This window comes from Paenibacillus sinopodophylli, assembly GCF_005930355.1.
GTDB lineage: Bacteria > Bacillota > Bacilli > Paenibacillales > Paenibacillaceae > Pristimantibacillus > Pristimantibacillus sinopodophylli.
In genome coordinates this window covers 288,356-346,026 of record NZ_VDBO01000001.1, presented here as the reverse complement: position 1 = coordinate 346,026, position 57,671 = coordinate 288,356, and the positions used below count along the sequence as shown (strand labels likewise).

59 protein-coding genes and 1 pseudogene (2 of these 60 running past the window's edge) are annotated in these 57,671 nt (G+C 44.8%); 2 read left to right on the top strand and 58 right to left on the bottom strand.

All coding sequences use genetic code 11. The features are described from left to right. The 19 genes from FGT79_RS01355 to FGT79_RS01265 form a co-directional block, all read right to left on the bottom strand. Positions 1–567, bottom strand: partial view of a 3-hydroxyacyl-CoA dehydrogenase family protein gene (locus tag FGT79_RS01355; RefSeq protein WP_138750994.1) — the 5' portion only. It extends 306 nt beyond the left edge of the window; 567 of the gene's 873 nt are visible here — the first part of the coding sequence; it begins with the start codon at positions 565–567; the stop codon falls past the left edge of the window. A gap of 148 nt (positions 568–715) precedes the next feature. Continuing rightward, positions 716–2,209 carry an AAA family ATPase gene (locus tag FGT79_RS01350; protein ID WP_138750993.1) on the bottom strand — a complete coding sequence of 498 codons (1,494 nt, stop codon included), beginning with the start codon at positions 2,207–2,209 and terminating at the stop codon, positions 716–718. A gap of 1 nt (position 2,210) precedes the next feature. Next, a complete protein-coding gene (locus FGT79_RS01345) occupies positions 2,211–2,741 on the bottom strand; it encodes a hypothetical protein (RefSeq protein WP_138750992.1) in 531 nt (176 codons plus the stop codon). 113 nt (positions 2,742–2,854) lie between these two features. After that, a complete protein-coding gene (locus FGT79_RS01340; protein WP_138750991.1) occupies positions 2,855–3,352 on the bottom strand; it encodes a cell wall elongation regulator TseB-like domain-containing protein in 498 nt (165 codons plus the stop codon). Positions 3,353–3,384: 32 nt separating this feature from the next. Further along, positions 3,385–4,692 carry an amidohydrolase gene (locus FGT79_RS01335; RefSeq protein WP_425464999.1) on the bottom strand — a complete coding sequence of 436 codons (1,308 nt, stop codon included), beginning with the start codon at positions 4,690–4,692 and terminating at the stop codon, positions 3,385–3,387. Next, positions 4,667–5,323 (bottom strand): redox-sensing transcriptional repressor Rex, encoded by a 657-nt coding sequence (locus FGT79_RS01330; protein ID WP_138750989.1) that lies wholly within the window; start codon positions 5,321–5,323, stop codon positions 4,667–4,669. Before FGT79_RS01330 ends, FGT79_RS01335 begins: the two co-directional genes overlap by 26 nt. Next, positions 5,320–8,226, bottom strand: coding sequence for an ATP-dependent DNA helicase DinG (dinG, locus tag FGT79_RS01325; RefSeq protein ID WP_138750988.1), 2,907 nt, complete (start codon positions 8,224–8,226; stop codon positions 5,320–5,322). Before dinG ends, FGT79_RS01330 begins: the two co-directional genes overlap by 4 nt. Before the next feature lie 16 nt (positions 8,227–8,242). Then, positions 8,243–8,950, bottom strand: a complete 708-nt coding sequence (locus tag FGT79_RS01320) for a hypothetical protein (protein WP_138750987.1) — start codon at positions 8,948–8,950, stop codon at positions 8,243–8,245. 121 nt (positions 8,951–9,071) lie between these two features. Beyond that, complete coding sequence (panD, locus tag FGT79_RS01315) at positions 9,072–9,455, bottom strand: aspartate 1-decarboxylase (protein WP_138750986.1); 384 nt, start codon at positions 9,453–9,455, stop codon at positions 9,072–9,074. Further along, entirely contained in the window at positions 9,448–10,332 is an 885-nt protein-coding gene (panC, locus tag FGT79_RS01310; protein ID WP_138750985.1) for a pantoate--beta-alanine ligase, read from the bottom strand. The genes panD and panC overlap by 8 nt, the downstream gene beginning before the upstream one ends. Further along, entirely contained in the window at positions 10,329–11,240 is a 912-nt protein-coding gene (panB, locus tag FGT79_RS01305) for a 3-methyl-2-oxobutanoate hydroxymethyltransferase (RefSeq protein ID WP_138750984.1), read from the bottom strand. The genes panC and panB overlap by 4 nt, the downstream gene beginning before the upstream one ends. 255 nt (positions 11,241–11,495) lie before the next feature. Further along, positions 11,496–12,470: a biotin--[acetyl-CoA-carboxylase] ligase gene (locus FGT79_RS01300; protein ID WP_138750983.1), complete on the bottom strand. Its 975-nt coding sequence runs from the start codon at positions 12,468–12,470 to the stop codon at positions 11,496–11,498. 91 nt (positions 12,471–12,561) lie between these two features. Further along, a complete protein-coding gene (locus FGT79_RS01295) occupies positions 12,562–13,842 on the bottom strand; it encodes a CCA tRNA nucleotidyltransferase (RefSeq protein WP_171056037.1) in 1,281 nt (426 codons plus the stop codon). A gap of 36 nt (positions 13,843–13,878) precedes the next feature. After that, a complete protein-coding gene (gene bshA / locus FGT79_RS01290; RefSeq protein ID WP_138750981.1) occupies positions 13,879–15,042 on the bottom strand; it encodes an N-acetyl-alpha-D-glucosaminyl L-malate synthase BshA in 1,164 nt (387 codons plus the stop codon). Positions 15,043–15,106: 64 nt separating this feature from the next. Beyond that, the gene (bshB1, locus tag FGT79_RS01285; protein ID WP_138750980.1) at positions 15,107–15,805 is read right to left on the bottom strand and encodes a bacillithiol biosynthesis deacetylase BshB1; all 699 of its coding nucleotides are present in this window, start codon (positions 15,803–15,805) and stop codon (positions 15,107–15,109) included. Then, on the bottom strand, positions 15,802–16,224 hold the full coding sequence (locus FGT79_RS01280; RefSeq protein ID WP_138750979.1) for a methylglyoxal synthase: 423 nt from the start codon (positions 16,222–16,224) through the stop codon (positions 15,802–15,804). Before FGT79_RS01280 ends, bshB1 begins: the two co-directional genes overlap by 4 nt. Positions 16,225–16,254: 30 nt before the next feature. Beyond that, positions 16,255–17,061: a 4-hydroxy-tetrahydrodipicolinate reductase gene (gene dapB, locus FGT79_RS01275; protein ID WP_138750978.1), complete on the bottom strand. Its 807-nt coding sequence runs from the start codon at positions 17,059–17,061 to the stop codon at positions 16,255–16,257. 5 nt (positions 17,062–17,066) lie between these two features. Continuing rightward, positions 17,067–17,612 carry a tetratricopeptide repeat protein gene (locus FGT79_RS01270; RefSeq protein WP_171056036.1) on the bottom strand — a complete coding sequence of 182 codons (546 nt, stop codon included), beginning with the start codon at positions 17,610–17,612 and terminating at the stop codon, positions 17,067–17,069. Positions 17,613–17,666: 54 nt separating this feature from the next. Then, positions 17,667–18,002 (bottom strand): nucleotide pyrophosphohydrolase, encoded by a 336-nt coding sequence (locus FGT79_RS01265; RefSeq protein ID WP_138750976.1) that lies wholly within the window; start codon positions 18,000–18,002, stop codon positions 17,667–17,669. Positions 18,003–18,186: 184 nt separating this feature from the next. Here FGT79_RS01265 and FGT79_RS01260 point away from each other — a divergent pair, with 184 nt between their 5' ends. Beyond that, the gene (locus FGT79_RS01260; RefSeq protein ID WP_138750975.1) at positions 18,187–19,050 is read left to right on the top strand and encodes a YitT family protein; all 864 of its coding nucleotides are present in this window, start codon (positions 18,187–18,189) and stop codon (positions 19,048–19,050) included. A 4-nt stretch (positions 19,051–19,054) separates the two neighbouring features. Here FGT79_RS01260 and FGT79_RS01255 read toward each other — a convergent pair whose 3' ends face one another. The 13 genes from FGT79_RS01255 to FGT79_RS01195 all read right to left on the bottom strand — a co-directional run bounded on the left by FGT79_RS01255 (position 19,055) and on the right by FGT79_RS01195 (position 29,894). Continuing rightward, positions 19,055–19,924 carry a sporulation protein YpjB gene (locus FGT79_RS01255; RefSeq protein WP_171056035.1) on the bottom strand — a complete coding sequence of 290 codons (870 nt, stop codon included), beginning with the start codon at positions 19,922–19,924 and terminating at the stop codon, positions 19,055–19,057. Positions 19,925–19,966: 42 nt separating this feature from the next. Then, on the bottom strand, positions 19,967–20,596 hold the full coding sequence (locus FGT79_RS01250) for a DUF1405 domain-containing protein (RefSeq protein WP_138750973.1): 630 nt from the start codon (positions 20,594–20,596) through the stop codon (positions 19,967–19,969). Between the two features lie 89 nt (positions 20,597–20,685). After that, positions 20,686–21,555: a menaquinol-cytochrome c reductase cytochrome b/c subunit gene (locus FGT79_RS01245; RefSeq protein WP_138750972.1), complete on the bottom strand. Its 870-nt coding sequence runs from the start codon at positions 21,553–21,555 to the stop codon at positions 20,686–20,688. An 18-nt stretch (positions 21,556–21,573) separates the two neighbouring features. Further along, positions 21,574–22,245, bottom strand: coding sequence for a menaquinol-cytochrome c reductase cytochrome b subunit (gene qcrB / locus FGT79_RS01240; RefSeq protein ID WP_053376377.1), 672 nt, complete (start codon positions 22,243–22,245; stop codon positions 21,574–21,576). Between the two features lie 16 nt (positions 22,246–22,261). Next, positions 22,262–22,795: a Rieske (2Fe-2S) protein gene (locus tag FGT79_RS01235; protein ID WP_138750971.1), complete on the bottom strand. Its 534-nt coding sequence runs from the start codon at positions 22,793–22,795 to the stop codon at positions 22,262–22,264. 232 nt (positions 22,796–23,027) lie between these two features. Beyond that, positions 23,028–23,459, bottom strand: coding sequence for a DUF2487 family protein (locus FGT79_RS01230; RefSeq protein WP_138750970.1), 432 nt, complete (start codon positions 23,457–23,459; stop codon positions 23,028–23,030). Between the two features lie 336 nt (positions 23,460–23,795). Further along, positions 23,796–23,978: an IDEAL domain-containing protein gene (locus FGT79_RS01225; protein WP_138750969.1), complete on the bottom strand. Its 183-nt coding sequence runs from the start codon at positions 23,976–23,978 to the stop codon at positions 23,796–23,798. Between the two features lie 22 nt (positions 23,979–24,000). After that, the gene (locus FGT79_RS01220) at positions 24,001–24,507 is read right to left on the bottom strand and encodes a gamma carbonic anhydrase family protein (protein WP_138750968.1); all 507 of its coding nucleotides are present in this window, start codon (positions 24,505–24,507) and stop codon (positions 24,001–24,003) included. Between the two features lie 100 nt (positions 24,508–24,607). Further along, the gene (locus tag FGT79_RS01215; RefSeq protein ID WP_138750967.1) at positions 24,608–25,783 is read right to left on the bottom strand and encodes a hypothetical protein; all 1,176 of its coding nucleotides are present in this window, start codon (positions 25,781–25,783) and stop codon (positions 24,608–24,610) included. Between the two features lie 291 nt (positions 25,784–26,074). Then, positions 26,075–26,653: a histidine phosphatase family protein gene (locus FGT79_RS01210; RefSeq protein ID WP_138750966.1), complete on the bottom strand. Its 579-nt coding sequence runs from the start codon at positions 26,651–26,653 to the stop codon at positions 26,075–26,077. A gap of 76 nt (positions 26,654–26,729) precedes the next feature. Then, positions 26,730–27,332: an anti-sigma factor family protein gene (locus FGT79_RS01205; RefSeq protein ID WP_138750965.1), complete on the bottom strand. Its 603-nt coding sequence runs from the start codon at positions 27,330–27,332 to the stop codon at positions 26,730–26,732. Next, complete coding sequence (locus FGT79_RS01200) at positions 27,329–27,925, bottom strand: RNA polymerase sigma factor (RefSeq protein WP_138750964.1); 597 nt, start codon at positions 27,923–27,925, stop codon at positions 27,329–27,331. The genes FGT79_RS01205 and FGT79_RS01200 overlap by 4 nt, the downstream gene beginning before the upstream one ends. Before the next feature lie 502 nt (positions 27,926–28,427). Further along, the gene (locus FGT79_RS01195; RefSeq protein ID WP_138750963.1) at positions 28,428–29,894 is read right to left on the bottom strand and encodes a HEAT repeat domain-containing protein; all 1,467 of its coding nucleotides are present in this window, start codon (positions 29,892–29,894) and stop codon (positions 28,428–28,430) included. Positions 29,895–30,026: 132 nt separating this feature from the next. On the opposite strand from FGT79_RS01195, the gene FGT79_RS01190 reads away from it, so the two are divergent. Beyond that, positions 30,027–30,905, top strand: a complete 879-nt coding sequence (locus FGT79_RS01190) for an AraC family transcriptional regulator (RefSeq protein WP_138750962.1) — start codon at positions 30,027–30,029, stop codon at positions 30,903–30,905. Between the two features lie 79 nt (positions 30,906–30,984). Here the strand turns inward: FGT79_RS01190 and FGT79_RS01185 are convergent, their stop codons facing one another. The 26 genes and pseudogenes from FGT79_RS01185 to zwf all read right to left on the bottom strand — a co-directional run. Next, a complete protein-coding gene (locus tag FGT79_RS01185; protein WP_246096081.1) occupies positions 30,985–31,488 on the bottom strand; it encodes a CcdC protein domain-containing protein in 504 nt (167 codons plus the stop codon). A 90-nt stretch (positions 31,489–31,578) separates the two neighbouring features. After that, positions 31,579–32,352 (bottom strand): glucose-1-phosphate cytidylyltransferase, encoded by a 774-nt coding sequence (gene rfbF, locus FGT79_RS01180; RefSeq protein WP_138750961.1) that lies wholly within the window; start codon positions 32,350–32,352, stop codon positions 31,579–31,581. A gap of 24 nt (positions 32,353–32,376) precedes the next feature. Further along, positions 32,377–33,417: a hypothetical protein gene (locus tag FGT79_RS01175; RefSeq protein WP_138750960.1), complete on the bottom strand. Its 1,041-nt coding sequence runs from the start codon at positions 33,415–33,417 to the stop codon at positions 32,377–32,379. 1 nt (position 33,418) lies between these two features. Beyond that, positions 33,419–34,216, bottom strand: coding sequence for a class I SAM-dependent methyltransferase (locus tag FGT79_RS01170; protein WP_171056034.1), 798 nt, complete (start codon positions 34,214–34,216; stop codon positions 33,419–33,421). A 29-nt stretch (positions 34,217–34,245) separates the two neighbouring features. After that, positions 34,246–35,505 (bottom strand): nucleotide sugar dehydrogenase, encoded by a 1,260-nt coding sequence (locus FGT79_RS01165; protein ID WP_138750958.1) that lies wholly within the window; start codon positions 35,503–35,505, stop codon positions 34,246–34,248. Next, positions 35,502–36,590: an NAD-dependent epimerase/dehydratase family protein gene (locus FGT79_RS01160; protein ID WP_212758491.1), complete on the bottom strand. Its 1,089-nt coding sequence runs from the start codon at positions 36,588–36,590 to the stop codon at positions 35,502–35,504. The genes FGT79_RS01165 and FGT79_RS01160 overlap by 4 nt, the downstream gene beginning before the upstream one ends. A 31-nt stretch (positions 36,591–36,621) precedes the next feature. Further along, on the bottom strand, positions 36,622–37,434 hold the full coding sequence (locus FGT79_RS01155) for an ABC transporter permease (protein ID WP_138750957.1): 813 nt from the start codon (positions 37,432–37,434) through the stop codon (positions 36,622–36,624). 4 nt (positions 37,435–37,438) lie between these two features. After that, a complete protein-coding gene (locus tag FGT79_RS01150) occupies positions 37,439–38,245 on the bottom strand; it encodes an ABC transporter permease (RefSeq protein ID WP_138750956.1) in 807 nt (268 codons plus the stop codon). Positions 38,246–38,248: 3 nt separating this feature from the next. Further along, on the bottom strand, positions 38,249–39,235 hold the full coding sequence (locus FGT79_RS01145) for an ABC transporter ATP-binding protein (RefSeq protein WP_138750955.1): 987 nt from the start codon (positions 39,233–39,235) through the stop codon (positions 38,249–38,251). Next, positions 39,222–40,238: a Gfo/Idh/MocA family protein gene (locus FGT79_RS01140; RefSeq protein ID WP_246096079.1), complete on the bottom strand. Its 1,017-nt coding sequence runs from the start codon at positions 40,236–40,238 to the stop codon at positions 39,222–39,224. Before FGT79_RS01140 ends, FGT79_RS01145 begins: the two co-directional genes overlap by 14 nt. A gap of 20 nt (positions 40,239–40,258) precedes the next feature. Beyond that, positions 40,259–41,440 carry a radical SAM protein gene (locus FGT79_RS01135; protein ID WP_138750954.1) on the bottom strand — a complete coding sequence of 394 codons (1,182 nt, stop codon included), beginning with the start codon at positions 41,438–41,440 and terminating at the stop codon, positions 40,259–40,261. 12 nt (positions 41,441–41,452) lie between these two features. Continuing rightward, positions 41,453–42,535 carry a radical SAM protein gene (locus FGT79_RS01130; protein WP_246096077.1) on the bottom strand — a complete coding sequence of 361 codons (1,083 nt, stop codon included), beginning with the start codon at positions 42,533–42,535 and terminating at the stop codon, positions 41,453–41,455. Then, positions 42,528–43,634: a UDP-glucuronosyltransferase gene (locus FGT79_RS01125; protein ID WP_138750953.1), complete on the bottom strand. Its 1,107-nt coding sequence runs from the start codon at positions 43,632–43,634 to the stop codon at positions 42,528–42,530. The genes FGT79_RS01130 and FGT79_RS01125 overlap by 8 nt, the downstream gene beginning before the upstream one ends. Before the next feature lie 10 nt (positions 43,635–43,644). After that, positions 43,645–44,973: a hypothetical protein gene (locus tag FGT79_RS01120; RefSeq protein WP_138750952.1), complete on the bottom strand. Its 1,329-nt coding sequence runs from the start codon at positions 44,971–44,973 to the stop codon at positions 43,645–43,647. Between the two features lie 11 nt (positions 44,974–44,984). Then, positions 44,985–45,221, bottom strand: coding sequence for a phosphopantetheine-binding protein (locus tag FGT79_RS01115; RefSeq protein ID WP_138750951.1), 237 nt, complete (start codon positions 45,219–45,221; stop codon positions 44,985–44,987). 455 nt (positions 45,222–45,676) lie between these two features. After that, on the bottom strand, positions 45,677–46,261 hold the full coding sequence (locus tag FGT79_RS01110; protein WP_138750950.1) for an NAD(P)H-dependent oxidoreductase: 585 nt from the start codon (positions 46,259–46,261) through the stop codon (positions 45,677–45,679). A 238-nt stretch (positions 46,262–46,499) separates the two neighbouring features. After that, positions 46,500–46,967 (bottom strand): nucleoside deaminase, encoded by a 468-nt coding sequence (locus tag FGT79_RS01105; protein WP_138750949.1) that lies wholly within the window; start codon positions 46,965–46,967, stop codon positions 46,500–46,502. A 133-nt stretch (positions 46,968–47,100) separates the two neighbouring features. Beyond that, positions 47,101–48,000, bottom strand: a pseudogene (gene purU / locus FGT79_RS01100) (formyltetrahydrofolate deformylase). Between the two features lie 44 nt (positions 48,001–48,044). Next, complete coding sequence (locus tag FGT79_RS01095; protein ID WP_171056033.1) at positions 48,045–48,362, bottom strand: hypothetical protein; 318 nt, start codon at positions 48,360–48,362, stop codon at positions 48,045–48,047. A gap of 104 nt (positions 48,363–48,466) precedes the next feature. Beyond that, positions 48,467–49,183: an aminomethyltransferase family protein gene (locus tag FGT79_RS01090; protein WP_138750947.1), complete on the bottom strand. Its 717-nt coding sequence runs from the start codon at positions 49,181–49,183 to the stop codon at positions 48,467–48,469. A gap of 338 nt (positions 49,184–49,521) precedes the next feature. After that, on the bottom strand, positions 49,522–50,661 hold the full coding sequence (locus tag FGT79_RS01085) for a YhgE/Pip domain-containing protein (RefSeq protein ID WP_138750946.1): 1,140 nt from the start codon (positions 50,659–50,661) through the stop codon (positions 49,522–49,524). Positions 50,662–51,023: 362 nt separating this feature from the next. Continuing rightward, positions 51,024–52,436, bottom strand: a complete 1,413-nt coding sequence (gndA, locus tag FGT79_RS01080) for an NADP-dependent phosphogluconate dehydrogenase (RefSeq protein WP_138750945.1) — start codon at positions 52,434–52,436, stop codon at positions 51,024–51,026. 45 nt (positions 52,437–52,481) lie between these two features. Continuing rightward, positions 52,482–53,831, bottom strand: a complete 1,350-nt coding sequence (locus FGT79_RS01075) for a glucose-6-phosphate isomerase (RefSeq protein ID WP_138750944.1) — start codon at positions 53,829–53,831, stop codon at positions 52,482–52,484. A gap of 37 nt (positions 53,832–53,868) precedes the next feature. Next, positions 53,869–54,537 (bottom strand): fructose-6-phosphate aldolase, encoded by a 669-nt coding sequence (gene fsa, locus FGT79_RS01070; RefSeq protein ID WP_138750943.1) that lies wholly within the window; start codon positions 54,535–54,537, stop codon positions 53,869–53,871. Positions 54,538–54,570: 33 nt separating this feature from the next. Next, positions 54,571–56,559 (bottom strand): transketolase, encoded by a 1,989-nt coding sequence (gene tkt, locus FGT79_RS01065; RefSeq protein ID WP_138752878.1) that lies wholly within the window; start codon positions 56,557–56,559, stop codon positions 54,571–54,573. Next, on the bottom strand, positions 56,543–57,671 hold the 3' portion of the coding sequence (gene zwf, locus FGT79_RS01060; RefSeq protein ID WP_138750942.1) for a glucose-6-phosphate dehydrogenase. Its footprint extends 401 nt past the window's final position; only the last 1,129 of its 1,530 coding nucleotides appear in the window; its start codon lies off the right edge, out of view — the gene reads right to left on this strand; it ends in the stop codon at positions 56,543–56,545. The genes tkt and zwf overlap by 17 nt, the downstream gene beginning before the upstream one ends.

The window sequence follows — 57,671 nt, the reverse complement described above, 5'->3', positions numbered from 1 at the left end:
TACGAATCCTGGTGATTCGAACACCATGATCCCTTTTTTGTTAATAACCTCTTCTACAAAATGTTTCGTCTTAGCGAAGGTTTCGTCGGAGGTTTTCAATCCGCGTACAATTTCCACTAGATCGATTTTGGATACGGGATAGATGAAATGCAAGCCGATAACACGATCAGGATACTTCGTTACGCTAGCCAGCTCCGTTAAGCTGAGTGTAGATGTGTTGCTTGCAAGAATAACATCAGGGCTGCAGATTTGGTCGATGGATTCGAAAATGGCTTTCTTCTGATCCAAATCCTCAGTAATGGTTTCAATGACAAGCTCGCATTCGGCAAGCCGTTCATTGCTTGTTGTTGCTTGAATTCTATTCATTATAAGTTTCTTCTCTGATTGCGTGAGTGCCCACTTTTCAATTTGCTTGTCTAAGCTTACCTTGATCATTTCCTTGCCATAAGTAAGACGCTCCTCCGAGCGTTCAATAATAATAACATCCATTCCTCTTGAGGCGAGCATTTCTGCAATTCCCTGCCCCATTGTTCCGACTCCTACCACGCCCACTGTTTTTATGTGCAATGTATTAGCTCCTTTAGTATGGTAATGCTTCTTATAACATAATGAGAAGCATTCTCTCTATATCTATTTCATTCTTATTATAACGTTTTTCATCAAAAAGAGAAGGCGGATACGTACTCCGCCTTCAAATTGTAATATTGTAAACGTTTTATGCGGCACTATTCGGTGAAAACAGTTTTCTAAACTCATCTCCACTTAATGTTTCCTCACGAAGCAGCGTTTCTAGCGACTGTGTAAACACCAATCTTCTAGCTTCAAGCATCGATTTGGTTTGCAGCATGAGCTCATCCAATATCGAACGATTCGTGGATGCCCATACTTCCTTTGTCACCATGGATGCATCAATAATGCCAAGGTTTGTAAGTCCAGATTCCATCATCGTCTTTACGATATTCATCGCTTGCTCGAAATCACCTCTAGAGCCGGTGCTTCTATCGCCATAGAACATTTCTTCTGCAGCGGCACCGCCAAGAGCAATCATAATTTGTCCATTTAAAAAAGGTTTCGTGTACAAATACTGATCTTGCTGCGGATTATGCCTTACGTAACCAAGTGCCTGCCCGCGCGGAGACAAAGCAACCTGTGATACGCTGCCCGGACGCACAAGTTCTGCCATAATGGCGTGGCCAAGCTCATGCAATGCTATCCGTTCACGCTCTTCTTTAGAAGTTTCACGATCCGTCTTCTCGCCCATCATCACTTTATCAATAGCCATCGATAAATGACTCTCAGCGATCTCATCACTACTCTCGCGCATCGCATAGATCGCTGCTTCATTCATGACGCTCTCAAGCTGTGCACCGGAGAAGCCGAATGACTCCTTCGCTATGCGATCTAGATCAACAGCTGCTTCAATTGGCTTATTGTTTGCATGGATGTTCAGAATATGCAATCTGCCCTTTTTGTCTGGCAGATCAACGCCAATATGACGGTCGAATCGACCTGGTCGAAGAAGAGCACTATCGAGCATTTCCTTGCGATTTGTTGCGGCAATCAGAAGAATCCGCGGCGATTCGTTCTCATAAATACCATCCATCTCCGTCAATAGCTGATTCAAGGTCTGATCATATTCACGCTGCTGACCGCCGTCTCGTTTACCGCCTATTACTTCTATCTCGTCAATAAAGATGACTGCACTGCTTTTATTCGCTTTTTTCGCCTTCGTACGTGCTTCCTTGAACAAATCCCTTACGCGTCCAGCGCCGACACCGACGTACATTTCGACAAATTCACTTCCTGATGCAGCCAAGTAGATCGAATCGGTATATTGCGCTGCTGCTTTGGCAAGCAATGTTTTCCCTGTTCCAGGCGGGCCGGCTAATAGTATCCCTTTCAACGGGCGAATGCCTAGCTTTGCGATTTTTTCCTGATGAACCAGAAAATCAAGTGCCTCTACAAGCTCCTGCTTCGGACGCTCTTGTCCGCCAATCTGCTCAAAGGTTAGCTGAGAAGGCTTTTCGCCTGAACGCTGTTTATGGCTGGATATAGCCGTCAGCTTGCCTCTTCCGCGTGCTGCATAAACAACAGCAAAGCCGAGAACGCCCAGCAGCACAATCGGAACAACATTTTGTCCAATAAAAATAAGAAAGACAATTAATACCGGTACGACGCCAATCGCAATCTCGATTCCATGCTTACGCATATTACCAAGCCTCCATTTGGGTTGATGTACGTGGCAGCACGACATACTTCACTGCATCCTGCATTCTAAGGGTTATATAAACATTCGTCTCGTCCATTTCCGTAGCAACAGTCACATTCTTATTATCTTTCGACGCCCTATCCATCGCTGCCGGTATGCCCGAATATGTTTTCGTCTCCATCGCCTCAGCAATATCGAACATGGCTGCGTACCAAATCTCGTCAAGCTGTTTATCCGGTTTTTGTTTTATGTTCAATAGTAGTTTGCGATCATCAAAAACCTTGCTCCCGTTTGCTTCGATACGTTCATACACATCTCTCAAACTTGCGTCAGCAGCAAGCTCAAGTGAAATCGTAACCTGACTGCTATTCATAATAGGCTTGTCCGATGAGATCACGCCTGATACTTCCTTCGCAACCTGCTCTAACGGCGCTGCAACACTCACCTGATTATAAATCGCCCAGCCTCCAAACAATACGCCTGCAGAAATAGCAGCTGTAATAACAATGGGTACAATACGCGGTTTCATCATGAATAAAATCCCTCCCGCAGCTTTATATGTTGTTTCCGTATATCAAAGTCTCTATACGAGAGTATATCATCAATAGCTGCGGTTTACGTCCATCAATAAAAGGAAACGGAGCCTTATGGCTCCGTCCGGGAAGGTAACGTATAGGAATTAATCAATTGTCCGCTGGCAAAATCATAGAAATCGTATTTGTATGGAGAAGATTGCTCCCCTATGCTGTAGAAGATTTCCCACACTCGCTGACTATCAAGCAAGCCCGGCTGTATTCTTTTGATATGTGCATCTGGATGCTCGCTCTTGAAGCTTGCATTAAGCTCTTGCTGCGTAATACCGGCTGATGCCTTAACCACTTCAGGTACCGCGCCTTCCACAAGCCACACATAAAGCTGCTCATTGTCTTTGCCTTTGCCTTTGACAATCCAGCTACTTGTATCCCAAACATGATGATAGACCTGTTCAACCTCCGTAAGCTCAGCGGCTTCAACTGCCTGCGCCTTCGCTTTTTCCACTTCGGACTGAAGCGGATTTTGAATTTCACGAAAATATACAAACGCAATGGTGACGAGCGCTAAAAGTCCAGCAACGATTACGAATATCCATCGCTGCATCGTCATGACCGGAGGGCGTTTCCTAGCTGTCGCACGCATTAGGCATTCAACAGACGGTCGAAGCTCGCCTGTGCATCGTAACGAATTTGCTCCTCATCAAGGAAGGTACATGCTCCGTTATTCAGAACTTGTCGCCCATCAATCCAAACATGCTTTACATCCCTGCCTGTGCCCGAATACACCAAGTGGGATACCATATCCGTTTTTGGGTAGAAATGCGGCTGCTCGATATCAATAGCGATGAAATCAGCCTTCTTGCCAACTTTTAAGCTGCCAAGATCATCTTCCTGCCAAATCGATTTAGCACCGTTTATCGTTGCCAGCTTCAATGCTTCTAGAGCAGGGACAGCCGTTGGATCACCTGAAATGCCTTTATGAAGGAGAGCAGAGAATCGGATTTCCTCGAACAGATCAAGGTTATTGTTGCTTGCTGCGCTGTCTGTCCCCAAAGAAACGGTAATACCAGCACGTATCATATCAGGTACACGCGCGATACCGCTAGCTAATTTCAGATTGCTCACTGGATTATGAGAAACCTTCACCGCTTTGGCGGCAAGCAGTTCAATTTCAGCATCGTTCAAATGTACAGCATGAGCAACGAGTGCTGGACGGGAGAAGAAACCAAGACGATCCAAGTGCTCAACTGGACGCACGCCATAATCTCTAACATTCTGTTCGACCTCGGCAATCGTTTCGGACATATGCGTGTGGAGCGGCAAATTGTAATCATGTGCAGCCTGTACGAACCTCTCAATGTACTCAGGTGGACATGTATAAGGTGCATGCGGCGAGATCATAGTCGTAATTCGGCCATCTGCTTTGCCATTCCATTCACGTGCGAATGCGATAGCCTCAGCTAGCTTGGCTTCTTGAACGTCTGGAGGACATAATCCGATAACTCCTCTTGTCAATACACCGCGAATACCGCTTTGCTCCGTCACCTGTGCCACTTGATCCATACGATCATACATATCAACGAAAGCTGTCGTACCAGAACGAAGCATTTCTACAATGGCCAAAGCGCTTCCTGCGCGAGTATCTAGATCGATATATCTACCTTCCATTGGCCACATTTTTTGTTCCAGCCATACTTGCAGGTTCTGATCATCGGAATATCCCCGCAGCAGACTCATAGCAGCATGACCATGTGTATTGATAAGCCCAGGCATGAAAGCAAGCTTGCTTCCATCGATTTTTTGTATGTTCTCATCTAGAAATGCAGGCTCTTCTGTACCTATGTAAGTTATTCGATCATTGGTAACAACCATATGCCCTTTGAAAGAAGGATTCTCGTCATCCATCGTAATAAAAAAACCATTTTCAATCCAAATCTGACTCATCGTTATTCTCTCCTTCTCGCACTAAGTAATAAGCAATGCTAAGTAATTCTCTCGTAAAATCTGCGTTTTGTATACGTACCTCGTCAGGAACTCTCAATATGGCAGGTGCAAAATTAAGGATGCCCTCGACGCCCGCTTCTACAAATTGATTGGCAACGTTTTGCGCTTCGAATGCAGGCACCGTAATGATTCCAATTCGAATCTTTTGTTCTGCAACCGTCGCAGCAAGGTCACTCATGGGCAGTACCGTTAGATTGTTTATACTCGTGCCAATCTTACTCGGATGATCGTCAAAAACTGCCGTAATCTGCATATTATCTTTCGAATATTTATTATAATTACATAAGGCATGACCCAAATTTCCGGCGCCAACCAATGCAACCTTTATGGTCTGGTCTACTTTCAATATTTGGCGAATTTTCTCGATAAGATATACGACATCATACCCTACGCCTTTGCGGCCAAACTCTCCGAAATAAGCGAGATCCTTACGAATTTGAGCAGGGTTCAAATCAAGCTTGTTGCCTAAGTCCGATGAAGAGATCGTCTGAATCTCACGATTCACCATTTCGTTCAACACTTGCAGATAGACGGGAAGTCTTCTGACGACGGCCTCCGAAATTTTTGTTTGCTTCATCGCTTCTCCTCCTCACTGCTTGATTCGCTATTCTTTACTGGTACCGCTTGCTCATTCTCTTCACTTAGCCATTCACGCATACGAATGATCATTTGGTCAGTATGCATCGTTTCAATCTTCGGACCAGGCAATGAATATAAGAAATGCTTGCCGTAATACGTATCAATGACTCTCGTATCATATATAATAACGATTCCTTTATCCTGTGACGTTCTTACAAGCCGGCCGAAGCCTTGCTTGAATCGAATAACCGCCTGAGGAATGGACAGCTTCATGAATGGATTCTGCTTCTGGCGCTGCAGCATCTCTGCCTTTGCTTCGGCTAGCGGATGGCTGGGCGGCTGGAAAGGCAATCGAACGATAGCCAAACAGATCAAAGCTTCGCCTGGAATATCCACACCTTCCCAGAAGCTGCTTGTGCCAAGCAGAACGGATTCAGGCGTTTGACGGAATCGTCTCGTTAGCTTTGTCCGATTACCGCTGTCGATTCCTTGGCCAAGCACTTGAATACCCGATGTGCTCAGCTTTTCTTTCAGCGGCTCATAGACCTGTTTCAGCATGCGATAAGAAGTAAATAACACCAGCATTCTACCTTTTGTTTCCTTTGCCGCGTCAGCAAGAGAAGCAACTAGCATATCCATATAGGTGTCATTCACGGATACACCTTTAAGCACAGGGAAATTACGAGGAATGACAACAAGTGCCTGCTCCCTGTAATTGAAAGGCGACGGCAATTGAACAGTCTTCAACCTGCCTTGCTCCTCATAACCGGTGAGTCCAAGCTGCTCCTGCGCATACTGGAATGACTTCTGTACGGATAGCGTTGCGGAAGTAAGCACAATACTTTCTTTCACATCGAAAAAATACTTTTGAAGCTGTGCGCTAACGTCCACAGGGACGCCATACAGCTGCACAGAACGATAGCGGTACACGCTGCTTGCTTCGATCCAGAATACCGTGTCATGCATCTCCAGCTTGACGAAGATGCGCAGCTCGTCTTTCAAACGAACGATATCTCTAACCGCTCCATTTAAATCCGTAACAAGCGCTTGAACCGCTGAATCATCTACGCGGTCTTTAATATCTGTAATCATTTTCTCTACTGTACGAGCAACCCGGTTCAGCTCGGTATGTAGATTGCCCTCAACCGTAACGCCATCCTCCCAACCAGCTGGGAGCTCGTCTTTCTTGAGTCGGCATACCGATTGTCCGTTCTCCGTTGGACCATCTGACGAGGTTGACGTAAAGCTGTAGAACATTTCGAACAGTTTATCCCAATGCTCTTTGATTTCATTGAATATAGGTATGACCGTATCAATCGTTTCAAGCCAAGATGCTTGATGTGCGTCATCCTCGTACATCAGCTTCTGACGTAGGCCAGGCAATAAGCCTGAACGCGAATCCTTGTATAAACGCTGAATGACCTGAGTCAATGAAAAATAATTGATTTGCATACCCAGATGCTTGCCTGCTACTTCCTCTACATGATGAGCTTCATCAATGATGAGATGGGTATAAGACGGGAGAAGCCGGTGATCCGCTTGCACATCTGTAAAGAGCATAGAATGATTCGTTATCGTAACATCTGCAATGTTGGCTTCATGCTTGGCTCTGTGATAAAAACAGCGTTTGAACCAAGGACAGGCTCGGTTTAAGCATGAATCTGTATCGCTCGCTACGGTTGACCAGAACTCAGCTCCTTTGTTGCCGAAGTTAAGCTCCTCTTGATCGCCAGTTTCGGTTTCGCCAAGCCATACGACCATTTGGGCAGCTGTAACCGTATCCTCTATCGGAGAAACGAGATCCTTTGTGTTGACTTTACCCTCAAACTTGCGCAAGCACAAATAATTGCCTCTGCCTTTGAATATAGATGCTCTGAACTCGAAAGGTAAAATATCTTCAAGCAAAGGCAAATCACGTTGCCTTAGCTGCTCCTGCAAATTGATAGTATGAGTGCTGACGACAACCTTTTTGCCATTCTGTATACCATAGTAAAGTGCAGGAATCAAGTAACCGAGAGACTTGCCTGTTCCCGTGCCTGCTTCAATAAGCAAATGCTGATTTTGATTTAGCGCACTGTAAACCTCTTGAAACATGGTTACCTGCGCTTCTCGTTCCTCATAATTTTCGAATTTCTGTTCGAAACGTTGTCTGACTTCGGCCAAATAGTTATCGAATGAAACATCCGTTAACGGCATCGCATTCGTACTGCCGGCACGGGGAGGCTGCTCTTCATTCCACTCCCGAACTTTCAGAGCGAATTGATTGAAATAATCGTACTCATTCGATTCGAATACGTTTTTATATTCCATTTCTTGCTGGGTGTGCTTAATGAACCAGCTCAAATCACTGCCGTCATCAACAAGCGCGGAAAGCCGCTGCAAAGTGAGCAGCGGCATTTTGCGTAGCTTTTTAACCGTTTCAATTAACAATAGCCCAGTTGCTCTGGCATCGCTGTCTGCACGGTGATGCTGATCATGCGGTATACCGAATAGCTCGGAGACTGCTCCAAGCTGGTACGTATTAATAGTAGGATATAAAATTTTAAGTAGTTCGATGGTATCCAGCCTTCGTCCGCCGAATGGTCGCAAACCACATCTTTTAAGTGCCTGATTCAAAAATCCTGCATCGAAACCGACATTATGTGCTACCAAAACGGTATCCTCCAGCAATGGAGTAAGCTGGTTGATGACCTCCTTGAGAGACGGAGCATCCGCAACAAGCGATTCATCAATCCCAGTTAACTGTGTAATAAAGGCCGGTATTGGGATATTAGGGCGAACAAAGGAGCTGAACTGGTCAATGATCTCAAGCTCATCAGAGACGATGACCAGTCCAACTTGCAATATGTCATCCTCCAAGCCATGTCCCGTCGTTTCTAAATCCAATACTGCAAATTTCATGTATTCCCCGATCCTCTCACAAACAGCACAGCTCGGTGCTTCCGAAATATAACGATAATTGCTTGGGCGTTTCTTGACATGACTTCAAGTTGCTCATGGGATCTTTGAAGCTTGGACATACATCATGAGCTTTCATAAATAGCAGCTCAGCCTGCGCCAAGTTCGTATGCACAGCTTGAATGCACCCTAGCGCATTATATCCCATTGCCAGCCATTTGGGGAAGTCTGTTGTAGCAATCAGCATTTGGAAATGACGCTGTGCTTCACTCCAATTCTGAAGATGCATATTCGTCATGCCAAGAAAAAGTCTAGCCAAATTACATTCCGGCGACTGACTAATAACCGTTTGGAACTGTATCGCCGCTTCAGAAAACATAAACAGTTTATAATAGCCCTGACCTTTGGATATGAATAAAGCAAGCTCGTCAGGAATTTCCAAATCTGCTGCATTGCAAGAAGATTTCTCACTTACAGGCAAGCTGTGCTGGACAGCTCCCTGAACGTTCGGCTCCTTAGTAATGACTGCTAAATTGCCATGCTGCTCCTTGAAATCTGCAAATTTCTCTTCGAACGAAAGCCATTGCTCGATAAACGTATCACTAACCTTCTTGAGCTCATTCATCTGTTCTTCGTAATGCTGCTTCTCCACTACATCAGCGTCACCATATTGCTCAATAATTTGATCAAGCATGTCGTTCATGGATGAAAACATATGCTGGAACATACCGCACCCGCCTTCGCTTAAGAATTAAGGAGTGTTATGTTCATTTTCTGTTTTAACAGCGGTTTTCATACAGCATCCCATTCGTTACATAATGAAGGGATTAACACTGCTAATCGTTAAATTAAAGGATAGTTGCGTGAAGCTCCTCGTTCAATACCTGCAGCGGCCGGTTCTGAGCATCCAGTATCGTAACAATTGGTCTGTGTACCTTCGCTTCGGCCTCTGTCATCATCGCGTATGAAATAATAATGACTTGATCACCAGGTTGAACCTGTCTTGCAGCGGCCCCGTTCAAGCAAATAACCCCTGAACCCCGTTCACCTGTTATCACGTAGGTTTCGAACCTAGCGCCGTTGTTGTTGTTAACGATTTGAACCTTTTCATTCTCCCAGATGTTGGCTGCATCCATCAAATCTTCATCAATCGTAATGCTGCCCACATAGTTCAGATTAGCTTCTGTTACAGTTGCTCGGTGAAGTTTTGACTTCATCATCGTTCTAAACATACGAGTTCACCTCCGTTGCCTGTATAATTCGGTTATCAATAAGCCGCGTCGCTCCGAACTTGACTGCTACGGCTAATAGTAATGGCTCCTTATAGGTACTTAATAATGCAGCAGCATCAATAGGCTGCAAGGATGGGAATTGCAGCAGTTCCACATAGTCGATGACGGCTTCATCCGCTTCATTGATTGCATCCTTTACGATGGCTTCCAAGCGCGCTGATGTCATACCTTGCTCAGTAAGCTGTTCTTCAGCCTGTCGAAGGCTTCTCGACAATAACACCGCTTGTACACGCTGCTCAGGTGTTAAATATAAATTCCTCGAGCTTAATGCGAGGCCATCAGGCTCACGTACGATCGGACAGGCTACAATCTCAACATGAAAGTTAAGATCATTGACCATCTGCTTAATTACAGCTACCTGCTGGGCATCCTTCATGCCAAAGTAAGCTCGATCTGGCTGAGCGAGGTGAAACAGCTTACTTACAACTGTACCAACACCGTCGAAATGACCAGGACGTGACGCTCCACAGAGACGATCTGTCACCTGGCTGACAATAACGCTTGTCAATGGCTTATTGGGGTACATTTCGTCCACCGAAGGCATAAATACCAGATGAGTTCCGCACTCCTCTGCAAGCATCAAGTCACGTTTCTCATCTCGTGGATATCGATCCAAATCCTCATTCGGGCCGAATTGGAGCGGGTTCACGAATATGCTTAATACAACCGCATCATTCTCATTATGAGCCTGCCTTAGCAGGGACGCATGTCCCTCATGCAGAAAGCCCATTGTAGGAACAAACCCAATTGATTTGTTCTGCTTTCTTAGGCTTGATAGCTGGAGCTTCAGCTCTGCTTTCGTACGACAGACAATCACGATGTTTCGACCCCTTTCTTCACCTGTCCGGCCTTTCCCAACTGACTGTCTGGTTGACTCTCATTCGAGCTGCCATACAACGAAGGGATCGCTGCCGGTGTAGCACCGAACACATGCTCCTCGTCAGGGAATTGCCCTGACTTTACGTCATCTACATAGGATTGAATCGCATTTCTAATCGTCGTACCAATATCTGCATAAGTTTTCACAAACTTTTTCTCGAAATATGGGGAGGAATATTGCAAAATATCATGATAGACAAGCACTTGACCATCACAGCTGCGTCCCGCTCCGATCCCAATAACCGGAATTGAGAGCACTTCACTTATATGAGCAGCAAGCGACTCGGTGACAAGCTCAATAACGATACTGAACGCCCCAGCCTCTTCAATCGCTTTGGCATCCTCAATAAGACGCTGTGCATCTGCATCCAGCTTGCCTTGCACTTTGTAGCCGCCAAGCTGATGTACGGATTGAGGCGTCAAGCCTATATGCCCCATTACCGGTATACCTGCCTTGACTAGCGCGGCAACATCTCCTGCTATATCAACGCCGCCCTCAAGCTTTACGGCTTGAGCGCCGCCTTCCTGCATAATCCTTGCCGCATTTTTTAGCGTCGACTCACGTCCAATCCCATAGGTCATGAAGGGCATATCCGCAACGATAAACGTTTGCTGCGCGCCTCTTGCAACAGCTCTTGTGTGATAAACGATATCTTCAATCGTGACTGGAATCGTTGTATCATAGCCAAGTACGACATTTCCGAGTGAATCTCCGACAAGAATGACGTCAATTCCTGCTTCCTCAGCAAGCTTAGCTGAAGGATAATCATAAGCTGTTAATACGGAAATCGCATTGCGGTCCTGCTTCATTTTTTTCAAATTCGTAATCGTCAGTCGTTTCCTCATCAGCTTCATCCTCCGTTCAATGATAGGATAAACACAAAAAAACCTTTTAGCCGTTGCTAAAAAGGTCCCCAAACTGAAAAGGAAACGTTTGCTTGTCGTGCTTCCTTCTGTCTCGGTCCCTACGGCTCAGAGCAGAGTGTGCATTCCCAACCATTTGCATTTTTTGAATTCATCATCAGTGCAGCTCCCTTAGAATACCGCCTGATAACATCAGTTTACCAAACTTTCTTCATTCCGTAAACGGCTTCTGCCTGACTAAAGCGGCTCGCCCATCTCTGCGGAGAAGACAGATTGAATCGACCCGTCAGCAAGCTGGATACGGATCGCACCACTTGCGTCAAGACCGATCGGAGTGCCTGCCATATCGCCTTGTGGCGTAACTAAACGTACCGGTTTACCTAAGGAAACGGATAAAGCCTCCCAAAGCGTTATAATGAGTCCAAAGCCTTGCTCCTGGTAAAGAAAATATAGCTGCTCCCATTCCTTTAAGAAATCTGCGATAACGGTTTCTCTCGTCCATTTCGTACCGCTGCTGATGCGAAGTGACGTTGCCTTCTCCAACAATTCCTCTGGGTAGTCCGATTCCTCAAGATTCACACTGATTCCGATTCCAGCGATGACATAGCGAAGTCGTTCGTCCTCAGCTGCGGATTCAAGCAGGATACCGCTAATTTTTTTACCGTCTATCAACAAATCATTCGGCCATTTGATGCCAATTGGCAGCGAGGTTACTCTCTTCAAGCTTCTGCATAATGCAACGGCAGTTAGAAGTGTAAGCTGCGGTGCGAAATGAATGGGCACTGAAGGTCGCAGCACCATGCTCATCCATACCCCTTTGCCTCGCGGCGACACCCAGCCTCTTCCCATGCGGCCGCGTCCATTCACCTGTTGCTCGGCAATATATAATGTCCCTTCAGGAGCGCCTTCTTCCGCAGCAGCGCGGGCTAAGTTTTGTGTGGACTCGACCGATTCAAACCAATGAACGGTCTTTCCGAATATATTCTCTTGAAGCATGCTGGACAACTCCTCCACTGCGAGCTTCTCGGGAATGCTTAACAAACGGTATCCCAATTTTCTAGACGCTTCGAATTGATAACCTGCGGCTTCCAGCTTGCGAATTTGTTTCCAGATCGCTGTTCTGCTTACGCCAAGCGCTTGGCTGATAACTTCTCCCGACACATATTCACCGGGCTTATCCGCAAACAATTGCAGCAAAGGCTCGTAATTCATTTGATTTAATCCTCCTTAAAGTTTTGCGAAGCAAAACTGACCTCGTAAGCATGTGCTTAGTTTTGCGAAGCAAAACTGACTTCGTAAGCACCTACTCCCACTCCGATGCTCGCTGCAAGAGAATGCTCTTCTCGTTCTTTAGCTCTCCGCTCGCTACGAGTAGAAGCAGCCTGTTTAAATAATGGCTGACCCAAGGTCCCGCTTCTCTGTCCAAGTCGTTGCAAAGCTCCTTGCCGCTAACGCTAAGCTGCTTCAGTTTATAAACAACCATTCGGTCCATCCAGCTCTTCAAGCGGCTTAAATGGTCATCTGGAAGTCTTAGCTTGTGTGTTGGCAGCAAACTTATCACAGCTAGCCAGTGGCTTGCAGTATCCGTCCCAAAACGAAGGACCAAATGGATCCAATACACCTGTTGTTCCTTGCTCGTTGCTGGATAATTACGGCTAAACATCATCGTGTGAAGAGTGGTGATATCCACGATCGTTTTGGTTCGCGCATTCGAGAATCGGAACACTTGCATAGCTTGCTGCACAGCTGGAACGGCAAGCTGTAACCCTATCGCAACGGCCGCAAAGCGCAGATCAAGCTCGTCCAGCTCATGTATGTGCAGAAACAGTTCCTTCATCTGCCCCATATTCAACTGAGCCTGCATAAGGGCTTCATTCGTTTCATCCCACAGTGGCTCCTTCAAATAACTCAGTAAACCGCTTGCAATGACAAAATGAAGTGCTCTTTGTGGTGATTTGCTCATGAGCATCTTGTCCAGCTCCGCCTGAACCCGTTCCATTGCAATGAAACGGAGCAATGGCCGGTGCTGCTTGAGCGCTCTCCAAGTTCCAAGAGTCGGTGTCAAATGATACACGCCGATGAATCGAACGGCTCTAATCATACGGAGAGCATCCTCTTGGAAGCGAGCATTCGAATCCCCAACCGATCGCAGCTTCTTGTCAGTCAAATCCTGAAGACCACCATAGGGGTCATGCAGCTCTCCATCCTCTGCAAGCGCCATTGCGTTCATCGTGAAGTCTCGCCTCAGCAAATCACCGTCAAGGTCAGTAATATACCTTACGCTTTCAGGTTTACGGTGATCCTCATAGGCAGATTCCTGCCTGAATGTCGTTACTTCATAGCCAATCCCATCATCCATGACGGTAATAGTTCCGTGCTGCAAGCCCGTTGGGATGCAGTGCTCAAATAGCTCAAGCACCTGCTCCGGACGTGCCGATGTTGCTATATCTATATCTTTGATCGGTAAACCGAGCACCGTATCTCGAACAGCGCCTCCAACGAAGAAGGCTTCGAAATGATGCTCTCGAAGCCTTCTCACAATAGGCACCGCGGATATAATAAGATTGGAAAATGCAAGCCGCATCCCCATCACCATCCTTGGCCACACATGCTTATGCGGTTAATCGCTGCATACGGCAATTGGCAAATCCGCCTCTATGCCAAGCACGCGGTAATAGATTTGTTCGTATTGTGTCGTTATAACGTCATTACAGAATTCGTTACGCGCTCGGAAAATGCAAGCTTGCTTGAATTGCTCATGAAGCTTTTCATCCAGCAATAATCTCTCTGCGTTTAAGGCCATATCCTCTACATCGCCGATTGGCGACAAGAACCCGGTCTCACCGTGCGTAACGAGCTCGGGAATACCGCCCGCATTTGAACCGACAGTAGGTACGCCGCAAGCCATAGCCTCAAGCGCTACGAGACCGAAGCTTTCTTTCTCCGAAGGAAGGAGCAGTACATCTGCCATTGAAATAACTTGTGCGACATCCTCTTGTTTGCCAAGAAAATGAACGCGTTCCTCAAGTCCAAGCTGCCTGATTCGGTACTGAATTTTGGATAGCTCCGGCCCCTCACCTACAAGCAACAGCTTGGAAGGCACCTTCTCGGAAACGCGCGCGAAAATTTCAACAACATCGCTCACACGTTTTACAGGACGAAAATTCGAGATATGCATTAAAATTTTCTCGTCCGGAGCAGCGTAATCCGCTCGCAATGACACGGCATCCCGCGGATAATACACTCGTTTATCAACAAAATTATAAGTTAAGTCAATAGGTGTCGTGATATCAAGCAGGTTCCTTGTTTCATTAATGAGATCATTCGACACTGCTGTTACCGCATCGCTTTGATGAATGGCAAGTCTGATCAAATCCTTAAGAGATTCATCCTGCGCGAGTACAGTTATGTCTGTACCATGAAGCGTTGTCACCGTTTTAAGACCATCACCGTTCATTTGCTTTGCAATATATGCACACACAGCATGAGGCACTGCATAATGAACATGAAGCAGATCAAGCTGCTGCATCTTCGCGACTTGTGCCATCTTGCTAGCTAATGCCAAATCATAAGGAGGATAGCGGAACACGTAATAATCATTCACCTCTACCTCATGAAAAAATATGTTTTTATTGAAATGACCCAAGCGAAACGGAATACTATGTGTTATAAAATGAATTTCATGGCCACGCTCCGCAAGCAGCTTACCCAGCTCTGTAGCAACAACGCCTGATCCGCCCAGGGTGGGGTAACAGGTTATGCCAATCTTTAATTTTCTCGCCACTGATGTCGCACCTCCTGTGTTCGTCACGTATAACCATTGTATTACACAAGAGCTGTACGATTTGTCAAAAATATTGAACGGCATGAGGGCGTTTTATCGCAAAGCCCTCCGCATAAGCCCAGCCTCTTGCTTGTCCAAGCAGCGAATCTCTTGCTTCTACCCGTTCTATGTAGCCATTCGTGAGCGGTGTCAACACGCGGTCTTCACCTATCGTGATGGACTGGAATTGTGAACGATACGCAAGCATCGCATTACGTTTCGTTTCGTAATAATCGCTGACATCAACGACTAACGATTCATGCTCAGAATCATTAATGTAATAATATACGAGCTGCGTGACTTGTACAGCAGGCAGCTCAGGCATGTACCGGCGAAGCTTAGCATTGAATACTGCTTCCTCAATTAATCGGCTGCATGCCACATGATCAGGATGACGGTCAACCCAATAAGGGGCGAACACAACACGCGGCTTGAAGGTTCTGATCTCTGCAACGATCCGCTCTATTTGTTCACGTGATGCCACTAGTCCACGGTCTGGAAAACCGAGATTGGTTCGTGCGCTTAGTCCGAGCACTTCTGAGGCAGCGGCAGCTTCCTGCTTCCGCAGCTCAACCGTACCATTCGTAGACATCTCCGCATACGTCAAATCACATACACCGACACGATGCCCGGCTTGTACATGCTTAGCAATCGTACCGCCCATGCCGATCTCAGCATCATCCGCGTGTGCCCCGAATACAAGAATATCAAGTTCTGTCGTCATTCGACGATACCCGGCTTGTATTTATGAACAAGCTCGCGCCATGCGAAATCTCCGCGTTCCAGCGCTTTCACGAGCAGCTCTGCAGATGCTACGTTTGTCGCCACAGGAATGCCTTGTACATCGCAAAGACGAAGCAGCGCGATAATATCCGGCTCATGCGGCTGTGCCATCAAAGGATCACGCAAAAATATAATTAAATCCATTTCGTTCTGAGCAACAAGTGCTCCGATTTGCTGGTCCCCGCCAAGCGGCCCTGACATAAAGCGATGTATGGACAAGTTTGTTTGCTCCATAATACGTGTTCCTGTCGTGCCCGTTGAAAACAAGTTATGAGGAACAAAAACTTTCTCATAAGCGATAACAAAATTAACGATTTCCTCTTTCTTCCGATCATGTGCGATAAATGCGATATTTAACATGTGGTTCCCCTCTCCTGCTGCCGAATCGAGTTAATCCATAATATGTTCAAAACCGTAAATCATCCCGCTGTAATTCATTACCTTCTTAATCGCTACGTTCACACCTGGCATATAGCCTGCACGGTCATAAGAATCATGTCGAATTTTGAGTGTTTGGCCATGTCCGCCAAATACAACCTCCTGTTGAGCGAATACACCTGGAAGTCTGACGCTATGTATACGGAATCCGTTATAATATCCACCACGTGCGCCTTCAATCGTTTCTTCTTCGTTCGGATTACCTTGGCGAAGCTCCTTGCGTACTTGTGAGATCAGCTCAGCCGTTTTGATCGATGTCCCTGAGGGAGCATCCAGCTTCTGATCGCCATGGTACTCAATAATCTCAACATGAGGCAAATATTTGGAAGCTTCCGCTGCAAATTTCATCATGAGAATAGCACCAATGGAAAAGTTCGGAGCAATTAAGCCGCCGATTCCTTTTTCCAAGCACAGCTCGTCCAGCTCTTCGATTTGTTCCGGCGTAAACCCTGTTGTCCCCATAATCGGACGAACTCCGTAAGCTACTGCAGTTTTGGTATGGCCGTAAGCCATCTGCGGAATTGTGAAGTCTACAAGTACGTCCGCTTGCGCTGTACGGAGCGCTTCATCCAATGAAGCGGCTGCAATGACACCTGTATCTGGTTTGCCAGCAAACGTGCCTGCATCGACTGGTCCTGCTGAAGGAGCGACGGCCGCTACCAATTGAAGCGACTCGTCCTCCAGCACCATCTTAACGACCTCACGGCCCATTCTACCGTTTGCCCCCGCTACTGCTACTCGTATTTTTTGCGTCGTCATCGTGATCACCTGTTCCTTTTTCTTTTTGTTGCATGTATTCGAATGCGCAGCATGCGCCTTTTACGGTTCACATCAGCAAACAACCTCTTTGCAGCTGAATGGCCAGGGTCAAGCCGCACCGCTTCCCTTGCGTTAAACGCAGCTTTCTCATAAAGCTGCTGGGATGCATAAAGAACACCTAGCGTATAAAAGGCTTCAAAACTAAGCGGATCAAGCTGGACCGCTTGTTCTAACAGCACAGCTGCCTCAGCAAGCTTAGGCGGCACCTTAGCGAGCAGGAAATCTGCATCCGAAAGCAGCAGCTTCGCCTCAATCAGCTGGAGATGATACTTATATTCCGGATTAGCTTCGTCCAGTGCAAGCGCAGTCTCAGCATACCGCTTTGCTTTGGGCCATTTGCCGCTGCGCGCACACGAAACTGCGCATGTATGATAATAGAATGCATTGTCCGGTTCAGCCTCAATGGCCTGCTCGAACCAGTATATCGCTTGCTCGAAATCGCTGTTAAAGATGAATTCATAAGCTTTTTTGATGCAGCTCTCTCCATCCATCTGCCCATCCTCCTTGTACACAGGTTGATGGTACAGCATATGTAGGGAGCTTGCTTACAGTTCGGTTATTTTCTTTGTCCAACGATCCGCATCGCGAGTCGCGAACTTATGCATCACCTTGTTATGTGCTTCTGTCAAATCGATTTGAAGCGAATTCGCAAAGCACGAAAGGATAAATAAAATATCGCCTAACTCCATCTCAACGGAATTTTCCGCTTCGTCTTGTTTTTTCGGTTTTTCACCATAGAAGTGGTTTACTTCGCGAGCAAGCTCGCCGACCTCCTCCGACATTCTAGCCATCAGGGCAAGCGGGCTGAAATAGCCTTCTTTGAACTGCGAAATGTAGTCGTCTACTTCTCGCTGAATATCTGATAATGTTTTTTCCGACATCTGCGCATTTCCTTTCTGTCGCTAGCTATACTTCCCTATGTTAACGTAAAGACCTATTTAAAATCAATGTTTTTCGAATAGCGAAATTAAGCCATACTACAGGGTATCAGTTGTATTCGAACGCAGGAGGCCTCCGTAAGTTCGTAGATCTATTTCATAACCAATGATAAGGAAGTGACCTAAGATGAATAAACTCATCACGCAGCTACGAATCATCATTCCTATTCTTGTCGGAACGGCCATCTACGCATTTGGCTTGCATTATTTCGTGATTCCCAATCAACTGATGGAAGGCGGAGCAACAGGGGTTGCTGTTCTTCTTAATTATGCGGTCGGTTTCCCTTTATCCATCACTACACTCGTTCTCAATATCCCTTTGTTCTGGCTTGGCTGGAAAACACTCGGACGCGGACAAATGATGTATACCATTGTAGGAATCATTGCGCTATCAAGTTTTCTTGCATTAATGGAGCTGCTGATCGAGCGCAAGTGGATCGTTCCATTTCAAGGCTCGCATGACTATATGCTTGTTGCCCTTTACGCAGGAGTAACACTCGGAACAGGCCTAGGTATCGTATTCCGCTTTGGAGGAACGACAGGTGGTGTCGATATTGTTGCAAGAATTATGACAAGATCAAAGGGAATGAGCATGGGACAAATGATTCTGACTTTTGACGCCCTCATTATCGGCTTATCTCTACTATACATTCCAATCGAAAAATTTCTATATACGCTCGTAACCGTGTTTATCGCATCGAAGTTAATTGATTTCATACAGGATGGCGCCTACGCAGCCAAAGCCTTCTCCATTATTACCGAATACGGTGAAACGATAGCCAAACAGGTAACCCTTGAACTTGATCGCGGTGTCACCTTAATTCCAGCTAAGGGCGCCTTCTCCGGACAGCAAAAAGAGGTCGTCTACTGCGTCGTCCAGCGGCAAGAAATTCGCCGACTCAAAACGATTATTCGCAATATTGACCCCCGTGCGTTTATCGTCATTAATGAAGTGCATGATGTGCTGGGTGAAGGCTTCAAAGAAGAATAGCTTGCTAAGGAAGTGGCTTAACGCCAAATGGATCGGACTTATATTTTCTCCAGCCTGTCCAGGTAAGGACAGCCGATATGATAGCTCCTAGAAATAAAGTCCAGCTTAACGGATTCGAAATCGGTACCGTTGCAATTACTGGTACGACCTCCTCCGATGTATTCTGCTCGAATAGCCGCAGCATAGCGTCCTTCAAGGCTACCAGCGACCGATCAATCATCGCTTCATTCGTTTTGTTCGCTATGCTTGCTTCCAAGAGCCGATTGGTATACCGGATTCGCTCATGGAGCTCGGATTCGCGCATGCTGCCGAACTGAATGCTCATAGCACTCGAAACCCGCGTCGCGTGGTTCTCTAGGCTTATCATGGACGCACGAGCCGCTATTGCGCCATCATCTGTCTGACGCTTCCATGCCTTGTCTACGCGAATCCAGTCATCAAGCATGACCTTCTCATATTGCAGCCATAACGCACCTTGCGAATGAACGAGCGCATCTGCCGCTAATCTTATCCGCGCTGCTTCCATTAACCAATCAGCACCATTACCGCCACCTGTGAGCTTATGTAGCACAAGCTCAGTATCATCCTGAATAGCCGACCACCCTTCCCTGTTTCCAACAACATGCTTAAGGTCTCCTGTCAGAATAACTTGCAGCTGCTGGATATGTTGAAAGCCTGCTTGTCGATTATTCATATAAGCGGCTTCATATAATGAAGTTGCAATTCCATCAAATCGCTGAAGCTGCTTATCTGTACCCTGCATGGGCTGATCAGAATAGGCATACAGCGATGATTTCCCAAACCAGATCGAATTTGCACAGCCAGCCGCCATTAGAATACATATGACGAGCGGCACAATGAAACGTATGCTCATGGACATCCCCCCATAGATCACTCTATGAGGGGATGTCCCATCTTATGCCTTCTTCCTGAAACGCCACGCAACCAAAGCAGCAGCAAAGCTGAATACCGATAAAGCGTATGTGAAAGCACGTACAGCAGACAAGTCATCATCCAGTTCGTCCGCCAGATAAGGAAAAACACCAAACGTATAATCAATTGTATCATTAAGCAGAAGCCAGCCTGTCGCCAGCGCCAATGAGAATAAACCTGTCTTCATAAATCGAAAATACAACAGCACCTCGAACGCCATTCCGAGGTGAGAGGCCATTAGCATATAATGCTGCCAATTCAGCTCGGCACCCTGCCAAGCGCCGGCAACGATCATAGACACTGCCCAGATTCCATATTTGACTGAACATACCACAGCCAAAGCTTCAATCAGATAACGGCCAACCTTAGCAATCCCATATTCTCTTTTTGGAGGAAACAGCAGGTACAGGAGAGCTAACGTGAAGAAGAGACTTGCAGTTGGCGAGTCGGGTACAAATACGATTTGCCAGAGTGGATGATTATTTAAAGTTTCGACCAATTGACTTTCGTACCATATGTATCCATAAATGGTCCCGAGCAGGTTGACCAAAAACAGTGGCCATAAAAAAGAGCGGCTAAGCAAAAATTCTCGGCTCCAGAAAAAAGAAAGCATGCACTACCACTTCTCCTTCAGTCAATAATGAAGTGAAAATTCGAAGAAAAACCTGACCGTATGAAACGATCAGGTTTTCTGCTAACGCATTATTCGGTTGCCGCTTTTTGTTTCGATAACCAAGTGGTTAGCTGATCAATCTCTTCAGCTGACAATGTATCAGCAAATGCTGGCATTCCATTGCGGCCGTTAGTAACAACTTCTACAAGCTGCTCTTTCGATAATACGTCTCCAATACCAACCAGGCTAGGCACAGAACCTTGGCCTTTCAGATCGGCTGCGTGACAGCTTACGCATTGCGCTTGCTTTGCAATGTCCATTGCTGGGTCGTTTGCATCAACAAGTGCTGCTTCAACTGTAGGTTTTGTGTAGTTTGGACGCTCCTGGCCCGCTTCCGCGGCTTCACGAGCTTTCTCTTCACGTTCAATATGCTCTGGTACCTGACCGTTGATTTCCAACTGGTGCTGGTAGTGATCCCAAGAAACGACTGTCAAGTAAACGCAAGCAATGAGTGTCAGACCCATCAACGATGAAGCAATCGGTCGACGGTAGAAGCGGCGTTCTTTTCCTGTGTCTAGGAACGGCGCGAGCAGCAATGCTCCGAACATAATGCCTGGAATGCCCACTGTACCTAACAGGATGTAATCCTGAGATACGTATGGATATTTCAGAAATTGATACAAGAACAAGAAATACCAGTCCGGCATCGGAATGAATGCCGCATTATTTGGATCTGCTGGATAGCCGAGCGGAGCTGGCTCAGCAATGACCCAAACTAGAAAACCGACCAACACAACGCAGCCAACCATCCATTCCTTTAATAGAAAGTTCGGAATAAATGCTTCCGATTTCCCTGGGAAAGATGTGTAGTCTGGTGGAATGTTCGGGTGGTTGCTTTTCTTTACACGCGAGTCGCCTACAAAGACAACCTTCTCGTTCGAATTATGACCATGCGCCATAAGTAAGCCTCCCTTCGCTTAAAGTGGTCCCGAAATACCTTGTTTCCGAATCATAATAAAGTGCGCTGCTAACATAGCTATCAATGCGCCAGGCAAGAAGAATACATGGATAGCAAAGAAACGAGTTAGCGTTTGCGCGCCTACGATATCGCCTCCATATAGGAACGAAGCGAGATATGGTCCGATTACCGGAACGGATTCAGCAATTTGGACACCAACTTTTGTTGCGTAGTAAGCTTTGTTATCCCAAGGAAGCAGGTAACCTGTGAATCCTAGGCCTAACATGATAAAGAAGATCAGCATTCCGACAACCCAGTTCATTTCGCGCGGTGCCTTGTAAGAACCGGTAAAAAATACACGTAGGGTATGTAAGAACATCATTACAATTACTAAGCTTGCCCCAAAATGGTGCATGCCCCGTACAATCTGACCGAATGCTACCTTATGCTGCAAATAGTCAACGCTTGCATAAGCGTTAATGATATCTGGAACATAGTACATGGTAAGGAACATACCGGATAAGATTTGAATTACCGTGATAAAAAACGTCAAACCGCCGAAACAGTAAACGAATGCGGAAAAATGGTGTGCAGGGTTGACGTGCTCAGGCACCTCATGGTCTGCTACATCTCTCCACAGCGGCGTAATGTCAAGACGTTCGTCAATCCAGTTGTATACACTTTTAAACATCTGCAGTACGCCCTCCTTAACTCGTTCTTGTGTTCGGCATTACCGGACCTAAATAAACAAATCCGTCTTCAAGCTTTACTTCGTACTCATCCAATGGATTCGGCGCTACCGTAATGTTTTTCCCATCTTTCGTATAGCGCGCATCATGACAAGGACAATCGTACTCGTTTTGACCTTTTGTGTTCCAGCCGATCGTACAACCTAAGTGCTTACATACTGGAGAAAGTGCGAATATTTTGCCTTCCGCATCCTTCGAGATCCATGCTGCAAGATCAGGATCGCTTACGTACCAACCGTCGATCTGATGAATTTTAAATTTAAATTCTTGCGGTTCGTTCGTAATTTTGCTCTCTTCCACAACTTTTACGTAAGTGCCCTCACCCTTTTTAACCAAGAGCGGGTCCACTGCGAAACGAACCATTGGCAATACCGCGCCGCCCATCATAAATGCTGTCGTACCGCCGAGCGTATATGACAAAAATTGACGCCGGGACATTTCTTTGCGCTGAACCGGTCGATGCGCGGTCTCGTGTTGTTCATGGTTACTCATCTTTTGTTCTAACCCCCTTTGCCAACCATATCTCGCGTCTTGCCGCAGGGCAAAAACACATGACGAACTAGGACATAACTTATAATAGCCTAGGTGCTTAGGAGCGTCAAGAATATGGCTTCATATTTGCAAGCATATCAAAATCCCGTTCAATAATTTGTTATCAATTTGTCACATTTGACCTTGTCTGCCATTTGTTTTCCCCATATTTTGATGTTATTATACGACAAATTCAAGAAATCGTTGCAGTTTGTCCACTCCAAAGCGCACGAATTGCATCCGAAACATCATTTTTAGATGGAATATCACCTGCTTGCGTTGGTTTAAAGCACAAATCAACTGCTGAGCATTCAATATTCAGTTCTTTGTCTGCAGTTGCAATAACCACGTAACGGAACCCCATGCTTCTCGCCGAGGAGCACCATTTGTACAAATCTGCTTCAAGCTGGGCAATATCAGAATAATAATGCCAAGCAGGGTAAGTAACCACTCTACCTTTAAACGGTATTTCAATTAAATCCATGACATCTCTTAGTCGCTCCAGCCACTCTGTCGCTTCATATGGCTTAACAGCCGACGTCATTCCCGTGATTGGCAGCAAGCACGTATCCAAGTATGGACTAAGCTCTTCCCACTGAGCTTCCTCAATCTCACTAAACTTCATCTGTCTCGGTTCACTCCTAACCCATTTGACAATCCATGAAACCTCTCTTCCTATGTTAAACCCAATCTTCCTGCTTGCCAATTAAAAAATACCAATCAAAAACACCTTCGGCTTCCTTTAAGTCGCTGAAGAAGCTTTGAAGGTGACGTGGCTGCTGCCGTCCAGTGCGGCACATCGCGCTTCATTCCGAGAATTATAGAGAAAGAATGGCGAAATCATATGCTTTCCTATATTTAGAAAAAAGCTCCCCATCTTGCCACGGCGAACGAATTCGCCGCGGCAAGATGGAAAGCTTCTCGCACTGCCTCATTGCTGCTTGAGCGTGTGGGCAATACACTATTTTTTTAATGCATGGAGCTGTTTAGCAAGGCGGTAGAACGTATCCTCGTCACCTGCTGCAAGCGCTTTGTCAATTGCCGTATAAATTTGATTGGTTTGAAACTTCAATACTGCGTCATCCAATACAAATTCCGCAGCCAAACCGAGCATAGCTTCATACGTTACTTTCATTTTGTCCATAGGATACACCTCCACACCGGCGTTAAGAGATCCTATATTCTACTCCCTTTGTCACATAGCTCTCCATCGTCTTTCGCATGCGCAGCAAATCGTCATCTGTCAATTCTCTTACGACTTTGGCTGGTGAACCGATAGATAGAGTATAGGATGGTATTTTTTTGTTCTCTGTAACAATCGAACCGGCTCCTATTAAAGCATATTCACCAATGTCTGCGCCGTTAAGTACGATTGCCCCCATTCCAATTAATGTGCCTTTGCCTACGGTACAGCCGTGTATAATAGCTGCATGTCCAATAGAAACTTCATCTGCGAGTAGCAAAGGTTGGTTCACATTCACATGACCGACAACCCCGTCTTGAATGTTACAGCTGTGACCAATGCGGATCGGTGCCAAGTCTCCGCGCAGAACCGCATTGAACCAAACCGTGCTATTGTATCCGATTGCCACGTCACCGATTATTTTCACACCATCTGCTATGTATACGTCTTGATGAATAGTTGGCTGAATGCCTTTGTATGGAATCAACATCTGTCTTCACTCCCTTTGTAAGTTTCAATAAGCTAGTCTTGGTAGTTCTAACTATTACTCTAGCTTATATGCAACGATACTCCAAGAGCCTGCCTCCAAGTCAGTGCAGCCTTACCGACTCCAATTCTTCTAATCCTAAACCGGATACGATCGAGCGGCCTGCTTTAGTCATCCGGACAACTGCTCCGTTTACCTGATGCTCTCCGAGTCTAAGTAAACCAAGATGAACCATCATAGCAAGAATTCGCTGTTCTAGAATCGTATTCGCATCATCATAGAAGTAGGGCTTGATATACGGTACAAGCACCTTCCTGAGCGAATCTACCGTAACCCATTCTACGGTTAGTGCATTGATCCAATGAACTAAAGACAATAGATGTGTAATCGGTCCCTTGTACAGCTTCAGCCAGAAGCGGTAGATTTGTTCGGCCTCGCCAAGCGGCTTGCTTCGCATTCGTTCCTCGCCGAGCCCCGTAACAATGAGCTGTGTTTGGTCCTCTTTTATATAGTTTGCGAAATAGCAGTAATCGTACAGAAACGAGAATCGGTTCGGATAATGATTGAAATGCCTGCCATAGCCGAATCGCCATGCGCCCTTGGACGGTAGTTCCTCCTGAACGCCGAACTTATCCAGCATTTGCAGGGTGAACCGTTTGTACATGGAACCGTCAGCGGTCAACTGGACCTCGTTATGGTACATATAATGAAGCAAATGTGTAATATCGTCTTGAACGAGCATTTGCTCATCACGGTAAACGGAAGGTTCTTCCGAATAATGCAGGTCTGCTGCAAATCTCCTCGCCAGCGTGTCTCGGAATCTTGCTTTTAGATCATTGGGCACTTGGAACAAATATCTGCTTGGTCCGCTGAAGCCGTTGAACAGCCAGCCCTGCTGCTTAAATTTTACAATCATTTCGCGCGGGCTTAGCGGCTTTGCTTCCTCTATTTTCTTTTTCCTCGATCGCTTTTCTGTTGCTTTCGGATCTGGCTTTGGAATTACAGTCTCCTCTCCGAATCGGCTCTGCTGCACGCGTGCGAGCAAGTCTTCCAAACTGAACGAATTTCGCGCTTCGAACAGCAAAGAGTTCAAAAATCTTAAATCCTCCAGCTGCATGCTGCTTATTTGCGCTTCAAAGACATCATTTCGACTTACGGTAGAGAGAATAGACTGAATCAAATCGTTTTTTGAATGGCCGTTGCACTCGCATCGATAAACGTCAGCTATGCTGCTAAGCTGCTTTATGTCGGCATAACCTAGCATATCCGATAAATTCATGGCTCTCACCTTTCTGCAGGAACCTTCACTATGAGGCTCGTGTTCCGAATCGTAAGCGTATTGTGTGTGGTTTCAGCGTCTGTTACATACATTATGGGAAAAAAAAGTTTGTTTTATAACCTACTTTCGTAATAGTTTGCACAAAAAAAAGCATTCTCCTATTTCGATCAAGGAAAATGCTCTTTTAAGATAAAATGCCTGACGACGTCCTTATTAAGGACGCCATCGTTTCTGCGAAACATATAGAGAACGTATGAGCAAACTTATATACGTTCTATAATTCAAGTAAAGCTATTCATTCAGATGAATCGTACAATTATAGAGCTGTGGATGCCAGCTGTCAGCTCTACGCTCCAAGATCGAATAAGATAGGTTAGATATATATTGATCCTCCAGATCTGAACAAACTTCAGCCAGTAATTGCGCCAGGAAACTGCCGTGCGAGACCAATAGCAGGTTCCGATCAGGAAACGCTTCAGTCCACTCAGCTATTGCACTTAAACCACGAGCTCTAACGTCCTCATTGGATTCAACACCATTCGCTGCATCCCGCCAGTTAACGCCCCATCGTTCATGACGCTCCTGCTCCTTCGTACCTTCTGCTTCACCGAAAAAACGTTCTCTCAGACGGGGATCACTATCAAGTAATGGTAGGCCAAGCTTCTCAGCAATAATCTGTGCAGTGGCTCGTGCTCTCTGCAGATCACTCGAAATAACAGCATCCCATATGCGAGCCTCTCCACTTAATCGACTAGCTAAAGCTTTCGCCTGTGAAACGCCAACTTCATTCAGAGGAATATCGGTTTGGCCTTGTATTCTACCTTCTTCATTCCAACTCGTTTTGCCATGACGAACCAATCCGATTAACAAACATCATTCAGTCCCTTCGAAACAATAAAAATAGATACAAGAAAAAGCTCCCTTAGGAGCTGAAAGCAAGTCAGCGCTAGTTTCGAGTCCGTGATAACCAATTCAAAATCAATAAAGTCATAATCAAGCCGAGCAGGGCTAGCGCGACATAATATTGAGGGAATGCAGGCATAACCTTTAATACGAATGGGTCACTTATGCTCGCTACAGGTACTTCAGCATAAAAGCCAGCGGTTACAATACTGTCTCCTGAGGCATTCACCGTATCCATCAAGCCGCTTAGTTCCGCAATCTCCGCTTGAGAAGCGCCACCTGGGTTGTCAAAAACGAAAACAAAAAATGCACATGCAAACATTGCCATACAGGCTGCAATGACCAACGCAATATTGCGGCGAAATGATTTGGAGAAGTTGTAGCTCTTGGCTGGAACAGGCATGAGCCACGATTCTTCCGCATAGATGCGATCCATGACATTACGATTCACGTGTTCGATCGGTCCGAGTATTTCCTCGTCCTCCGATAGAATACGAATCATCTCCTCGCTCTCTTCCCATAGCCTAAACTGCTCCGTACAAGATTTACACTGCTGCATATGAGCGTCTATTGCTATTCGTGTCTCATCATGCTCAGATAAATCCCAATACTCGCCGAATTTGTCTTGCGCATCGTTGCAATTCATCGCGTATTCATCCCTTCAAATTCTTCCATCAGCGGCGATTGACCGAAATAAGGTTCCAGCTGCGATTTCACGCTTGCTCTGGCCCGGAAAAGCAGTGATTTAACAGAACTGACCGTTTGTCCCAATATGTTAGCGATCTCTTGATAGTCCAATTGGTCATATTCCCTAAGAATAAGAGCTGAGCGTTGCTTCTCAGGCAGGTTATTAATCGCTTCGCGCACCATTTCCATTCGTTCTTTCCTCAGCACCTGCTGCTCAGGCACTGCATCGAGCGCTGCTACAGGCTCGAATCCAGATTCATCCAGCGATACATTGGCCGACTTCTGCTTGCGAAGCTCACTTAATACAGTATTGCGGGCAATCGTGTATAGCCACGTCGAAAAAGAAGCATCCAGTTCGCGGAAAGAATGGAGGCTGCGGTAAGCTTTATAAAAGGTTTCGGAGCACAGATCTTCGGCCAACAGCTCCAGCTTAGCGCTCTTAAGCATGTGATAAATAAAAGCTAATATTTTACGTTGATAGCGCCGCATAAGCTCGGAGTACAGCTCGACATTGCCATCCTTAATCTCACGTATTAACTGGGAATCAGTCATGACAGGCGAACCTCCTCCACCTGCGGATTATTCCCGGGCCGCTCTACTACATTGTACCGAGCCGGGAACGAAAAGTTGCGGTCTTTATCATAAACAATTCAAAAATACGAGTATACATATTATTCGTGTTGCACGGGCAAATTCCTGCCTCATTCGACAAAAGGGTAAATTACAATATTTTAACAATTGAAATAGGGCGATAGTTAGCAAGATGACATCATCGTCATGTACTCATGATAAGCCTTGTTTTTACAGTCAATAGAAGTGGGGTTAACTAAAGAACATTATTGCGAGGTTGATCTTTATATTCCAGTTTCCAGAAAAAAGCATCTGATTCCATACAATCGGGGGAATAAATTATACGACGGGACACCATATTCATTTGAAATATTCATTTTAAAATACAACAAAATAAAATCGTAATTTTCTGAAGAAAATCACAAATGACCGAAGACGAGAAATGGCGGCACAGATGTGAATTCTGTGTCGCCATTTCTTACACTTAGAACATGCTTGCTTTGCTCGTATCCGGACACCACCGCGCTGTACGATAATAACGAAGGAGCACTTCTACTGCCTCCTCCGTTCGCAAATAGGTCAGTGCTTCAAAGGCATATGCTCGCACATACCGATCTTTGCTGTCGAGCGCAGTAGTTAGAGCCGCTATGACTTCTGCTGCTGCCCCGTATTTTCCAGTTCGAAGCAACGACAATGCAGCGCTATACCCTACCTTATTCGCAATATAGCCCTGGTGCGGCCAGTAATCGTTTTGTTGCAACAGTTGCTCCTCCGATAGTGCCCTAACTAACGTTTGAACTGTCGCTGAAACCGCACCAGTCGAAGTCGAATGGATGAAACCAAGTGCTTCAACTGCCTGCCTCTGGACCTGTATGTTCTCATCAGAGAGCGCAATAATAAGTGCCTGCTCAACCTGTTCCTTCGGACTGCCAATCATACCAAGCGCAAAACATGCCAATGAGCGTTTTTCACTGTCTGGATGGTCTAGCAGCTTTATTAACCCTGTTACCGCTCTCTGCCCTGCTGAGATACAGCCATATGCGGCTCTTAGCGATGCTGAAGCTGATCCTTGACTTAGAATAGCTAATAATTCTCGCAGCCCCGCTTCACCCAATCTCGCTAATGTATAAGCAGCATTCAAGGCTGTATTTTCCAAATCTCCCTCAACCAATCCTGCTAACCGCACAGATTCATGATGATCATCCACCTTCGGATCAAGTGGTTCAGTGCGTTCGGCCAACCCGCCATTCAGCCAGTCCCAAACATCCAACCATATCGGGAGAAGGGTTTCGTCCGCTTGACCTGTGGCAACTTGAAAGGTCTTGTTCTCGCAATTCCACGTCGGCGCTGTCGGTGCTTCCAGTCTCGCAAATTGGAATTTCAACATAAAGCGGTCCTGACTGGATGTGTTGAGCGAGGCCTTATGCCATAGGTCAAAATGAACGAGTACCATAGTGCCAGCCGGACCTGTTGGCAATAGGAAAGGCTTATCATCACCTGGATAACTTTCGTTGTACTGTGAGCCAGGCATGATCACTGTAGGCCCAAGTTCTTCCGTGACGTCCTGAGTATAATAGAAAATCATTGCCCACCAAGGCCTATGGCTTCTCATCGCACTCCAATAGCCGTCTTTATGCCATAAGCCTCCTCCCGGATTCTGATTCGCAGGCTGATTATAGTGGCAATGCCGATGAGGATGCATATAGTAGTCTGGGCCGAGAATGCCCGTCAATGCCCCTCGGACAACCGGTGTTTCAAAAAAAGAACGGATCTCTGGTACTCGGGGTAAAATGTTGTTTCCTGGGTTTCCCTCTTCCATTAGAACTGTATGAATTTGATCCATTACCTTCTGATGAAGCTCATTTGGCAGCTCGTTCTGCAGAATCAAATACCCTTCTCTAATAAATTGTATCATTTGTTCGTCAGTCATTAATTTAAGATTCTGTTGCATATCGATCGCTCCTTATATATCTTATAACTACAGCATTAACTGTATAGGAGCCGCATCGTAATGTATTTAGATAGGTGTCTTCTTTTTGCACAATCGTAGGTTTTCTTCATTACGGATTAGGGGGATTATACGTTGACCTTATCAAGCTTTCATCCCTATGTTTATTACGCCACGCGATACCCTTTCGCCAAAGGACAATCGAGCTTTCCTAGAATATGCTACGCCAGTTCCATCTACTTAATTAGTGAAGGTACCGGGCTATTAATAACACTCGGGAAAACGTATGTGATGGAACCAGGATGCCTCGTCTATATCCCTGCTGGACAGCTTCATGAATGGTTAGCAGATAGTGAGCAACCGATGGTCCATATTTGCTGTTATTTTGATTGGTCATATGTCGAGAGAAGCTCAATCTCCGATTGGGCTGCGCCGATTTGCTATCAATTCGAGCAACTCATCACCGATCTGGTTGGTCCAGCTTTCCCCTATCCAATTCCAGAGGTTCTCACGGTAGATTCCATGCGTCCATGGATTGATCATTTTCAAAGCTTCTATAAAATTGGCGAATATACGAACAGAAAAACATTTTTGCGGAGTTTGACCACGCAGAGGAATTTCCAAGACTTTATCGAATATTTTCTTCACAACGTGTTGAAAGTAGATTATATTCCAGATCCTCGAATCGGGCGACTGCTGGTACAAATGGAACAAAATATTTTAAGCGGAGTCGAATATCCACCCTCCCATTATTATAAAAACCTGCATATCAGCCGAGGGCATTTTTTTGAATTGTTCAAACAAACAACAGGATACTCACCCGTCCAGTATATGAACCGTTTCCGTATTGGCCGGGCAATGGAAGATCTTCTGCATACCCAGATATCCATTACAGACATAGCCGAAAAATACCATTTCAGCTCCGTACACTACTTCTCTAGACTCTTTCGCAAGCAAACCGGGCAATCACCGCGGGAATATCGCTTGACTGAGCAGTTCAAATCGAAAGCATAACCGCCGAGGGATTAAGGAATTAAAATGTAAATATACACCAAACAGGCAGCCTCCTAAATGATAGGAAACTGCCTGTAGTTTATCCTTTAAATAATGCTGTCGATTTGACCGTACGGCGAAATTTCACGAAGCTGACTGAGCGCCAAACCGTTATATAGCTTACCATTACAATACTCGATAGAACAGCAAGCGTACTCTGATCCACGGAATGAATCTGAGGGATTAAGATGATGCGGAGCATGAATAAAACAGTTAACAATGCAAATATAAGCCAAGTTGATTGAATAAAGGTATCTCCGTTTTCTCGTTTAACAAAGTTTGTTGTTGCAATCAATGGAAGCGAAATGACGAATCCAATCATGATCGAGATAAACAATTGTTTGCTGCTGACATACAATTCCGGGTCAAGCAATTGGAGCAAGGAAGTCGATATGTAGGCGATTGGCAGCAATAATCTAATACCAGATTTCTTTATTGGCTTGCGCATGCCACGCGACAAGCCTAACAGAATAAGAATAAAGATGGCTAAAGAGATACTGATCGATTCGATCGGATTCATAACTACCAACACTTCCTTTGTCATTTATGAATCAAGTATCTCCTATCCAGTCTTTTGGAAGTAGTGAAGGAAGTAACCCTCTTCAGATGACAAAAGTCATGAAATCGCAACTCACTAATCTTTCCATACTCTCCAAGGCGAATGTCCAGTGGACCAGAGTTCATCCAAATACTTCTTATCCCGCACCGTATCCATGCAAGCCCAGAATCCATCATGCCGATACGCCATGAGCTCACCATTCTCTGCCAATCGGGTTAATACGTCATTCTCCAGCACCTCTTCATCCCTGCTCAAATAATCGAGCATGCCAGGCTCAAATACAAAAAAACCGCCGTTGATCCAACTGTCCGTATCCAGTTTTTCCTTAAACTTAACAACCTGCTCTCCGTCCAGATCGACCGTACCGAACCTTGCTTTTGGACGGACAATGGACACCGTTGCGAGTTTTCCGTGTGACTTGTGGAATGCCATCAGCTTAGCCAAATCGATGTCGCTTACCCCGTCACCATACGTCACCATAAAGGTATCGCTGCGCAAATGATCACGCAGCCGATAAAGCCTTCCGCCCGTCATGCTATGCAATCCCGTATCAATTAAATGGACGAGCCAATCTCTTTTTCTGTGCTCCGTAATTTCAACAGCAGACCTTGACATATCAATTGAGAAATCGTTCTGCAAGCTATTATAGTTTAGAAAAAACTGTTTAATGACCTCGGATTTATATCCCAGTGCAATGATGAACTGCTTGAATCCATAAGCATGATAACCATTCATAATATGGCATAAAATAGGCATGCCGCCGATCTCAACCATCGGTTTCGGCTTGACGATGGTTTCTTCGCCCAGACGCGTGCCGAAACCGCCTGCGAACAGAACAACTTTAGTCAACAGGAATCACACCTCTCGTCTGCTTTATTTGCCAGCACCACTAGTTGTCTGGAGATCCGGGGCGATACTCTCCAATAGCAGCGTTAGGCAATCTCGTTCTGCAATTTGCATGTGCTGGACGATTGCTCTCATCTTGGGAATGAGCTTCTTTCTTCCTGTCGTTTCATAGAGCATCATGCACGTTTTCAGCAATGTTGCATCTTTTTTCAACTTTTCCACATCGCTAACAACGGCTTCACTCTCTAGCAAATGCATATTTAAGAGCATCATGCTTAATTCGTATAGCACGGTTTTATGCTCTTCTAGAATACAGAACGGCAGTATGTTCAACCTTGTATCGTCTTTCTCCATCCAATTGAAATAATGCAAGAAGGAATCATAGATTTTAATACCGCAAATAGACTGGTCAAAAAAAGGGTCATTCGTATATTTGGCAAAGGTCGGCAAAGAATGAAGGTATTCGAATATTAGCTCCTCGACATATGGCAAACTCAGATTATAGGCTGCTTCGACAGGTGTAAATATACAGGAATAATCGGCATACGTATGGCCTCTCGTATCGAATGCAACAATAGCGGTCTTTAAATCTGTGAGCGGTATCACGAATTTCTCCAGCTTCCTTGCGCCTCTATACGAATAATCTAGAAATAAAATAGACGTACCTTCCTCATGCTCTTCATAGCCATACACGAGTATATTGTTAGGCATATACTCGTTGTAATAGGCCGTATGATGAATAAGATAGTAAGCTTCGACAAATAGATACAAATATGAACCGTTATCAAGCGTTTCTTTTATATACGAATCCAGATCATAGCTTTGCAGCTCAGAGAGAGACAGCGTTTGTTTACTCAAAAACGGCGACTCCTCGCCTACGATCAAAAAGTCAAGCCAATGCCAATTGGCATTCGGATCACTTATAATATCGTGAGGAGAGAAAATCTGGAGATAATGGCTAAGTATCCATTGATTCTGCGCAGGCAAATTTTCCATCATAGCTAATATAAAGGCATGATGCTTGTAAGCCTTGACTAGCGGATCACGAATAGGTAAAACAACCGACATCTTACACCGACTCCCCTCTTCTACCGATAATGACAAGCGCGTCTGTCGTTGGATATTTAAATCCATAATTAGCGGTTATTAGCTGACGATCTGTCGTATACTCTACTACCTGCAAGCCAGGTGGGAGATGCCGTTCAATATGCGTAACTAACGCGTTCGTTGAATACCGCCAAATAAGCCCATCCATCGTAGAATTCGCCATATAGGCTTCATCTGACGATTCCTGCTCCCCTTTCAACCACGTTACCGGATCAAGAATAATGATTTTCCCATCATCACGAATCAGTCTTTCACACTCGGCGAACGTTTTTTTGGTGCTGCGAACATGGTGAAAGCACCTGGCAAACAGAATGTAATCGAAGCTCTTGTCAGGCAATCCGGTTTTTTCAATGCCCGAGTGAAGATAGCTTTCAAAGCGTTTTTTCTTTTTTCCATATTGTAGTGCATGAAGATTGGTATCCAAATTCGTAAAACGGATGTCTCTTTTTCTTTTCGAGAAATAAACATTCAAAATACCCGTTCCACAGCCAACCTGCAGCACATCACCCTTAATCTCGGCAGGGAACAGCTTATATACCCTGCTATGCAAAGGGAAATTCACGAATACAATCATAATTTCATAAAGAATAGGATATTTCTCGCTTAGTTGAACAAATTTACTTTTGTAGAACGGGTTTGCTTTTAAGTTTTTTTTGAAATCAAGTTTGACCACGTAATAGATCGGAAATAACATCACAAAAAAAATTGCGTACGACATCTTCACAAATCCAACTGCAAGAGGATGATAAGTGACTCGCATGAACAGACCGCCTTCTGTGCTTGGCATCGTTATTCCGTTAAAAAATATCTTCCATCTATAATCCTTTTATTCGTTGTCATGCTTCTAACTGATCTGAACTGTTCCCACGCTGTTAATACAACAACTGCATCACATTCTTCGAGCAGATCCTGCAATTGTTCAGCATACGCTATAGGTAGATTGAAGCTTTCATGAAACCGCAGATTAGCCATAGGATCAAAGGCTACAATGTTGTGGTAGCCGCTCGCGAGCAGCCTCTCAATAATATCTCGAGAGGCGCTTCCCCGTACGTCATCACTCTCGGGTTTGAATGCTAAGCCCAGAATGCCCAGCCTCTCATTTTTTGACACCGATTGTTCTACCTTAGCAACGATGAAGCTTTTCACCTTATCATTAACATGAACCACTTCTTTCAGCAGTGTCGGCATATAGCCCTGCTCTTCTGCTGTATGGATGAGTGAGCTAACATCCTTGGGAAGACAATACCCGCCAAATCCGGAGCCTGGATACACATAGCTTGTCATGGGTGCAGGACTTCCCGTCCACCGCTTGTCTTGCTTTAGGATATGAAAAGCTTGCTTCAGGTCAATATGCTCAAATGTGCTTCCTAACATGGACATTTCGTTTGCGAAGCTGATCATCGTGGCCAACAGGCTGTTCGACATGTACTTAATAAACTCAGCATTAGTAAAGGACACCTTGTAGATGGGAGCTGAGAAATGAGCATATAGCTTCTCCAATACGAGACTGCTCTGACCATTGCTAACTCCAACTACGATTCGGTCTGGCTCTATGAAGTCGATCCATGCCATACCTTCTCTTAGAAACTCTGGATTATTGGCAAGGCCTATGTCTTTGCCGATTCTCTTTCCTCTGCTCTTTATTAAAGGAATGATATGATTCTCGGTCGTACCCGGAGGAACTGTAGATTTGATTACAAAAGTTTTGTAAGCTGAATCCTCCGTATAGTTGATCGACTCGTCGATCGCCTGCAAGAGCGGATTCAACTCTGTTCTTCCCTCTTGATCATTCGGCGTGCCAATGCAAAAAAAGATGAGCTCAGCGTTTATTATCGCTTGCTTCATATTTTCAGCAATAATAAAGGTGTTACCCATATGCTCTTTTAGCTTCTCGTTTAAATGCGGTTCGTAGAAAGGTACTTGACCGTCGTGCAGCTCTGCTCGCCTCAGCGGATTAGAATCGTAGCCATACACTTTTTGACCTGTTTTATCGGCCAGACCTAGAGCTGTAGTCAGTCCTACAAAACCTAAACCGATTACAGCGATCATGTAGGCACGCTCTCTTCCTTCAAATACTGTAAATAGCGTCTTACGCCCTCCTCCACCCTGATGGATGGCTCGAAACCGATGAGCTGCTTCGCTTTGGATAAATCCGGACAGCGCCTAAGCGGACTGTCTGTCAAATAATCGCCGTCTTCCGATTCTGCAAAGGTACATTGACCTGTGTAGCCCCAAATCTCTTTTCCTGCCTGCACGTATATGTCCACCAGCTCTTTAATTGACAGCTCTGGATTATCCATTCCGATGTTGAAGTAATCAAACTCGTGATGAACGAGCACTCGCAAATAACCGACGATAGCATCTGCAATATAGCAGAAGGTTCTTGTAGGCGTGCCATCTGAATAAATAACAATATCCTTGTTATGAATAATCGCATTCGCAAGATCCGCAGGCAGACGCTTATCGTCCAGCTTCATGCCAGGACCGTAATTGTTAAATGGACGGACGATACGTATCGGCATGCCATATTGACTGGCATATACATAACATAAAGTCTCTCCCATCCGTTTGGATTCGTCATAGCAGGCTCGCGGACCGATTGTCGATACATTGCCACGGTAATGCTCAGGTGTTGGAATAAAGGCTGGAAGCGGATCTCCATACACCTCACTGCTTGAGAAAAATAATAGCCCTGATAGCGGCTTATCACGATAGCCGTCTAATATTTGCTTCAATCCCCAAACATTAGCTTCCATCGTTTCTACTGGATATTGTCGATAATACGTTGGAGATGCGATAGACGCCATATGGATGAAATAATCCGCTTGTTGAAAAATAGGTACATTGCTAAAGGAATCCCTTGCAATATCAAAGGCATGCAGCTGTACATATTCGTGCTTATTAGCTAACTCCTCCAGCCATGCTGGCTTCCCTAACAAAAAGTGATCGACAAGCACCAATTGCTTCACCTGCATGCCATGTTGACCTAAAGAAATAAAGTAGTTCGTTAAATAGAAACCGAGAAAACCCGCGCATCCCGTAATAACGATCGTTTTGTCTGCAAATAAATGATGGCTTGGGAATTGCTCGTACAAATAGGTCATATCCTTCTCAAACGTAGAACGACTGCTCATTTCCGCATCCTCCTCTTTAAAGCACCTTTATCTAGCTGCTTGCGCTCGTATACTGCTTCAAAGCATACTTCCATAACAGTCTAACCAGGATAAGAAATATAAACGGTGCTGCAATACCCCAAACCATCTGCAGCTTGCTTAAACCATTCAATAGAAACAAAGGCGAGTAATTCGTTAGCAGAAACACCGGTATAAGGAAGGTTCCCGCCCGCTGCACCAACTTGTTATAAATGGTCATCGGCATCTGATTGAAATCGAAAAGCGCGTTGGAAATATCGTTAATGCCATTTGTTTTGACCGTCCAGAACGCCAATAATTGAGGAAGTAGAAACAAGCTATAGGTCAAGATAACGCCGAGAATCAAATAACCGATATAACCCGCCAGATTCGATAGGTTCACCGGAATGCCCGATTGATTCCATCCAATGACGACGACGATGATTCCACCAATAATGTTAGGAACCGCGAATGAAATATCGATACTTTTCATTGTCGTAATGAATTGGAGGGATATAGGTTTCGTAATATATGTATCGAGATCGCCAGTTCTAATAAGCTCGGGCAAATTCACAAAGTTAAAAAACAGCAGCGCAGAGTATATGCCGGACATAATAATAAAGGTTCCAACAAATAGCATGACATTATAAGGCGTGAGTCCGTTGATATTCTCACCGACTCTGAATACGACATACACATAAGAGAGTTTAATGACAATGAAGCCCAGCTCCACCATCACGCCGAATATAAAATTTATGCGATACTCCATTAAAGCGATGAGGCTGTTTTTAAAAAATAGGGAGTAAATAAGAGCATATCTTTTTGTACCTTTCCAGAGCTGCGACACCAGCTTAACCTCCCACAGACTCGAATCGTTGCATGCCTTTGTACCACAAGAACTTTGAACATATAAAAAGCAATAAAATCCAACCTAGCTGAAGCATCATGCCGTTAGCTATCTCAGCCCATGGCAGCTTTCCATTAAGCACATTTATTGGGAAAAAAATAATGTATTTGAACGGCAAAAAATCCAGAACCTTATTAATACCCTGACCGAACATATCGAGCGGAAAGATGCCGCCGCTCGCAACACTGCTTAGCAGAGTGAACGTATAGAAAATTCCCCATACCTCGACGAACCAGAATGAAAAGGTGCTCAAGCAATAAAAAATAAAAAAGTTCATTACAATTGACAAGGCTACAGCAACAAAAAAAACTGCGATTCTCAGAAGCGCAACCTCGACATCTAGCTGCAGCACCCATTTAACAACCACCAGAATCAGAACTAGAATAAACGTTACAATGATGATTTGCGGTATTTTCCCGCCAAGAAAACTCGAAATTCGATATTGGAAATACCCAATTGGCTGTACGATGAATTTACTAAGCTGACCGGTTCTTACATCATTGGATACATCATATTCGAAACCAGCTGCGACTAATTTCGAGAGCAGAGCCGCACATATCGTATAAAAAATAATTTGATCGAATTGATAGCCAAGCACCTCAGACTCGCTGTTCCCTCTGAATATAGTAGACCAAAGAAAGTATTGAATGAGAATTGGAAAGATGGTGCTAAGCAGTGTTAATAGGAAGTTGACACGATACTCCAATGCGTTCAGCAAACCTAACGTAAACACTTTTGCATATTTGTTCATTGGCTAAGCCTGCTTTCTGCCATGTTGATATATAGCAGCAATGCCTTCTTCAATCGGAGTATCCTCCAGCGTGAAATCCAAGATTGGCAAATGATCAAGCATCGATTTGATATTGTGCTTTGCTTGCTCCTTCTCTATCTCCAGTGTAACCTCAAGGCCGTCAACGTTTTTAATGACGCCATATTGCAGTAAATCAGCATCACTTACCGTTTGCGAAAGTGTCACTTTAACGATCTTCGTCGCATCAAACATGGCATTAATTTTCGCAAGCTCGCCGTCATACACGACTGCTCCTTCATTAATAATAATTGTTCGTTTGCATAGATCGACGATGTCATTCATGTAATGGCTAGTTAGAACAATTGTTACTTTGTTTTGTTGGTTGTAATACTTGAAAAATTCCCGGATTTTTTTCTGCGATAGCAGATCCAGACCGATCGTCGGCTCGTCTAGAAAGATCACCTTCGGCTTATGCAGCAAAGCTGCAATCAGCTCCATTTTCATTCGCTCACCGAGCGAAAGCCTTCTTACCTGGATTTTTAGCAGTTCCTTGACGTCCAGCAGCTCAGAGAGCTCCTCGACCGTCATTTTGAAATCTTGATCGCTCACCTCGTAGATGCAGCGATTCAAGTTCAGAGATTCATTGGCAGGAAGATCCCACCACAGCTGATTCTTCTGTCCCATGACGATGGAGAATTGCTGCTTGAACGCTTTCTTCCGCTCCCAAGGCTTATAACCAAGAACGGTTGCATTCCCGCCTGTCGGATAGATAATGCCAGAGAGCATTTTCAGTGTGGTCGTTTTCCCCGCCCCGTTGGGGCCGAGAAAACCTACAATCTCCCCTTGCTCGACAGTAAAGGAAACATCCTTAACCGCTTGCTTGTAAAGTGCTTCACGATGAAAGAGGTTTTTAATCGAGCTTTTTAAACCAACTTCTTTTTTGTAATAACTGAACTGCTTGGACAAATTCTGAACTTCAATGATGGACATTCGCGTTTCTCCATTCTTTCGCAGACTGATAGATATGCTGAGACAATCTGATTCGCTCATAAGATTCGGATATAGCGATATTGGGCTTGTGGCCAGCAACAACATCACGAAAAAAAGCAAGCTGATTCACATAGTAGCTTTGAGGCTCAAACTCCATTTTCTCCAGAGCCACCGCATCGCTTCGCTCAATTTTGATCGTGATTTTGTAGTTGCCTAGAGAGGCACGGAAAAAATCAGGCACTGTGACCTTCGCTTTCTCAAAAAAAAGCGTATGACTGGCTTTGTATGACCGCTCAAAGGAAGTGATGAGCGAGGCGTGAAACCCGTCCTCTCTGTTCATTTCAGCCATAAATGTCATATCACACCCATTAGGCCCGTCAAAAGCTGAACGACCAGAGAAAGAATTCAATCGAGCTGACAAGCCTGTCGTTTTTTGCAGAAACTGCAGCCAATAGCAGCCCAAATCATGAAATGAACCGCCGCCTTTTTCAGGCATGCTTCGATAGTTTTGAGATATATCCTCTCTTGGAACGATGCAAATGGCTGATTCGGTACGCAGCAATCGTCCATATCGATTGTCCTCTACCATCGCTCTAAGCGAATGCTGCCATGGATGATGCTGAACCATCAGCGCTTCAAGGATGTGCTTGCCGCCGACGTTCGCGCTCTCGATGGCAGCATATTCCTTAAGATTCAAACAGAGCGGCTTCTCAAGCAGCACATGCTTGTTCGCTTGCACCGCTTTAACCGCCCACTCCTTATGCAAATCATTGCTAAGCGCAATGTACACCAGTTCAATATCTTCACACTGGAGCAATTCCTCATACGATTCGAACGCAATAGGAATATGATAATGGCTGGCATATTGTTTGGCTTTGTCCGCCCCCCGGCTGGCAATGCCATGTACGAGCAGGCCTGATACTTGAGAAATAGGTGTAATCAGCGCCCGTTCTACAATCTGAGCACAGCCGAGGACGCCTATCTGGATCGTTCTCATGTCCATAAGCAATTCCCCATTCTCTCTTAGATGCCGTGCAAATAGAGCACACTGCATTTGGAGCAAGCCGGCGTCAGTCCCCCATTATTAATCGTATCGCGAATTCGATCGTAGGTTTCTGAGTCCCAAACTTCCTTCAAGCCTTGATCAATCAAATTGCCCGGTGAAAACTCCGCGAAAAACTTGCAAGCCATCACCTTGCCGTCAGGTGCAATATCCATACGGGTGGACAAAGCCAGACAATTCGTACCGCAGCGGCTCGTCATCACATCTCCATGAATGAACTCCTGCAGCTCATCGAAATCAAGTCCTGGCTGATATCTCACCCTAATATTCCACAGTCGATCGTTGATTTTGGTAAGCTCATTCGTCAGTGCATCCAATTTATTTGGATTGAATTGATATTTGAAAGCATGCCAGCTGCTAATATGCTGTTCATCCAGCTTATTCAGCCATGAGAAATTTTTCTTGAAATAATGATCCATCGCAGCCGAAGTATCCTTGGAGATGTACCAAGGAAAACAAAGAATAACGAGATCAATTCCCTTCTCTTCGAAAAACACTAGCAAATCATGCATGTGATCAACTAGATTTTCGTTAATTACGGTATGAATCGAAATTCTACCTTTGTAAAGGCCCTCTTCACGCAGCTTTAAGAGCTGATCGATCTGATCCATCGTTCGCTTGAAGGTTCCTTTCCCGCGAATAAGATCATGCTCCTTCTCGAACCCTTCAACCGCAATAAGCAAATCCAAGTTTTCCGAAATTTTAAGAATACTGTCCATATGCTTGTTGATGAGCAGCGCATTGGTGCAAATAACGGTTTCACGAGGGTCTTCGGCCATCATGTCAGCAATTTCAGAAAACTGCTTATGAAAGAGCGGTTCGCCTCCCCATAAATACAATCTGGATTTGGCGCTCTTCGTTTCATCCAATATTTTTTTGAAAATCTGAATGTCCAAATCTCTATTTTGCTCAGCTAGCTCCATATTGTGATGGTAGCCCTCGTCATTCCATTGGAAGCAATGAATACATCTAAGATTGCATCTGTTCGTCAGCTTAATGCCAATCGATTGAGGTAACTCTGTCTTATATTTGGCGTTTAGGCTTTTGTTCTTTTCCCTGTATGGCAGTGCTACGTTTTTGATCGTTCGTTTCAAAAGCTGGAATTTGGCCTCATCCATGTCTACTCTGCTCTTCGGCTGCATCTTAACACCTTCCTATCCTATATTGCTGAAATTTTCATCGTTATAAAAGAGGCAGCAGCCGGTACAGATAGGCAGCAGGTTTTTCTTTAAATATTTCCTAAATTCTTTATACTTCGTTCCGCGCCATATCTCTTTCAGACTCTGCTCATACACATTACCGAGCGACAAATCATAATAAGCATGGCAAGAGGTCACATCACCTCTGGCGTTTACTTCGGTGCTCAGCCATGGATAAATGCATCTGGATTTGACGGTTGACATGCTTAAGGCATCAGCGCTGAAGTATTTTTTTAAGTTTTGGGCGCTAACGTCTTTGGGATAATGATTAAGATAAATGTTATTGTTTGCACAATACTCAATAACACGCGTTAACTGACGTTGCAGCTCCACAAAATCAATTTCACTGAAATCGCTCAGTTGTCTTACAAAGCCTCGCGCCATAGGAGCTCTCGTGACGCCAAACTTCTCATTAATGAGATCCACATATTGTTCATGCATCTCCTCCGTGAGATAGGCCTGCAGCTCCATGCTGAAGCAGTTCAGCTTGCTTAGATCAAGCTCTTCGAAGAAGAAACGCTCCAAATGAATGTAATTGACCGGTGTAATGGTGCAGGTCACACCTATTTCCGGAAGCTGAGTGCCCGCTGCTTGCTTGAGTTCATACAGCTTATCAATGCCTTTCATCGCCTTCTGATACACACCTTTGCCTCTTTGCGCATCATTGATTTCCTCCGGCCCATCTAATGAAACCCAGACGCGACTAGGTCCTGCCTCCACGATCATCTCCGCGTATTTGGACAACAAGGTTCCGTTAGTCGGGAATGAAACGGTGCTGCCGCTCTCCTTGATCATAGTAAGAACCTCTTTGATCCGAGGATATAACAGCGGCTCCCCTCCGAATAAGTCATAATGCGGCTTTGCATCCTTGCAGTCATTGATAATCTGCTCAATGGCGGACAATTCCAGCTGCTTGAGCTCTGGCCTTTCCTTATAAGCTCCACTCTCTCCCCATTCATAACACATCTTGCAGCGAAGGTTGCAGCTCTCTATTACCTGCAGCCAAATCCATTTGGGCATGCCCATCATGCTATCCATAGGTTTCCTCCATGAAGTAATCCGTATAGTTTTTACAAACCTTTTTCTGCTGAATAAGCTTATGGTGTATCGGTTCCAACATTTCCGTAGAATATCCGCTTTTTTGCCAATCCTCATATGTTATTCCAAGACCATAGGCTAACCATAGCCCCGCATTCCGCTGCTCATGCTTACCGAAAGCATCGAGCAATATGATAGGCGTGGCAGACGATAATGCATCCATTAATGAACCGGCTCCAGGCTTGCTGATTACACCTCTTGCCCCTTTAATCACATCATAGAGCCTATGATGCTCTAATTTGCTAGTGTAATGGGGTTCAACTCCTGCAGTAATCTCACTGAAGGGTGGAAGCTGATGTCCGCCATTCTCACCTCTACTCCAAGCATTCCATGCTGGGTCATTCATGTAATAACGAATATTTGGTGCGTTAACATTCGTTTCATGCAGCTCATAGGCCACAACATCCAGCTGTAAGCCAGCTTCTTGCAGTTCAGGAATTTTACCCTGATACGTCCCCATTCCCCAGCCGCCGCCATGAATAACATAACGATCTGATCGTTCCAGGTAGGGAATAATCGGTTGCTCTGAAACATCAATTCGGTAGTTAAGCTGCTGCTTATTGGAATCGTATAGCCATACCTCACGGTAATGCTGAACATAATCCGGGTTGTACTTAAGCAAGCTGCTCCATGAAGGAGAACGGTCCGAATCCACATAGAGAAGATGTACATTTAAGGAATAATCCACCTGCGCTCTTAACTGATCAAGAAGATACACCCAATGTCCTGAAAGTACGATAAAATGCTGCCTCTTCTCCAGCTTCCACTGTTCAATTAAGCCCGCAACCTCATCCAGCGCCAGACTATCGCGGATGTCGCTGGGCATTCTTGCTGATAATAACGCAGCTTTGAAATTAGCATGATAGGTTTGGCGGCTGCCGTTAATTTTGTTCTTCTTGTCCTCCGTAATATAGTTCTCGAATACAAGAACCTCAGTCTCTACCTCCCTCTTATTTAGCTGATAGTCAAGGATCAAGCCGGGTATATAGAAGCCTAAGCCAAATCCCGAGCACAGAATAGTCACTTTACGGTTGCCCACTTGCTCCCCCCTAGTTGAATAGTTTGTATGCATGTCTAGTGAAGCAGCTGCGTAATTGCTCGTTTAATTGCTGTTTCTCATGAACATCTTTACTTACGATTGAATAATATAATCGGCCTTTGGCCGCTTTCTTAAGGTGTTGATTCACATCAAGGGTGTTCGCACTTAATGGAAAAACGCCTTTTCCATTCGAAGCCGTGTAGAGCAAGCCTTCCTTGTCTAGCGAATCTAGTAAATGTTCAAAACCGAAGCTAGCGTTCTCATTCGACACAGACAAATAGCTAAGGTTGCCAGATAATCCGCGTTGTTTCAAGTGCTTGTCGACTTGGTTTTTAATCAAACTCATCGACTTCCTCGCATTAATCTCAATCAACGGAATCACTTCGCCATCCTCCAAAATCATGGAATCCACACAAACATGACCGATGTAACCGTCCTTAAACAGTTCACGGCCTATATTCTCCATCATTTTGAAATAGCCTTTCTCCTCTAGATTAGCCAAAAATGATTGGTCCGGCGTACAAGACTCCGTATAGGCAAAATCAACATTTATAAGCTTGTTTACCGCAATCATATCCAGCTTGCCCTCATCATTTAAGTGAAACTGACAAGAGAAATCCTCACTTTTGCTCAGCAATGGCTCTACAATGAACTGCACAGCTTTTCCTTTATTCTCTTGCGAGGTTAAATAAGCTGCAATTCGCTCCAGCATCGACTTCGATGTTATGAGCAAATTACCTTTCCCTGAAACGCCAAACAAATCTTTAATTAGAAAAGAGCCTTCCTGAAGCAGCTTCTCGCCTGTTTCCAAGAGATCTCCGCCGCTTTGTATCACTTGACCAACATTTCTTATTTGAAGCCGATCCTTCATATGGTGAGAATACAGCTTCGAGTTAACCCTTTGGACAATAGCAAAGGACGGCAAGCGCCCCTGCAGCTTATAACTCTCGCATACTTGATCGCCTCTAGGCAGTACGGCAAAGGGAGCTAAAACAGCATTATTGCCTATCATTTCTGTGAGCTGTGAATGATAATCCGATTCCAGAAGCAATTCAAACATGCTCTTCTGCTTCTCATTCCGAACATCAAGATCAAATGGATTTGATTCGAAATCAAAACCAATCGATCGCAGATAGTTCAGGTATGCCGGTTGAAATGCTTTTCTTGTAAGAATGACATCACCAGGCTGACTGAATAGAAACATCATCTCGTCCATAGCTGACACGATACGCTCTGCGTCTCCATCCGGGAAAAAAGGAAGTTTCGCAAGCTGTGAATCACGCCAATACTGTTCAGCATCAAATGTCGCCACAAAAACATGTTTACGTCTAGCCTTCACTGCTTAATCCCTCACTTTCTTTGGTTAATAAAGTGAAGAAACGTATCAATCGAGCTTAGATGTGACAGATCGAAATCATCAAAATCAATCTCCACCTCAAATTCATCCTCAACTTTCAGAATGAAATTTATGAGCTGCAATGAATCCATGCCTGATTCCTCGATAATATTGGACTGACCATTCAGTGTGTCCAATAAGGATGAATCGTTTTTAATCTCGCTAATCATTTCGATCATTTTGTTCGTCATTCCGAGCTCTCCTTCAATTACAAATGGTTAATGTAAGCACTTACATTAAAGAGTCTGTCAACAACAGATGGTCTGCTTGTAAAGAAATGCACGTAAACAAATAAAAACTTGGAAGGCAACTTAGGAAACGTAATGTTACTAGCATTAGGTGAGTGGTGCACTAGGTGAATGGATGATAAAACAGTTAGTGGAAAAGCTGAGGGTTGATGAAGCTGTAAGGAATGAATCAAAAATATCATATCGAATATAGAAAAAGTACCCCCACATTTAGTGATGTTTTATAGTGAAAATTAGCTATTTTTGATATTTCCACTAATAATCAACTTAACAGTACGATGCCTGCCTCCTCACTTTTCATTGATTATCAATTCCTCGTTAAACATTTAGTTAACAAAAAAGGTGATCACACAGCTCTAGTAGCTGCATGATCACCTTACAATAGGTAGAGTTCTATCTTACAATGCTGTGAATGTTTGTTTCACTTGCTCGAGGATGCTTTGGCGCTCAGCATCTGCATCCGGAGATGTCACACCGCCGAATAGCAATTGATCTACGACTTCAATTCCGGTAAACCCGAAAATACCATCACCAGATGTTTGCTTCAAGGAATTGTTCATACCAATGCTTTCGTAATACTCGAAAGGCGAGCCGTAGGTATTAACGATCAAGCCCTTTTTGCCGGAAAGCAGCTTGTCGATTCCGCCTTCTGCATTATATTGATAAGCAAAGCCGTATGAGAATACCCGATCCACATAACCTTTCAAGATAGCTGGAAGGCCAGTCCACCAAATGGGATAAATAAACGTTACAACGTCTGCATTGATAAGAAACTCCTGCTCTGTCTTAATATCTGCCGGCACATTGCCTTCACGCATAGCAGCTGTATCTTCTGTTGAGAGAACAGGGTTGAAGCCAAGCTCATTAAGATCACGAACATTAACCTCATGGCTGTTAGCTTGAAGAGCTTCTACTGCTGCGTTCAAGATAGCATGGTTAAAGCTTCCTTTGTGCGGGTGTGCGAATACGATTAAGTGATTCATCTGTTATCCTCCTAGAATGTACTTAAAGTTGGAAATGGCTCTGATTATTATACACATCATTTCCTTTTTCTAAATGTAACTATAACAGTTACAATATAGTTAGTCAACTATACACGCTACTTGGCAACTGAAAAAATATTAGAATGCTTGTCCTTTTGAACACGCATTAAAGAACTGACTTATGTTCGAGATTATGTAGGATACGGGCAGGTGCTTCACAACTCTCCAGAAACAATTTTCAGCCCTTACTGTTATGGGGAAAATAACTGGCTAATACACGCAAACTTTCCTCCCGTAGTATACCAGCTGTAACATCCGGTTTATGGGGAGAATTCTCAAATACAATTCGACTGCTATTACTTCCTTTATCATCGAGAAGATTACATAAATCTATATCGCTCGCACTATAAACCAAACGCCCAACTTTTGTCCACACTATTGCGCCGCTGCACATAAAACAAGGCTCGCAGCTCGAATATAACGTGTACTCACGTAAATCTGTAATTTGTGTTGCTTCACAAAATCTCCGGAGCAGCCCCGCTTCTGCATGAAATGTTGGATCAGTTGCCGAATAAATTTGATTTTCATTTGAATATACCATTTCGCCGTCTTTAACTAATACGGCTCCAAAAGGTTCATTACCATTCTTTACCGCAAGTTCAGACAGCCTGATTGCTTCTTTCATAAAAAACTCATCTTGGTTCATATTATTTCTCCTCTTCTTCTTTGAAATAGGAATAATCTGATGTTAACATACTTTGGTTTTTCTCTCTTCTATTAAGATTATTGATGAGTTGATAATTTCCAGCGATATTAGGAAAAAAGTCCATATTTTACATTTAAATAAACACAACGGTCTTATTGTTATGCACGATAACCCGATCCTCCACATGCCAGACGACCGCGCGAGCAAGAACAACTCGTTCAATTTGGCGACCAATTCGTTTAAGATCTTCAACATGGTGACGGTGAGTAACTCGTTGTATATCCTGTTCTATAATCGGACCACCATCGAGCTCTTCTGTTACATAATGTGCGGTTGCACCAATGAGCTTTACACCACGGTGATGTGCCTGTGCATAAGGTTTGCCACCAACAAAGGCAGGAAGAAATGAATGGTGAATATTGATGATGCGATTGCGGTAATGCTGAATAAATTGTGGCGATATGATTTGCATAAAACGAGCCAAAATAATGACATCAACCTCAGCTGCTTCCACTGCTTCCTTGTGTATTAATTCTGCTTCCGCCTTGGTATTAGGTGTTATGGGAACGTAACGATAAGGAATCCCAAAAGAATCAGCAATCGATTTCATATCTGGATGGTTGCTGACGATGAGCGCGATGTCGGCATCAAGATCTCCCGCACGCCACTGTCACAGCAACTCGATAAGACAATGATCCTCTTTTGATACAAAAATGGCTAATCGTTTCTTACGGCTTGACGGAGATAATAACCATTTCATTGCAAACTGTTCCGCCAATGTTGCAAAATCCGACTGGAGCGAAGTCAAACGTTCTGGTAATTCATGTAAGTCAAATTCAATTCGCATGAAAAATATTCCACTAGTCGGGTCCATCGTGTACTGATCCGAATGTACAATATCGGCTCCTTGCTCAAATAAAAATTGCGACACGGCGGCAACAATACCCGTTTGATCCGGGCAAGAGATTAGTAATCTCGCACGGTCTTGAATTTGTTCTGCTACCGAACCGCTTAAATTGGTTCTAATTTTCATTAATGCCTCCTGAAAATTTAATCATACAATGAAAAGCACAAAACTTATTTCATAAGTGCCCCGCAAGGAATTGTGTTTACATCCACATGTTCATTACGTTTTTCATTTAAGAATGGAAAACGTGATACCTTAGCCCGAATCACTTTTTGGCGTGTTCCGGGATTTCCCCAGATAATATGAACTTCACCGTCAATTGCACTGAATTCGGAATCAATGGAACAAAGAGAAATCATTTGTCGATAATAATTACTATACATTCGCCCTGAACTTACTCCAATAAGCTTACCATCCTTCAAGACTTGGTCAGCGTATAATACAGATCGTCCATTCTCTTGTGATAAATGAACGGGCTCCATCTCCATATATGGATCGCCAGGCTGATATTGAGAGGCATATACATCCAGGATATCATCTGCATTCCAGACAAGAGTAACCATTTTACGACGTGGATTTGCTACTTCTCTCTCTAGTGCCTCATGTCCAATAAAGTTATGGTCAAATTTAATCGTCTTTTCCCAACCAAATCAACTGGATTACGGTAGCGTAGCTTTACATCCGTACCCAAGCTACCCTTTAACAATGTTGATGGGCGTTGTTCCTTCTGCGTCTTGCCAAGATATTTCATGAAACCTTGTTCTTCTCCCCATGGACATGGAAAATGTACAAAGGACTGCGGAAAGCCACCTTCTGTATGGTTCATCTTATAGGCAGTAAGACCAAGTTTTCGAATGACGTAAGGCTCTCCTGATGTCATGATAGCATCGTAAATGGTGCTTACATATTGGTTTTTACCGTGAATTTCGTAAGCGAGTGTGCCTGCCATGCCCATCCGGGTTACCCGAATCTCATGACCTGCTATATGACTTATCCGGTGACGTCCAAATTTCAAATCATGCAGGCATTCTCCAGTCGCAGATTCTAATATTTCAAGAGATTTTGGTCCAGCAAGCTGAAAAACAAACTCATCAACAATAAATTGACCCTGAGCATCATAATTTCCTGTTTCTAATTTATAGGCAGCATACGGTGCTAAGAAATACGTGATAAACTCCTCTTCGCCTACTCGGAGCAACACGCCATGTGTCATAATTAAGCCTGCATCATTGCACATGATTGCGTGTTTTAGAGTACCGATGGGAAATTTGGCTAAGCTGTTGACACAAGTGTCAGCAAAGAACTTCATGGCATCAGGTCCTGTGACGCGGTAAGCACTCGCTGGGTTCAGACCAGTATGCAGATAACAAGTCTCCTTCGCTGACAGGGATTCGTCTCTTCAGTTCGTATAAGCAATGGGGAGTGCCTTCCCAAATGACATCGCCTTGCTATTAATATAAAAGTCAACTTGGGGATCATAAGACTCATAATTGGAAAGCATCAGTTTCTCACTGTTATGTTCTAGACCGTTAGGAGTTACATTTCCCACGATTCATACACCTCTTTATTTTATTTAAATCGAAATGGTTGCTAAGGTATGCTTTAGGCAGTGGAACCTAACCATTGTCGTACTTATGATGCCTTTACTTACTGTTCTCGCTCGGGGACTTTACGCAGCAGGACCGCAAGCGCGCCAGCCGCGAGAGTTACGATCATTATGAACAACAGTGCCAAGGATGAATGACCAACTCCAGGCCCACCATATAATAGGTTCATGCTGCCCTCCACGGCGTAGGTTGCTGGCAGTATAGAACCTAGACCATGATAAAAATCGGATAACAGTTCGCGAGGTAATGTGGCTCCAGAAGTAACAAGCTGAGATGACAGCGTCATAATATTTAATAGCATTCCCGCGTTACCGAATAACATTAGGAATAGCTGGGATACGAACATAAAGGTCAAAATAAACAAGGCTTGAAAACCCCATACCGCAATAAAACCTTGTTCCATCTGTCCGCCTAGTGCGACGAGAAGTGACGTTCCCACCAACGATACAACGATGGATGAAACGATATTAATGATGCCTCGTGCTGCGAATTGCTCCCATTTGCTTAACTGGCCGCCTATCATCATCGATGACTGTTGGAGATTCAAACTTAATAGCATCGCTCCAATGTATCCCGCCAAAACCATCATCATCGGCAGCATTTGGTTATTCATGCCGTTCACAGGGTTTGAATAGGAGATATCCGAAGTAATTCTCTCTGACAATGAATCAGCAGCACTTGCCACTTGCTGTTCCGTCAGATCATTTCCTCCCAGCAGGTTCTTTGCGCCTAACGCAATGGCTTGTTTATTGACTGAGCTCGTCACGTTGCCCACAATAGTTCCCATAATACTCTTCACTGTTGCTGCGTTAGATTCGTTAATGTCGTAATGGAGTCTCGCTATCTTATCCGGATTCATCACTAATTCTGAAAAATCTGACGGAATCGTAATCACCATTTGCAGCTTGCGTTCATTCAACTGAGTTTTCGCAGTCGCTTCGTCCGCGATTAATAGGGTTTGAACAGGTAGTGATTCCTGCAGATTCTCAGCGACTGCAGATCCCATCTGCGTGTCCAGCGAGACAATCCCTACTTTGAGGTTTTTCATTCTGTCAGCGCTCATAGCCCCATCATAACCAGTCATCCAGATCAAGGAAAAGATAATTTGAAACATGATAGCTGTAATAATACCCGCCTTCGTGGTCGGTTTTTTCAAAAAAGTAATTAATGCGTTTTTCATAACTAGGTCAAATCCCTTCTTCGTACAATTCTGTAAACCGATAAATCGTTGATCGTTTTCACTCTCACTCATTGGGTAGACGGAGTTTCCCGGGTCTCGACATCCACTGCTGAATGAAAAAGAAAAGAACAATTGAATAATAACATCCCCCTGTCAATACCCTGCACAAACATAAATTGACTTCAAGTGATTTATTTTTTTCATATAATAGATAACTTATTTCACATAATGAAATGCTATCGATCAGGTCTATTACGTGCGTTCATTTTATGTTTCTAGAGACTTAGCTTGCTTAGGAATTCAGACTACAAATAAGCATGAAAAAAAGACCAACCCGAAGGTTGGTCACGTCATTTCCTTTATTAATTTCCCATCCATTGGAAGTGGAAGCTGCCCTTTTTATCCAAACGCTCGAATGTATGCGCCCCGAAATAATCTCTTTGCGCTTGCAGCAAGTTAGCTGGCAGACGCTCTGATCGGTAGCTGTCATAATACGCAAGTGCAGAAGAGAATGCTGGAACTGGAATCCCTCTAGTAACTGCTGTTGCGATTACACTACGCCATGCATCTTGATAGTTCTCCACGATTCCTTTGAAGTAATCGTCTAAGAACAGATTTTTGAGTTCTGGATTTTTATCATAGGCATCCTTGATGTTCTGCAGAAATCCTGCACGGATGATACAGCCGCCGCGGAAGATCATTGAGATGCTGCCGTAATTCAAGTTCCAGTTATACTCATCGGAAGCTGCTCTCATCTGCGCAAAACCTTGCGCATATGAAGCGATCTTACTCGTATACAACGCTTTGCGAACCGCTTCAATAAACGCCTTAGGATCTCCATCATAGCTTGAAGTCGAAGGACCGCTTAGAAGCTTGCTTGCAGCAACCCGCTCTTCTTTCATTGCGGAAAGGAAACGTGCAAATACGGATTCCGTGATGATGGACAATGGCACGCCGAGATCCAAAGAGCTCTGGCTTGTCCATTTGCCTGTTCCTTTTTGACCCGCTGAATCCAGAATAACATCGACCATCGGTTTTCCTGTTTCTGGATCTGTTTTTGCGAAAATGTCAGCTGTAATTTCAATTAAGTAGCTGTCCAGCTCGCCGTTGTTCCATTCCGTGAAGATGTCGTGAAGCTCACTTGTGCTGAGGTGAAGGACATCTTTCAACAATTGATAAGCTTCGCCAATCAGCTGCATATCGCCGTATTCAATACCGTTATGCACCATTTTGACATAGTGCCCAGCTCCGCCTTCGCCGATATACGTCGAACAAGCATCGCCGTTAACCTTTGCAGAAATTGCAGTGAGGATCGGCTCTACAAGCTCATAGGCATCCTGCTGCCCACCTGGCATAATGGCAGGCCCTTTAAGCGCACCCTCTTCACCGCCTGAAACACCAGCTCCAATGAAGCGGAACCCTTTGGCTTCAAGATCTTGATTTCTTCTTTGCGTATCAGGGAAATAAGCGTTGCCGCCGTCAATGAGAATATCTCCTTTTTCCAAATACGGAACCAGCTGGTCGATCGTGTCATCCGTCGCTTGCCCTGCTTTTACCATAATTAATATTTTACGAGGCGTCTCCAAAGATTGTACGAATTGCTCTAGACTGAACGTACCCAATACATTCTTACCTTCTGCTTCTGCCAGCAGTTCATTCGTTTTCTCAGGCGAACGATTATACAAGGCTACTGAGAACCCTTTGCTTTCCATATTCAAGGCTAGGTTTTTACCCATTACCGCTAATCCGATTACACCAATTTGTTGTTTAGACATCGTAGATTTCCTCCCTGCTATTTGTAAACATCTCTCTATCCATCATTATTCAGATTTAACAACCGCTAAACGCTGCAGAAGCTCTGCCTTCTGTAATTCAAAGCCTGGCTTACCGAGCAGCGCAAACATATTCGTTTTGTATGCTTCTACGCCTGGTTGGTCGAACGGGTTAACGCCAAGCAGCAAACCGCTGATACCGCATGCTTTCTCGAAGAAATACACCATTTCTCCATATGTGTATTCCGTAAGCTCATCTAATTCAACTACCAGATTCGGAACCCCTCCGTCAACGTGTGCAAGGCGTGTTCCTATAGCAGCTTGCTTATTCACTTCATCCATCGTCATGCCCGCAACAAAGTTTAATCCATCCAGATTGCCTTCGTCTGCTTCGATCGTCAGCTCAATTCTCGGCTTGCTCACAGCAAGCACAGTCTCGATGAGATCACGTCGTCCTTCTTGGACATATTGACCCATGGAATGCAAATCAGTTGTAAAGTCGACAGACGCTGGATAAAGACCCTTCTGATCTTTGCCCTCGCTTTCACCAAATAGCTGCTTCCACCACTCAGCAACAAAATGCAAGGAGGGTTCAAAGTTAGCCAGCAGCTCGATTGTTTTCCCTTTGCGATACAAGGCATTGCGTACTGCAGCATATTGATAGCTCTCGTTAGTTGCAAGATCAGGATTGTTATATTTCTGTGCTGCAGCCGCAGCTCCCGCCATCATCTGGTCAATATCAAGTCCAGCTGCTGCAATCGGCAGCAGACCGACAGCAGTCAATACGGAATATCGTCCGCCAACATCATCGGGTATAACGAAAGTTTCGTAGCCTTCTTCGTCTGCAAGCTTCTTCAAAGCTCCCTTGGATTGGTCGGTGGTCGCAAATATACGACGCCTCGCTCCCCGTTTCCCATATTTCTTTTCCATATAATCACGCAATATACGGAATGCAATAGCTGGTTCCGTCGTCGTTCCCGACTTCGAAATGACATTAATGGAAATATTTTTCCCCTCGAGCATTTCAAGCAAATGCGTAATGTATGTGGAGCTAATATTGTGGCCGGCAAAATAGATCTGCGTTTTACCTTCCATCTGGTTATGAAACGTATGGGATAATGCTTCAATTGCAGATCTAGCCCCAAGGTAAGAACCGCCGATTCCAATTACAATTAACGCATCGGAGTGGCTGCGAATACGCTGAGCGGCGTGTTTAATTCTCGCAAATTCCTCTTGATCATATTCTAGCGGAAGGTTGACCCAACCCAAGTAATCGGAGCCGGGTCCTTCCTTTTCATGAAGCTTACGGTGAGCCACATTCACGAAATAGCCGAAATAATCGATTTCATGCTGCTGGACAAATGATAAAGCATTGGAGTAATCAAATGTAATAGCCATCTAGAGCGACTCCTTTGAATGTATAGTTAGCCTGCGCTTACAGCTCAGTCGTTTTTTTCCAATCTGCTGCAAATTTCTCCATCCCTTGATCCGTAAGCGGATGTTTGGAAATTTGCTCAATTACGCTGAATGGAATGGTTGCAATATGCGCGCCAGCCAACGCTACACGGGTAACATGATCTGGGTGACGAACAGATGCCGCAATGATTTGAGCATCCAATTTATGCGTACGGAACAACTCAGCAACTTTCACGATCAGTTGTACGCCATCCTCCGAAATATCATCCAAGCGGCCAAGAAACGGCGATACATAGGTTGCGCCGGCACGAGCAGCCAAGAGTGCTTGGTTCACTGTGAAAATAAGCGTGACATTCGTTTTCACGCCTTTTTTAGTCAGATAACGGCAAGCTTCTAGACCTGCAAGCGTCATTGGCAGTTTAATCGTGATGTTTGGATCATTGTTGTTAATTTTAATTAGCTCATTCGCTTGTGCGATCATTTCTTCCGCCGTAATCGCATCAGGTGTTACTTCAGCAGATACGGATTCTACCTCAGGAACCTCGCGCAAAATTTCTTCAATACGATCTTCGAATTTCACGCCTTCTTTTGCAACTAGCGACGGGTTCGTCGTAACACCGGACAAGACACCGATTTTGTAAGCTTTCTTAATATCTACAAGGTTAGCTGTATCGATAAAAAATTTCATATTTATTACCTCCAATAGGTTAGTTTTATTTTTTTAAAATAGCTCTTTCGTCAACCGAACTACATTGCTTACCGAAAATCCGAAGTAATCCAATACTTCATTGCCTGGACCTGATGCACCGAATGTATCGATGGACAAGATTTTACCTTTTGGACCTGTGTAACGTTCCCAGCCTAATGAAATACCCGCTTCAAGCGATACACGCTTCGTAACCGATTCCGGCAGCACAGACTGCTTATACGCTTCGGATTGACGATCGAATAGCTCTCTGCTTGGCATCGCAACAACCCGAACAGAAAGATTGTCTTTCTCCAGCTCCGCTTTCGCATTCACAGCTAGTGAAACTTCAGATCCCGTCGCGATTAGAATGACATCCGGCTCATTGTTCGTTTCTGCCAAGACATATGCGCCTTTTGCGACATCGTCAACGTTACCCTTCGTAGCTTCATAGATCGGAAGGTTCTGACGGCTTAGCACAAGTGCTACTGGTCCTTCCTGCTGCTGCAAAGCATAAGCCCATGCGCTTGCTGTCTCATTCGCATCCGATGGACGGATAACGGCAAGACCTGGAATCGTACGGAGCGCTGCAAGATGCTCAACAGGCTCATGAGTCGGGCCATCTTCCCCAACCGCAATCGAATCATGTGTAAATACATAAATAATTGGCAATTTCTGCAGTGCTGCCAGACGAATCGAAGGCCGCAAGTAATCACTAAATACGAAGAACGTGCTGACGAATGGTTTAACACCGCCATGCAGAGCGAGTCCATTGCCCGCTGCACCCATAGCATGCTCACGGACGCCGAAGTATATATTACGACCCGAATAAGAATCTACAGCGAAGGTTTGCTCGCCGTTAATATCCGTCATTGTGGAGTGCGACAAGTCTGCACTGCCTCCGAAGATTGAAGGAACTGTTTTAATATAATGATTGATCGCTTGACCGCTTGCAACACGGGTTGAGATCGACTTCGAAGTGTCGAAGGTTAGAATGTCTGCTGCTTCAAATTTCACAGCACCATCAATAACTTTCTCCAGCTCTTCACCGAGCGAAGGATGGCTCGATTTATAAGCAGCAACTAAGCTGTTCCATGCCTGCTCTTTCGATTCACCTTCTTGCTTCAATTGCTCGAAATGCGCCTTAACATCACTTGGAACTGTGAAATCTTCCTCATGCTCCCAGCCATATGCCGCTTTCGTTGCCTTCGCTTCTTCCACGCCAAGCGGATTCCCATGCGCCTTGTTCGTTCCGGCCACTTTAGGACTTCCGTAGCCAATAACCGTTCTAATTTCGATCAGCGTCGGTTTGCTGTCATTTTGTTTGGCAGCTTCAATCGCTTTCGTAATTTGCGAAACGTCGTTGCCGTCTTCAACACGAATATATTCCCATTGTGCTGATTCTGTTCTTTTTTGAATATTTTCTCCAAAGGAAAGGCTGAGCTCTCCATCTAATGAAATATCGTTTGAATCGTATAATACGACTAATTTACCAAGCTTCATATGTCCTGCCATGGACATAGCCTCATAAGAAACACCTTCCATCAAGCAGCCGTCACCGACTAATGCATACGTGTAATGGTCAACTACGGGATAGCCTTCTTGGTTGAATTTCGAAGCAAGATGTGCTTCTGCCATTGCCATTCCCACTGCCATCGCTAGTCCCTGACCAAGTGGACCCGTGGTTGCTTCAACGCCATCTGTGTGACCGAATTCAGGATGTCCTGGTGTTTTGCTGTTAAGCTTACGGAATTGTTTCAAATCATCAATCGTTACGTTATAACCCGACAAATGTAGGAGACTATAAAGCAATGCGGAACCGTGACCTGCCGAAAGCACGAAACGATCGCGGTTGAACCATTTGGCATGACCAGGATTGTGGTTCAGCAATTTGGACCAAAGTGCGTATGCCATCGGAGCTGCTCCCATTGGAAGCCCTGGATGTCCGGAGTTGGCAGCGTTAATGGCGTCGATTGATAGTGTGCGAATCGTATCGATCGAGAGTTGATCAATGGTTTGTGTGATAGGCATATTCTTCTCCTCTTACATCTGTATTTTGTTGTTGCTCGGTCTTCGTATCAAACCACCAGTGATAGCCGTCTCTTGCGAGCAGCGCATCAGACTCTGCAGGCCCGTATGAGCCAGCGGAATAATGGTGCAGCGGAACCGAATTTTCTAGGAAAGCGTTCAGAATTGGTTGAACCCACTTCCATGACAGCTCCACTTCATCCCAATGTGCGAAGAAGGTTGGGTCGCCGTGCAATGCATCATGAATAAGGTTCTCATAAGCTTCGGGCACATCGCTCCGAATCGAATGGAAATCAATATTGATCGGCTTAAACTCACCTTTTTGCTGTGGATCACGCGTATTCAATTGCAAGGTTATGCCCTCATTCGGGCTTATTTCAAATACGAGCAAATTAGGAATTCTCGTATCATCATTCACTTTTGTTTGCTGCTTCAAAGGTTCTTTGAACTCGATTACGATCCGAGTTGATTTCTCTTTGAGTCTTTTGCCGGTACGTATATAGAAAGGTACATCTCTCCAAAACACATCGTCAATCTGCAATCTAGCGGCGATAAAGGTATCATTCAATGATGATTCTGAGATACTTGGCTCTGAAGTGTAGCCGACAACCGGCTTCCCTTGAATTGAACCCGCTTCATACTGCCCGCGAACAACGTGAGCTGCTACATTTTCTTTCTCAAGCGGCTCAAGTGATTCCATAACCAGTTTCTTCTTGAAACGAACGTCCTCGGATGTACTGTTCTTCGGCAGATGGATCGCCAGCATCATGAGCAACTGCAGCATATGATTTTGGAACATATCTCTCACAGCGCCTACTTTGTCATAATAGCCTGCCCGTTCTTCAACGCCAACCGTTTCATTCGCTGTGATTTGAACATTGGCAATGTACCGATTCGACCATAAGGCTTGGAGCACCGGGTTCGATTGCTGCAGCACTTCAAGCTTCTGCACCATCGGCTTACCCAGATAATGATCAATACGGAAAACTTCATTCTCTTCAAACGTCTTGCTCAAATGCTCATTCAAGTCACGAGCAGATTGCAGATCATGGCCGAAAGGCTTCTCGATCATCAGGCGTTTCCAACCATTAGTTGTCCCAAGTCCACTT

Bases quoted from the DNA above. Each gene is read 5' to 3' on its own strand.
- FGT79_RS01350 (WP_138750993.1), bottom strand. From the start codon at position 2,209: ATGCGTAAGCATGGAATCGAGATTGCGATTGGCGTCGTACCGGTATTA.
- FGT79_RS01345 (WP_138750992.1), bottom strand. From the start codon at position 2,741: ATGATGAAACCGCGTATTGTACCCATTGTTATTACAGCTGCTATTTCT.
- FGT79_RS01340 (WP_138750991.1), bottom strand. From the start codon at position 3,352: ATGACGATGCAGCGATGGATATTCGTAATCGTTGCTGGACTTTTAGCG.
- FGT79_RS01330 (WP_138750989.1), bottom strand. From the start codon at position 5,323: ATGAAGCAAACAAAAATTTCGGAGGCCGTCGTCAGAAGACTTCCCGTC.
- dinG (WP_138750988.1), bottom strand. From the start codon at position 8,226: ATGAAATTTGCAGTATTGGATTTAGAAACGACGGGACATGGCTTGGAG.
- FGT79_RS01320 (WP_138750987.1), bottom strand. From the start codon at position 8,950: ATGTTCCAGCATATGTTTTCATCCATGAACGACATGCTTGATCAAATT.
- panD (WP_138750986.1), bottom strand. From the start codon at position 9,455: ATGTTTAGAACGATGATGAAGTCAAAACTTCACCGAGCAACTGTAACA.
- panB (WP_138750984.1), bottom strand. From the start codon at position 11,240: ATGAGGAAACGACTGACGATTACGAATTTGAAAAAAATGAAGCAGGAC.
- FGT79_RS01300 (WP_138750983.1), bottom strand. From the start codon at position 12,470: ATGAATTACGAGCCTTTGCTGCAATTGTTTGCGGATAAGCCCGGTGAA.
- FGT79_RS01295 (WP_171056037.1), bottom strand. From the start codon at position 13,842: ATGCGGCTTGCATTTTCCAATCTTATTATATCCGCGGTGCCTATTGTG.
- bshB1 (WP_138750980.1), bottom strand. From the start codon at position 15,805: ATGACGACAGAACTTGATATTCTTGTATTCGGGGCACACGCGGATGAT.
- FGT79_RS01280 (WP_138750979.1), bottom strand. From the start codon at position 16,224: ATGTTAAATATCGCATTTATCGCACATGATCGGAAGAAAGAGGAAATC.
- dapB (WP_138750978.1), bottom strand. From the start codon at position 17,061: ATGACGACGCAAAAAATACGAGTAGCAGTAGCGGGGGCAAACGGTAGA.
- FGT79_RS01270 (WP_171056036.1), bottom strand. From the start codon at position 17,612: ATGGATGGAGAGAGCTGCATCAAAAAAGCTTATGAATTCATCTTTAAC.
- FGT79_RS01265 (WP_138750976.1), bottom strand. From the start codon at position 18,002: ATGTCGGAAAAAACATTATCAGATATTCAGCGAGAAGTAGACGACTAC.
- FGT79_RS01260 (WP_138750975.1), top strand. From the start codon at position 18,187: ATGAATAAACTCATCACGCAGCTACGAATCATCATTCCTATTCTTGTC.
- FGT79_RS01255 (WP_171056035.1), bottom strand. From the start codon at position 19,924: ATGAGCATACGTTTCATTGTGCCGCTCGTCATATGTATTCTAATGGCG.
- FGT79_RS01250 (WP_138750973.1), bottom strand. From the start codon at position 20,596: ATGCTTTCTTTTTTCTGGAGCCGAGAATTTTTGCTTAGCCGCTCTTTT.
- FGT79_RS01245 (WP_138750972.1), bottom strand. From the start codon at position 21,555: ATGGCGCATGGTCATAATTCGAACGAGAAGGTTGTCTTTGTAGGCGAC.
- qcrB (WP_053376377.1), bottom strand. From the start codon at position 22,245: ATGTTTAAAAGTGTATACAACTGGATTGACGAACGTCTTGACATTACG.
- FGT79_RS01235 (WP_138750971.1), bottom strand. From the start codon at position 22,795: ATGAGTAACCATGAACAACACGAGACCGCGCATCGACCGGTTCAGCGC.
- FGT79_RS01230 (WP_138750970.1), bottom strand. From the start codon at position 23,459: ATGAAGTTTAGTGAGATTGAGGAAGCTCAGTGGGAAGAGCTTAGTCCA.
- FGT79_RS01225 (WP_138750969.1), bottom strand. From the start codon at position 23,978: ATGGACAAAATGAAAGTAACGTATGAAGCTATGCTCGGTTTGGCTGCG.
- FGT79_RS01220 (WP_138750968.1), bottom strand. From the start codon at position 24,507: ATGTTGATTCCATACAAAGGCATTCAGCCAACTATTCATCAAGACGTA.
- FGT79_RS01215 (WP_138750967.1), bottom strand. From the start codon at position 25,783: ATGAATTTATCGGATATGCTAGGTTATGCCGACATAAAGCAGCTTAGC.
- FGT79_RS01205 (WP_138750965.1), bottom strand. From the start codon at position 27,332: ATGAATTGCAACGATGCGCAAGACAAATTCGGCGAGTATTGGGATTTA.
- FGT79_RS01200 (WP_138750964.1), bottom strand. From the start codon at position 27,925: ATGACTGATTCCCAGTTAATACGTGAGATTAAGGATGGCAATGTCGAG.
- FGT79_RS01195 (WP_138750963.1), bottom strand. From the start codon at position 29,894: ATGCAACAGAATCTTAAATTAATGACTGACGAACAAATGATACAATTT.
- FGT79_RS01185 (WP_246096081.1), bottom strand. From the start codon at position 31,488: ATGACAAAGGAAGTGTTGGTAGTTATGAATCCGATCGAATCGATCAGT.
- FGT79_RS01175 (WP_138750960.1), bottom strand. From the start codon at position 33,417: ATGTCGGTTGTTTTACCTATTCGTGATCCGCTAGTCAAGGCTTACAAG.
- FGT79_RS01170 (WP_171056034.1), bottom strand. From the start codon at position 34,216: ATGCGAGTCACTTATCATCCTCTTGCAGTTGGATTTGTGAAGATGTCG.
- FGT79_RS01165 (WP_138750958.1), bottom strand. From the start codon at position 35,505: ATGATCGCTGTAATCGGTTTAGGTTTTGTAGGACTGACTACAGCTCTA.
- FGT79_RS01160 (WP_212758491.1), bottom strand. From the start codon at position 36,590: ATGAGCAGTCGTTCTACGTTTGAGAAGGATATGACCTATTTGTACGAG.
- FGT79_RS01150 (WP_138750956.1), bottom strand. From the start codon at position 38,245: ATGAACAAATATGCAAAAGTGTTTACGTTAGGTTTGCTGAACGCATTG.
- FGT79_RS01145 (WP_138750955.1), bottom strand. From the start codon at position 39,235: ATGTCCATCATTGAAGTTCAGAATTTGTCCAAGCAGTTCAGTTATTAC.
- FGT79_RS01140 (WP_246096079.1), bottom strand. From the start codon at position 40,238: ATGGACATGAGAACGATCCAGATAGGCGTCCTCGGCTGTGCTCAGATT.
- FGT79_RS01135 (WP_138750954.1), bottom strand. From the start codon at position 41,440: ATGCAGCCGAAGAGCAGAGTAGACATGGATGAGGCCAAATTCCAGCTT.
- FGT79_RS01130 (WP_246096077.1), bottom strand. From the start codon at position 42,535: ATGGATAGCATGATGGGCATGCCCAAATGGATTTGGCTGCAGGTAATA.
- FGT79_RS01115 (WP_138750951.1), bottom strand. From the start codon at position 45,221: ATGACGAACAAAATGATCGAAATGATTAGCGAGATTAAAAACGATTCA.
- FGT79_RS01110 (WP_138750950.1), bottom strand. From the start codon at position 46,261: ATGAATCACTTAATCGTATTCGCACACCCGCACAAAGGAAGCTTTAAC.
- FGT79_RS01105 (WP_138750949.1), bottom strand. From the start codon at position 46,967: ATGAACCAAGATGAGTTTTTTATGAAAGAAGCAATCAGGCTGTCTGAA.
- FGT79_RS01095 (WP_171056033.1), bottom strand. From the start codon at position 48,362: ATGGAGATGGAGCCCGTTCATTTATCACAAGAGAATGGACGATCTGTA.
- FGT79_RS01090 (WP_138750947.1), bottom strand. From the start codon at position 49,183: ATGAAGTTCTTTGCTGACACTTGTGTCAACAGCTTAGCCAAATTTCCC.
- FGT79_RS01085 (WP_138750946.1), bottom strand. From the start codon at position 50,661: ATGAAAAACGCATTAATTACTTTTTTGAAAAAACCGACCACGAAGGCG.
- gndA (WP_138750945.1), bottom strand. From the start codon at position 52,436: ATGTCTAAACAACAAATTGGTGTAATCGGATTAGCGGTAATGGGTAAA.
- FGT79_RS01075 (WP_138750944.1), bottom strand. From the start codon at position 53,831: ATGGCTATTACATTTGATTACTCCAATGCTTTATCATTTGTCCAGCAG.
- fsa (WP_138750943.1), bottom strand. From the start codon at position 54,537: ATGAAATTTTTTATCGATACAGCTAACCTTGTAGATATTAAGAAAGCT.